Annotated in this window: 54 protein-coding genes and 1 tRNA gene (2 of these 55 cut by a window edge); 18 read left to right on the top strand and 37 right to left on the bottom strand. The window is 70.0% G+C overall.

Features of this window, described 5'->3' with window-relative positions; all coding sequences use genetic code 11:
• The 7 genes from BUB57_RS07375 to rsmI form a co-directional block, all read right to left on the bottom strand.
• Positions 1-238, bottom strand: the 5' portion of a protein-coding gene (locus BUB57_RS07375) for a cysteine desulfurase family protein (RefSeq protein ID WP_073064493.1). The gene continues 809 nt to the left of window position 1, outside the view; 238 of the gene's 1,047 nt are visible here — the first part of the coding sequence; its start codon is at positions 236-238; its stop codon lies beyond the left edge, outside the window.
• Positions 235-1,524, bottom strand: a complete 1,290-nt coding sequence (locus BUB57_RS07370; protein ID WP_073064491.1) for a bifunctional phosphopantothenoylcysteine decarboxylase/phosphopantothenate synthase — start codon at positions 1,522-1,524, stop codon at positions 235-237. Before BUB57_RS07370 ends, BUB57_RS07375 begins: the two co-directional genes overlap by 4 nt.
• Before the next feature lie 327 nt (positions 1,525-1,851).
• Positions 1,852-3,366: a YifB family Mg chelatase-like AAA ATPase gene (locus tag BUB57_RS07365; protein ID WP_073064489.1), complete on the bottom strand. Its 1,515-nt coding sequence runs from the start codon at positions 3,364-3,366 to the stop codon at positions 1,852-1,854.
• Positions 3,367-3,456: 90 nt separating this feature from the next.
• Positions 3,457-4,704: a glycerate kinase type-2 family protein gene (locus tag BUB57_RS07360; RefSeq protein WP_073064487.1), complete on the bottom strand. Its 1,248-nt coding sequence runs from the start codon at positions 4,702-4,704 to the stop codon at positions 3,457-3,459.
• A gap of 22 nt (positions 4,705-4,726) precedes the next feature.
• Positions 4,727-5,686 (bottom strand): glutathione synthase, encoded by a 960-nt coding sequence (gene gshB, locus BUB57_RS07355; protein WP_073064486.1) that lies wholly within the window; start codon positions 5,684-5,686, stop codon positions 4,727-4,729.
• An 81-nt stretch (positions 5,687-5,767) separates the two neighbouring features.
• The gene (locus BUB57_RS07350) at positions 5,768-6,187 is read right to left on the bottom strand and encodes a YraN family protein (protein ID WP_327082959.1); all 420 of its coding nucleotides are present in this window, start codon (positions 6,185-6,187) and stop codon (positions 5,768-5,770) included.
• On the bottom strand, positions 6,162-7,106 hold the full coding sequence (rsmI, locus tag BUB57_RS07345) for a 16S rRNA (cytidine(1402)-2'-O)-methyltransferase (protein ID WP_084732019.1): 945 nt from the start codon (positions 7,104-7,106) through the stop codon (positions 6,162-6,164). Before rsmI ends, BUB57_RS07350 begins: the two co-directional genes overlap by 26 nt.
• A 121-nt stretch (positions 7,107-7,227) precedes the next feature.
• Here rsmI and BUB57_RS07340 point away from each other — a divergent pair, with 121 nt between their 5' ends.
• From BUB57_RS07340 to murJ, 3 genes are all read left to right on the top strand, one after another.
• A complete protein-coding gene (locus BUB57_RS07340) occupies positions 7,228-8,463 on the top strand; it encodes a penicillin-binding protein activator (RefSeq protein ID WP_084732036.1) in 1,236 nt (411 codons plus the stop codon).
• A 101-nt stretch (positions 8,464-8,564) separates the two neighbouring features.
• The gene (locus tag BUB57_RS07335; RefSeq protein ID WP_234952009.1) at positions 8,565-11,282 is read left to right on the top strand and encodes a [protein-PII] uridylyltransferase; all 2,718 of its coding nucleotides are present in this window, start codon (positions 8,565-8,567) and stop codon (positions 11,280-11,282) included.
• 3 nt (positions 11,283-11,285) lie between these two features.
• Positions 11,286-12,830 carry a murein biosynthesis integral membrane protein MurJ gene (gene murJ / locus BUB57_RS07330; RefSeq protein WP_073064481.1) on the top strand — a complete coding sequence of 515 codons (1,545 nt, stop codon included), beginning with the start codon at positions 11,286-11,288 and terminating at the stop codon, positions 12,828-12,830.
• Between the two features lie 142 nt (positions 12,831-12,972).
• Here the strand turns inward: murJ and BUB57_RS07325 are convergent, their stop codons facing one another.
• Complete coding sequence (locus BUB57_RS07325; RefSeq protein WP_073064479.1) at positions 12,973-13,683, bottom strand: rhomboid family intramembrane serine protease; 711 nt, start codon at positions 13,681-13,683, stop codon at positions 12,973-12,975.
• Positions 13,684-13,774: 91 nt separating this feature from the next.
• Here BUB57_RS07325 and trpS point away from each other — a divergent pair, with 91 nt between their 5' ends.
• Positions 13,775-14,794, top strand: a complete 1,020-nt coding sequence (gene trpS, locus BUB57_RS07320) for a tryptophan--tRNA ligase (RefSeq protein ID WP_073064476.1) — start codon at positions 13,775-13,777, stop codon at positions 14,792-14,794.
• A 75-nt stretch (positions 14,795-14,869) separates the two neighbouring features.
• Here trpS and arsC read toward each other — a convergent pair whose 3' ends face one another.
• Positions 14,870-15,250 carry an arsenate reductase (glutaredoxin) gene (arsC, locus tag BUB57_RS07315; RefSeq protein ID WP_073064473.1) on the bottom strand — a complete coding sequence of 127 codons (381 nt, stop codon included), beginning with the start codon at positions 15,248-15,250 and terminating at the stop codon, positions 14,870-14,872.
• A 21-nt stretch (positions 15,251-15,271) separates the two neighbouring features.
• Complete coding sequence (locus tag BUB57_RS07310) at positions 15,272-16,351, bottom strand: PA0069 family radical SAM protein (protein WP_073064470.1); 1,080 nt, start codon at positions 16,349-16,351, stop codon at positions 15,272-15,274.
• A 118-nt stretch (positions 16,352-16,469) separates the two neighbouring features.
• Between BUB57_RS07310 and BUB57_RS07305 the strand changes: the two genes are divergently transcribed.
• Positions 16,470-16,655: a hypothetical protein gene (locus tag BUB57_RS07305; protein ID WP_073064467.1), complete on the top strand. Its 186-nt coding sequence runs from the start codon at positions 16,470-16,472 to the stop codon at positions 16,653-16,655.
• A 7-nt stretch (positions 16,656-16,662) separates the two neighbouring features.
• Here BUB57_RS07305 and BUB57_RS07300 read toward each other — a convergent pair whose 3' ends face one another.
• From BUB57_RS07300 to BUB57_RS07255, 10 genes are all read right to left on the bottom strand, one after another.
• Positions 16,663-17,247 carry an HNH endonuclease gene (locus BUB57_RS07300; RefSeq protein ID WP_073064811.1) on the bottom strand — a complete coding sequence of 195 codons (585 nt, stop codon included), beginning with the start codon at positions 17,245-17,247 and terminating at the stop codon, positions 16,663-16,665.
• A gap of 155 nt (positions 17,248-17,402) precedes the next feature.
• Positions 17,403-18,059, bottom strand: coding sequence for an alpha/beta hydrolase (locus tag BUB57_RS07295; protein ID WP_073064464.1), 657 nt, complete (start codon positions 18,057-18,059; stop codon positions 17,403-17,405).
• Positions 18,056-18,679, bottom strand: coding sequence for a DNA-3-methyladenine glycosylase family protein (locus BUB57_RS07290; RefSeq protein ID WP_084732035.1), 624 nt, complete (start codon positions 18,677-18,679; stop codon positions 18,056-18,058). The genes BUB57_RS07295 and BUB57_RS07290 overlap by 4 nt, the downstream gene beginning before the upstream one ends.
• Before the next feature lie 2 nt (positions 18,680-18,681).
• Positions 18,682-19,329, bottom strand: a complete 648-nt coding sequence (locus BUB57_RS07285) for a GntR family transcriptional regulator (protein WP_073064459.1) — start codon at positions 19,327-19,329, stop codon at positions 18,682-18,684.
• 216 nt (positions 19,330-19,545) lie between these two features.
• Positions 19,546-21,498 (bottom strand): heavy metal translocating P-type ATPase, encoded by a 1,953-nt coding sequence (locus BUB57_RS07280; RefSeq protein WP_073064457.1) that lies wholly within the window; start codon positions 21,496-21,498, stop codon positions 19,546-19,548.
• Positions 21,499-21,612: 114 nt separating this feature from the next.
• Positions 21,613-23,319, bottom strand: coding sequence for an ABC transporter permease (locus BUB57_RS07275; protein WP_084732017.1), 1,707 nt, complete (start codon positions 23,317-23,319; stop codon positions 21,613-21,615).
• A gap of 58 nt (positions 23,320-23,377) precedes the next feature.
• On the bottom strand, positions 23,378-24,403 hold the full coding sequence (locus tag BUB57_RS07270; protein WP_073064454.1) for a Fe(3+) ABC transporter substrate-binding protein: 1,026 nt from the start codon (positions 24,401-24,403) through the stop codon (positions 23,378-23,380).
• Between the two features lie 107 nt (positions 24,404-24,510).
• Positions 24,511-25,614: an ABC transporter ATP-binding protein gene (locus BUB57_RS07265; protein ID WP_073064451.1), complete on the bottom strand. Its 1,104-nt coding sequence runs from the start codon at positions 25,612-25,614 to the stop codon at positions 24,511-24,513.
• A gap of 172 nt (positions 25,615-25,786) precedes the next feature.
• On the bottom strand, positions 25,787-26,932 hold the full coding sequence (locus tag BUB57_RS07260; protein WP_073064448.1) for a CaiB/BaiF CoA transferase family protein: 1,146 nt from the start codon (positions 26,930-26,932) through the stop codon (positions 25,787-25,789).
• Complete coding sequence (locus BUB57_RS07255; RefSeq protein ID WP_073064446.1) at positions 26,929-28,140, bottom strand: acyl-CoA dehydrogenase; 1,212 nt, start codon at positions 28,138-28,140, stop codon at positions 26,929-26,931. Before BUB57_RS07255 ends, BUB57_RS07260 begins: the two co-directional genes overlap by 4 nt.
• Positions 28,141-28,228: 88 nt before the next feature.
• Here BUB57_RS07255 and BUB57_RS07250 point away from each other — a divergent pair, with 88 nt between their 5' ends.
• Entirely contained in the window at positions 28,229-29,128 is a 900-nt protein-coding gene (locus BUB57_RS07250) for a LysR family transcriptional regulator (RefSeq protein WP_073064444.1), read from the top strand.
• 151 nt (positions 29,129-29,279) lie between these two features.
• On the opposite strand, the gene BUB57_RS07245 is transcribed toward BUB57_RS07250, so the two are convergent.
• Positions 29,280-29,356: transfer RNA gene (locus BUB57_RS07245), tRNA-His, on the bottom strand.
• 106 nt (positions 29,357-29,462) lie between these two features.
• Between BUB57_RS07245 and BUB57_RS07240 the strand changes: the two genes are divergently transcribed.
• Positions 29,463-29,696, top strand: coding sequence for a DUF6324 family protein (locus BUB57_RS07240; protein WP_073064442.1), 234 nt, complete (start codon positions 29,463-29,465; stop codon positions 29,694-29,696).
• Positions 29,697-29,764: 68 nt separating this feature from the next.
• Here BUB57_RS07240 and BUB57_RS07235 read toward each other — a convergent pair whose 3' ends face one another.
• The 7 genes from BUB57_RS07235 to BUB57_RS07205 form a co-directional block, all read right to left on the bottom strand.
• Positions 29,765-30,238, bottom strand: a complete 474-nt coding sequence (locus BUB57_RS07235; RefSeq protein WP_073064439.1) for an MmcB family DNA repair protein — start codon at positions 30,236-30,238, stop codon at positions 29,765-29,767.
• 343 nt (positions 30,239-30,581) lie between these two features.
• Positions 30,582-31,511, bottom strand: coding sequence for a DUF481 domain-containing protein (locus BUB57_RS07230; RefSeq protein WP_073064805.1), 930 nt, complete (start codon positions 31,509-31,511; stop codon positions 30,582-30,584).
• 390 nt (positions 31,512-31,901) lie between these two features.
• Complete coding sequence (locus BUB57_RS07225; RefSeq protein ID WP_407670333.1) at positions 31,902-32,312, bottom strand: hypothetical protein; 411 nt, start codon at positions 32,310-32,312, stop codon at positions 31,902-31,904.
• Between the two features lie 78 nt (positions 32,313-32,390).
• Positions 32,391-32,876 (bottom strand): transcription antitermination factor NusB, encoded by a 486-nt coding sequence (gene nusB, locus BUB57_RS07220; protein ID WP_073064437.1) that lies wholly within the window; start codon positions 32,874-32,876, stop codon positions 32,391-32,393.
• Positions 32,873-33,430: a 6,7-dimethyl-8-ribityllumazine synthase gene (locus tag BUB57_RS07215; RefSeq protein ID WP_073064436.1), complete on the bottom strand. Its 558-nt coding sequence runs from the start codon at positions 33,428-33,430 to the stop codon at positions 32,873-32,875. The genes nusB and BUB57_RS07215 overlap by 4 nt, the downstream gene beginning before the upstream one ends.
• Before the next feature lie 4 nt (positions 33,431-33,434).
• Positions 33,435-34,547 carry a 3,4-dihydroxy-2-butanone-4-phosphate synthase gene (gene ribB, locus BUB57_RS07210; RefSeq protein WP_073064434.1) on the bottom strand — a complete coding sequence of 371 codons (1,113 nt, stop codon included), beginning with the start codon at positions 34,545-34,547 and terminating at the stop codon, positions 33,435-33,437.
• 161 nt (positions 34,548-34,708) lie between these two features.
• Positions 34,709-35,302: a riboflavin synthase gene (locus tag BUB57_RS07205; RefSeq protein WP_073064431.1), complete on the bottom strand. Its 594-nt coding sequence runs from the start codon at positions 35,300-35,302 to the stop codon at positions 34,709-34,711.
• A 257-nt stretch (positions 35,303-35,559) separates the two neighbouring features.
• On the opposite strand from BUB57_RS07205, the gene BUB57_RS07200 reads away from it, so the two are divergent.
• From BUB57_RS07200 to BUB57_RS07190, 3 genes are all read left to right on the top strand, one after another.
• Positions 35,560-36,873, top strand: coding sequence for a capsule biosynthesis protein (locus tag BUB57_RS07200; RefSeq protein ID WP_073064428.1), 1,314 nt, complete (start codon positions 35,560-35,562; stop codon positions 36,871-36,873).
• A 167-nt stretch (positions 36,874-37,040) separates the two neighbouring features.
• Entirely contained in the window at positions 37,041-38,132 is a 1,092-nt protein-coding gene (locus BUB57_RS07195) for a polysaccharide biosynthesis/export family protein (RefSeq protein WP_073064426.1), read from the top strand.
• On the top strand, positions 38,129-40,141 hold the full coding sequence (locus BUB57_RS07190; protein ID WP_234952008.1) for a capsular polysaccharide biosynthesis protein: 2,013 nt from the start codon (positions 38,129-38,131) through the stop codon (positions 40,139-40,141). Before BUB57_RS07195 ends, BUB57_RS07190 begins: the two co-directional genes overlap by 4 nt.
• A 121-nt stretch (positions 40,142-40,262) precedes the next feature.
• Here BUB57_RS07190 and ribD read toward each other — a convergent pair whose 3' ends face one another.
• The 3 genes from ribD to BUB57_RS07175 form a co-directional block, all read right to left on the bottom strand.
• The gene (gene ribD, locus BUB57_RS07185) at positions 40,263-41,243 is read right to left on the bottom strand and encodes a bifunctional diaminohydroxyphosphoribosylaminopyrimidine deaminase/5-amino-6-(5-phosphoribosylamino)uracil reductase RibD (RefSeq protein WP_073064796.1); all 981 of its coding nucleotides are present in this window, start codon (positions 41,241-41,243) and stop codon (positions 40,263-40,265) included.
• A 26-nt stretch (positions 41,244-41,269) separates the two neighbouring features.
• The gene (gene nrdR / locus BUB57_RS07180) at positions 41,270-41,728 is read right to left on the bottom strand and encodes a transcriptional regulator NrdR (RefSeq protein WP_073064423.1); all 459 of its coding nucleotides are present in this window, start codon (positions 41,726-41,728) and stop codon (positions 41,270-41,272) included.
• 78 nt (positions 41,729-41,806) lie between these two features.
• Complete coding sequence (locus BUB57_RS07175) at positions 41,807-43,174, bottom strand: DNA recombination protein RmuC (RefSeq protein WP_143159652.1); 1,368 nt, start codon at positions 43,172-43,174, stop codon at positions 41,807-41,809.
• Positions 43,175-43,296: 122 nt separating this feature from the next.
• Between BUB57_RS07175 and BUB57_RS07170 the strand changes: the two genes are divergently transcribed.
• Positions 43,297-43,851, top strand: coding sequence for an NADPH-dependent FMN reductase (locus tag BUB57_RS07170; RefSeq protein ID WP_073064420.1), 555 nt, complete (start codon positions 43,297-43,299; stop codon positions 43,849-43,851).
• On the opposite strand, the gene BUB57_RS07165 is transcribed toward BUB57_RS07170, so the two are convergent.
• The 4 genes from BUB57_RS07165 to BUB57_RS07150 form a co-directional block, all read right to left on the bottom strand.
• Positions 43,809-44,264, bottom strand: a complete 456-nt coding sequence (locus tag BUB57_RS07165; protein WP_073064417.1) for a BLUF domain-containing protein — start codon at positions 44,262-44,264, stop codon at positions 43,809-43,811. The genes BUB57_RS07170 and BUB57_RS07165 overlap by 43 nt on opposite strands.
• A 193-nt stretch (positions 44,265-44,457) precedes the next feature.
• The gene (rpoD, locus tag BUB57_RS07160; RefSeq protein WP_073064415.1) at positions 44,458-46,440 is read right to left on the bottom strand and encodes an RNA polymerase sigma factor RpoD; all 1,983 of its coding nucleotides are present in this window, start codon (positions 46,438-46,440) and stop codon (positions 44,458-44,460) included.
• A 126-nt stretch (positions 46,441-46,566) separates the two neighbouring features.
• Positions 46,567-48,447: a DNA primase gene (dnaG, locus tag BUB57_RS07155; protein WP_073064412.1), complete on the bottom strand. Its 1,881-nt coding sequence runs from the start codon at positions 48,445-48,447 to the stop codon at positions 46,567-46,569.
• Between the two features lie 7 nt (positions 48,448-48,454).
• A complete protein-coding gene (locus tag BUB57_RS07150) occupies positions 48,455-49,042 on the bottom strand; it encodes a TetR/AcrR family transcriptional regulator (protein ID WP_073064410.1) in 588 nt (195 codons plus the stop codon).
• 100 nt (positions 49,043-49,142) lie between these two features.
• On the opposite strand from BUB57_RS07150, the gene BUB57_RS16900 reads away from it, so the two are divergent.
• The 6 genes from BUB57_RS16900 to gluQRS all read left to right on the top strand — a co-directional run bounded on the left by BUB57_RS16900 (position 49,143) and on the right by gluQRS (position 54,439).
• Complete coding sequence (locus BUB57_RS16900; protein ID WP_073064408.1) at positions 49,143-49,634, top strand: hypothetical protein; 492 nt, start codon at positions 49,143-49,145, stop codon at positions 49,632-49,634.
• A 14-nt stretch (positions 49,635-49,648) separates the two neighbouring features.
• Positions 49,649-50,812 (top strand): alpha-hydroxy acid oxidase, encoded by a 1,164-nt coding sequence (locus BUB57_RS07140; protein ID WP_073064405.1) that lies wholly within the window; start codon positions 49,649-49,651, stop codon positions 50,810-50,812.
• Positions 50,813-50,961: 149 nt separating this feature from the next.
• The gene (locus BUB57_RS07135; protein ID WP_073064792.1) at positions 50,962-51,312 is read left to right on the top strand and encodes a COG4315 family predicted lipoprotein; all 351 of its coding nucleotides are present in this window, start codon (positions 50,962-50,964) and stop codon (positions 51,310-51,312) included.
• 121 nt (positions 51,313-51,433) lie between these two features.
• Positions 51,434-52,057, top strand: a complete 624-nt coding sequence (locus BUB57_RS07130) for a 50S ribosomal protein L25/general stress protein Ctc (RefSeq protein WP_073064403.1) — start codon at positions 51,434-51,436, stop codon at positions 52,055-52,057.
• Between the two features lie 178 nt (positions 52,058-52,235).
• Positions 52,236-53,591, top strand: a complete 1,356-nt coding sequence (trmFO, locus tag BUB57_RS07125; protein ID WP_073064401.1) for a methylenetetrahydrofolate--tRNA-(uracil(54)-C(5))-methyltransferase (FADH(2)-oxidizing) TrmFO — start codon at positions 52,236-52,238, stop codon at positions 53,589-53,591.
• The gene (gene gluQRS / locus BUB57_RS07120; protein WP_407670332.1) at positions 53,573-54,439 is read left to right on the top strand and encodes a tRNA glutamyl-Q(34) synthetase GluQRS; all 867 of its coding nucleotides are present in this window, start codon (positions 53,573-53,575) and stop codon (positions 54,437-54,439) included. Before trmFO ends, gluQRS begins: the two co-directional genes overlap by 19 nt.
• 68 nt (positions 54,440-54,507) lie before the next feature.
• On the opposite strand, the gene hisI is transcribed toward gluQRS, so the two are convergent.
• Positions 54,508-54,864, bottom strand: coding sequence for a phosphoribosyl-AMP cyclohydrolase (gene hisI, locus BUB57_RS07115; RefSeq protein ID WP_073064399.1), 357 nt, complete (start codon positions 54,862-54,864; stop codon positions 54,508-54,510).
• A 58-nt stretch (positions 54,865-54,922) separates the two neighbouring features.
• Between hisI and BUB57_RS07110 the strand changes: the two genes are divergently transcribed.
• On the top strand, positions 54,923-55,351 hold the full coding sequence (locus BUB57_RS07110; RefSeq protein WP_073064397.1) for an iron-sulfur cluster assembly scaffold protein: 429 nt from the start codon (positions 54,923-54,925) through the stop codon (positions 55,349-55,351).
• On the opposite strand, the gene hemC is transcribed toward BUB57_RS07110, so the two are convergent.
• Positions 55,348-55,496: the 3' portion of a hydroxymethylbilane synthase gene (hemC, locus tag BUB57_RS07105; RefSeq protein ID WP_073064395.1), read on the bottom strand. Its footprint extends 826 nt past the window's final position; only the last 149 of its 975 coding nucleotides appear in the window; its start codon lies beyond the right edge, outside the window; its stop codon occupies positions 55,348-55,350. The genes BUB57_RS07110 and hemC overlap by 4 nt on opposite strands.

Genomic DNA, 55,496 nt, shown 5'->3' with positions numbered 1-55,496 from the left:
CGGACAGCGCCAGCGCCGCCGCTTCGGTCGCGCCCGAGGTGAACACGATATCGGCCTGCGCCGCCCCCAGCGCCTCCGCCAGCTGCTCGCGCGAGCGTTCCAGCAGCATCTTGGCCGCCCGCCCCTCGGCATGGACGCTTGACGGGTTGCCGATGATGTCCAGCGCATCGGCCATCGCAGCCCGCGCCTCGGGGCGCAGCGGCGCGGTGGCGTTCCAGTCCAGATAGACCCGGTTCATTCGGCAGCCTCGGCCAGCCGTGCGGCGATACGCTCGGCCAGGCGGCGCGCGACCTCGGCCTTGGGCAGCCGGGGCCAGTGCTCGACATTCTCCGCGGTCACCAGGATCGCGGTGTTGTCGGTGCCGCCCATGACGCCCGAGCCGGGGCTGACGTCGTTCGCGACGATCCAGTCGCAGCCCTTGCGCTGGCGCTTGGCGACCGCATTGGCAACCACATTGTCGGTTTCCGCGGCAAAGCCGATCACCAGCGAGGGCCGCTGTTCCGCGCGGCTGACCCAGGCAAGAATGTCAGGGTTTTCAACCATTTCCAGCGACGGCGGCCGGCCGCTGCCGTCCTTCTTCATCTTCTGCCCCGAGGCATTGACCACCCGCCAGTCCGCCACCGCCGCCGCCATCACCGCCGCATCGGCGGGCAAGGCCGCCTCGACCGCCGCGCGCATCTCGGCCGCGGTCTCGACCCGCAGCACCTGCACCCCGGGGGGCGGCGGCACCGCGGCCGGACCGGTCACGAAACTGACCTGCGCCCCCAGATCGCGCAGCGCCGCCGCGATCGCCGCTCCCTGCGCCCCGGAGGAGCGGTTGGCGATATAGCGCACCGGGTCGATCGGCTCATGCGTGGGCCCCGAGGTCACGACGACATGCCGCCCGCGCAGCGGCCCGTCGGGCGGCGCAATGGCAGGCGGGGCCGCGTCTTCCGGCGCTAGCCGCAGGCGGTCGCTGGTCAGCCGCAGCGGCGGCTCGACCCCGCCGCCCAGCGCCGCAAGGATCGCATCGAGGATCGCCTGCGGCTCGGCCATGCGCCCCTCGCCCCATTCGCCGCAGGCCATGTCGCCTTCATCCGGACCGACGAAAAGGACGCCATCTCCCTGCAGCAGTTGGCGGTTGCGACGGGTGGCGGCATGTTCCCACATGCGCACGTTCATCGCCGGCGCGATCAGCACCGGCTTGTCGGTGGCCAGCAGCAGCGTCGAGGCCAGGTCCCCGGCCAGCCCCGCGGCCATCTTGGCCATCAGATCCGCCGTGGCGGGCGCCACCACCACCAGATCGGCCGAGCGCGACAGCTGGATATGGCCCATCTCGGCCTCGCGGGTCAGGTCCCATAGCGCGGAATGGCACAGCTCGCCCGACAGCGCCGAAAGCGTCAGCGGGGTGACGAATTGCGCGCCGCCCTCGGTCAGCACCGTGGTGACCCCGATCCCGGCCTTGCGCAGCAGCCGCACCAGTTCGGGCAGCTTGAAGGCGGCGATCCCGCCCCCCACGATCAGCAGAACGCGCTTTCCCTGCATCCCGGTCATCCCCTGCTCCTGCGGCCGCCGCGACCAGTCCTAGAAGACTGGCGCCCGCGGGGCAAGAAAGGCCGGGGACGGGCATCCATGAAACGGCATGGGCTTCTTTCTGGCCCAAATACCCATGCAGCGCTGACGCCGGACCCCGGCGCCGGACCGGGGCGCTGCAATCGGGCCGCTGCCGCGGCTTTCCTCGCAAAAACCAGTCCACCGGACCATCCGGCGGGGAAACAGCCTTGTGGGCGGTTTTCTGATCCGCCTCCTATTCCGGGTGCCCGGAAGCCCGGGGATATTTGGGGCAAGATGAGAACCGCCCCGATCTCACCGTCAGGATGCGGCCGCAAAGGGCAGGCGATAGCCGATCGCCTCGGCCAGATGCGGGGCGCGCACGCGGTCCGAGTGGTCCAGGTCGGCGATGGTGCGGGCGGTGCGCAGGATGCGGTGATAACCGCGGGCGCTGAGGCCCAGCCGCTCGGCGGCGCGATGGATCAGCGCGCGGCCCTCGCTGTCGGGTTCGGCAATCTCCTCGAGCACGGGACCCGAGGCATCCGCATTGACCCGCAGCCCGAGGCTGTCGCCGAATCGCCGCGCCTGCACCGCCCGCGCCGCCTGCACCCGGGCGGCGATGGCGGCAGTGCTCTCGCCGCCCTGGCGCTGGTCGAGATCGGAGATGGCGACCGGCGGCACCTCGATCCGCAGGTCGAAACGGTCCATCAGCGGGCCGGAGAGCTTGCCCAGGTAATCCGCCCCGCATTGCGGCGCACGGGCGCAGGCGCGGGCGGCATCGGCCAGATGGCCGCAGCGGCAGGGGTTGGCCGCAGCGACCAGCAGGAACCGGCAGGGATAGCGCACATGCGCATTGGCGCGCGCCACCACCACCTCGCCGGTCTCCAGCGGCTGGCGCAGGGTCTCGAGCACTTGGCGGGAAAATTCCGGCAGCTCGTCCAGGAACAGCACGCCGTTATGGGCCAGGCTGATCTCGCCCGGCCGCGCCCCGCGCCCGCCGCCGACGATCGCCGGCATCGAGGCGGTGTGGTGGGGGTCGCGATAGGGCGGCTCGCGCGAGATGCCGCCATCGGTCAGCAGCCCGGCCAGCGACTGGATCATCGAGGTCTCCAGCGCCTCGGCCGGGGAAAGCTCGGGCATCAGCCCCGGCAGTCGCGCAGCCAGCATCGACTTGCCCGAACCGGGGGGGCCGACCATCAGCAGGTGGTGACGCCCGGCGGCGGCGATTTCCAGCGCCCGCCGCGCCCGTTCCTGGCCGCGCACGTCGGCCATGTCGGCGCGACGCTGCGGCCGCGCCACCTGCCCGGGCGCCGAGGGCGCGACCGGGGCGCGGCCGGTCAGATGATCGACCACCTGCTTCAGCACCGCCGGCGCCACCACCGGCACCGCCCCCACCCAGGCGGCCTCGGCCCCGCAACCCGGCGGGCAGATCAGGCTGCGCTGATCCTCGGCCGCGGCGACGGCGGCGGGCAAGGCGCCGGCGACCGACACCAGCCGCCCGTCCAGCGACAGCTCGCCCAGCGAGACCACGTTCGCAAGTTCCTCTGCCGGCACCACCTCGAGCACCGCCAGCACCGCCAGCGCAATGGGCAGGTCGAAATGCGAGCCCTCCTTGGGCAGGTCGGCAGGCGACAGATTCACCGTCACCCGTTTGGAGGGCATCGCCACCGACATGGCGCCAAAGGCGGCGCGGATCCGTTCGCGCGCCTCGCTGACCGCCTTGTCGGGCAGACCGACGATGGAAAACGACGGGATTCCGGCCGAGACCGCCGCCTGCACCTCGACCAACCGCGCCTCGATCCCGTCAAAGGCGACGGTAAAGGCAATCGCGACCATCCTGCCCTCCGCTGCCCCGTTTCCACGGGTCTAGCAGCGGGAGTTTAAGGAAAGGTTAACGGGCTCGCGGCGTCAACAAAGGCCTAGCCGTCAATCGACCTTGGGAGCTTCGATCAGCAAGGCACGGAAATCATTGACATTGGTCAGCGTCGGCCCGGTCACGATCTGCGCGCCGATCCGCGCAAAGAATCCGTGGGCGTCGTTGCTCTCCAGCGCCGCTGTCGCGTCCGCGCCGCAGGCCCGCGCGCGGTCGAGCGTATCCGGACCGATCAGCGCCCCCGCCACCTCGGCCGCACCGTCGATGCCGTCGGTATCGCAGGCGATGGCGTGGATGCCCGCAGCCCCGTTCAGCGCCAGCGCCAGCGCCAGCGCATATTCCGCATTCGGCCCGCCGCAGCCGTCGCCACGCCGGGTCACGGTCAGCTCGCCGCCCGACAGAATCACCCGCGGCCCGGTTGCGTCCAGCGCCAGCCCCGCATGTGCCGCAGCGACCTCTCGCGCCTCGCCCTCGATGGAATCGCCCAGGATATCCACGGGGTAACCATGGTCGGCAGCCAACTCGGCCGCCGCCGCCAATGAGCGTGACGGCGCCGCGTAAACCACATTCTCGACCCGCGACAGCACCGGATCCTCGGGCGCGCGCACCCCGGTGCCACGCGCCAGAACCTCCGCCGCCGAGGCCGGGACCGGCACCCCCCAGCGGTCCAGAATCGCCCGCGCATCCGCCGCGGTCGAGCGGTCCCCCACCGTGGGACCCGAACCGATCAGCGCCGGATCGTCGCCCGGCACATCGGAAATCATCAGCGCCAGCACCCGCGCCGGCCAGGCAGCAGCGGCCAGCTGCCCGCCCTTGACCCGGCTCAGATGCTTGCGGACGATATTCATCTGCCCGATCGGCGCGCCGCTGGCCAGAAGCGCGCGGCTGAGCGCCTGTTTTTCGGCCAAGGTGATGTCACCGGCCGGCGCGCAGAGCAGGGCCGAGGCCCCACCCGAGATCAGCGCCAGCACGAAATCTCCCTCGCCCAAGCCTTCCAGCAGCGTCAACATCCGCAGCGTGGCCTCAACCCCGGCCTGGTCGGGGACCGGATGCGCGGCCTCGACGATCTCGATGCCGCAGGTCGGGCGGGCGTGGCCGTAGCGGGTGATCACCAGCCCCTCGCACGGGCCCCAGGCGGCCTCGACCGCCTCGGCCATGCGTGCGCTCGCCTTGCCGGCGCCGACCACCACCACCCGGCCGACGGTTGGCCGCGGGGGCAGGAAGCCGGCCAGGCTTTCCATCGGATCGGCCACCGCGACGGCCCGGTCGAACAGGGCGCGAAGGAGTTTCTCGGGCGTCATCTGCGGCTCCCTCGGGCTGGGTCTAGCGGGCAGCAGCGCCCGCGGCGCGTCGGCGCTCGATCGCCTCCCAGATCAGGGCGGCGGCATTGATGCCGTCGAATCGCTCGAGCTCCTGGATCCCGGTGGGGGAGGTGACGTTGATCTCGGTCAGCCAGCCGTCGATCACGTCGATGCCGACGAAGATCAGCCCCTTTTCGCGCAGCACCGGCCCGATGGTGGCGCAGATTTCCCGCTCGCGCTCGGTCAGCCCGACTTTTTCGGGCCGGCCGCCGACATGCATGTTCGAGCGCGCCTCGCCCTGCGCGGGGATGCGGTTGATCGCGCCCACAGCCTCGCCGTCGACCAGAATGATGCGCTTGTCGCCCTTGACCACTGCGGGCAGGTATTTCTGCACGATCACCGGCTCGCGGGTAATGCCGCCGAACAGTTCGAGCAGGGACGACAGATTCGCATCGGCCTGCGGCAGGTGGAACACCCCGGCGCCGCCATTGCCGTAAAGCGGCTTGATGATGATCTCGTCGTGGCGGGCGCGGAAGGCGCGGATCGATTCGACGTCGCGGGCGATCATCGTCGGCGGGGTCAGCTGCGGGAAATCCAGCACGAACAGCTTTTCCGGCAGGTTGCGGACCCAGAACGGGTCGTTGACCACCAGCACGTCCGGATGAACCCGGTCCAGCAGATGGGTAGTGGTGACATAGCTCATGTCGAAGGGCGGGTCCTGGCGCAGCCAGATCACGTCGAACCCGGACAGATCGGCAATGCGCCACTCGCCGAAGCTGACGTGATTGCCCTGCTCACGCCGCAGCGTCACGTCGCGGCCCCGCGCCAACAGCCGGCCTTCGTCGAAGATCAGCCCGTCCGGAGTGTACTGGAACAGCCGATGCCCCCGCGCCTCTGCCTCCAGCCCGATGCGAAAGGTCGAATCGGCGTCGATCGACACATGTTCGATCGGATCCATCTGAAGGGCGACCCTGAGGGACATATGGCGACTCCGGCCTTCATGTTGCGCTGGAACAGGTTCTGACCCGACGGACAGGGCGATGCAAGCGCAGGACGGGTCGCATCAGTTGGCGCCGAAGGCATTCTCGATGATATCCACCCGGCCGCAGCCATCCACCAGCGCGGCGTCGAAGCGCATCTCGGTCAGCGAGCCGGTGGGGAAACGCTCGGTATAAAGCAGGGCCGCCATGCAGATGCGGTCCATCTGGCGCCGCGACAGCCGCTGCGCTGCCAGATCATGGGTATCGGATTTCTTGACCTCGACGAAGACGATGGCATCGCCGTCGCGCAGGATCAGGTCAACCTCTCCGGCGGCGCTGCGCCAGCGCCGTTCCAGAATCTCGCAGCCGCGTTCGGCATAAAGCTCGGCCACGCGGGCCTCGGCGGCCTGGCCCGAGGCGTAAGCCGAAATCCCGCGGGCCACCCTTGCGTGGCTGGCCGTGCCGCCGTGCCGGGTTTCAAGCCAGGGCATGATCATCTGCATCCGTTCCATCCTCCTGCATGGCCAGGGCCATGCGATAAACCTCTTTGCGCGGGCGCCCGGTCTGCTCAGCCACCTCGGCCACCGCGTCGCGCATGGTCATCCGGCCGAGCCGGGTCCGCAGCGCCTCTTGCACCGCCGCATCATCGGCAAGCGCCACCGCCGGCGGCCCCAGCACCACCACCACCTCTCCGCGAAGGCCCTCGGCGGGGATCCGCTCAGCCAGGACCCGGGCCGGCCCGCGCATCACCTCTTCGAATTTCTTGGTCAGTTCCCTGCAGATCGAGATATCACGTTCCCCATCTGTTTCGCACAAATCTTTCAACAATTCCTTAACGCGCCTCGGACTTTCGAAAATGACCGCAGTCGCGTCGATTCCCGCCAGTTCCGACAGCCAGCGGCGGCGGGCGCTGCGCTGCGAGGGCGCGAATCCCGCGAACAGGAAGCGGTCGGTCGGCTGCCCCGCCACCGCCAGCGCCGCCAGCAGTGCCGAGGCGCCGGGCACGGCGTGGACCCTGCCGCCTGCCGCCGCGATGTCCCGCGCCAGCCGGAACCCGGGGTCGGCGACCAGCGGCGTGCCGGCGTCCGAGCAATAGGCCACCGACTGCCCCGCCGAAATCGCCGCCAGGATCGCGGGGCGCGCACGCTCGGCATTGTGGTCGTGATAGGACAGGATCTGCCGTCCCCGCAGCGGGATCCCGTGGATCGCCATCAGGTGGCGCAGGGTGCGGGTATCCTCGGCCGCCAGCAGCTCAGCCGCGTTCAGCACGTCGAGCGCGCGCAGCGTGATGTCGCGCGCCCGCCCGATCGGGGTCGAGACCAGATAGAGCCCCGGGTCCAGCCGCTCGGCCAGCACCGAGGCGGGAATCGCCCGCGCGCCCCCGGCATCAGGCCGGTCTCCGGGATGTTGCTGGTCCTGCATTCTCGACCCTCTGCTCTGCCGCCGCGTTCCCGGCCGCGTGGCGCGTCAGGTTGCCACGCCGGGCGGTCTGTGACTACCCTTGCCCGACCCGGCACACCACCACAACGAGGGAATCAACCCCATGGTCTCAATCGCCCAGCGCCCCCGGGGCGCCGACCGGAGCCAGCTGTCCCGGACCCTGGCCCCGCACAGGTTGCGCCGCCCCCTGCTGCGGGTCGCAGCCCTGTTTTCCGCCATGGCGCTGGCCGCCTGCGAACCCTCCGGGCTGTCCGTCGGCGGCCCGCAGACCGGCCCCATCATCGACCCCACCCAGCCGCTGCAGGTGGCGCTGCTGGTGCCCGGCGGCTCGGGCGACCCGAATTACGACTACATGGCCCGCTCGATGAGCAATGCCGCCCGCATGGCCGTCGCCGACGCGCAGGGCGCGCGCATCGACCTGCGCATCTATGACAGCGGCGACGACGCGGCGCTGGCGGTGCAGCGCGCCAACCAGGCGGTGGCCGAGGGCGCCAAGATCATCGTCGGGCCGCTGCACGCGGAATCGGCCAATGCCGTCGGCACCGCCGTGGCCGGGCGGGTGAACGTGCTGTCATTCTCCAACAACGCCGATATCGCGGGGGGCAATCTCTTCGTGCTGGGCAACACCTTCGGCAACACCGCCGACCGGCTGGTGTCCTACGGGGTCTCGCAGGGGCTGAGCCGCTTCCTGCTGGTCCATGAAAACGACGTCGCCGGCCAGATCGGCGGCGCCGCGATCGAAACCGCCATCGCCCGCAACCGCGCCACGCTGGTCGGCAAGTCCGCCCATGGCCCCACGCGCCCGGAAATGGACGCCATCGCCCCCACCGTGGCCCGCGCCGCCGCCGCCAACCAGGCGCAGGCGATCTTCCTGACCGGCAACAACCAGGCGGTGCTGCCCGAAATTGCCGCCGCGCTGGCCGAGGCGGGGCTGAGCAGCCGCTCGATCCAGCTGATGGGGCTGACCCGCTGGGACGTGCCCGCCAGCCGCGCCGCGCTGCCGCAGCTGCAGAACGGCTGGTTCGCCATCCCCGACCTGGGGCGGATGGCGCAGTTCAACAGCCGCTACCGCGCCGCCTATGGCGAGACCCCGCATGAGTTCGCGACGCTGGCCTATGACGCGGTGTCGGCGCTGGCCGCGCAGCTGCGGGCGGGCAGGCGTAACGCCGTCACCACCGCCGGGCTGACCCAGGGCGCCGGGTTCGCCGGCATCCAGGGCACGTTCCGGCTGATGCCCGACGGCAGCAACCAGCGGCAGCTGTCGGTGGCGACGCTGCGCGGCGGGCAGCTGGTGGTGCTGGACCCGGCCCGGGGCAGCTTCCGCGGCGCCGGGTTCTGACCTTGCCGCGACGACCAGGCCGGAACGGGGCGGAGGGGACAGACGGCCCCGCCGCCCCCGCCCCGATCCAGAGCGCCCCGGCCCTGCCCGGGGCGCATCCGTTGTTCGACCCCGACCGCGCCATCGCCGCGCTGGACGCGGGGTTGGCCGGGCTGTCCGACCCGCGCGACATCCGCGCCCGCAGCGTCGCGATCCTGTCCACCCTGCGCGCCGAGGCGATGGAGGATATCACCGCCGGGCTCGCCTCGCACCCGCGCAAGGGGCGTGAGACCGTGCGCGCCATCGCCGAGCTGACCGACGCCACCATCCGCGCCATCCATTACGTCGCCACCACCCGCCTGCACCCCAACCTTGCCCCGACCGAGGGCGAGCGCATCGCGGTGATCGCCACCGGCGGCTATGGCCGCGGCGAGATGGCGCCCCATTCCGACATCGACCTGCTGTTCCTGCTGCCGTGGAAGCCCAGCGGCTGGATCGAAAGCGTCGTGGAATCCATGCTCTACATGCTGTGGGACCTGCGGCTAAAGGTCGGCCACGCCACCCGCAGCCTGGACGACTGCCTGCGGCTGGCGGAACAGGACTTCACCATCCGCACCAGCCTGCTGGAACACCGGCTGGTCTGCGGCGACGCGGTGCTGGCGCAATCGCTGCGCGACCGGCTGTGGCCCGAGCTGTTCGCCCGCACCATCCCCGAGTTCATCGAGGCCAAGCTGACTGAGCGGGCCGAGCGCCACCGCCGCCAGGGCGGCCGCCGCTATGTGCTGGAACCCAACGTGAAAGAGGGCAAGGGCGGGCTGCGCGACCTGCAGACCCTCTACTGGATCGCCAAATACATCCATCAGGTCGACCGCGCCATCGAGCTGGTCGACCTCGGCCATTTCACCCGCGCCGAACACACCACCTTCTGGGCAGCCGAGGATTTCCTGTGGGCGGTGCGCTGCCACATGCATCTGGTCGCCGGCCGCGCGGTGGAAAAGCTCAGCTTCGATATGCAGCTCGAGGTGGCCGAGCGCATGGGCTACCGCGACGCCGGCGGCCGGCGCGGCGTGGAAATCTTCATGCAGACCTATTTCCGCCACGCCACCAAGGTAGGCGAGCTGACCCGCGTGTTCCTGACCGGGCTGGAACAGCGCCACCTGTATCGGGCCTCGTTCCTGGAACGTCTGCGCCGGCCGCGGGTGGCGGCCGGGCTGCGGGTGGAAACCGGGCGGCTGGCCATCGCCGACCCCAAGCGCTATTTCGCCGACCCGCTGAACATCCTGCGCCTGTTCCAAGAGGCGCTGCGCACCGGCATCCTGATCCACCCCGAGGCGATGCGGCTGGTCACCCAGAACCTGCGCCGCATCGACGATGCCATGCGCAATTCGCCCGAGGCCGGGCGCATCTTCCTGGGGCTGCTGCTCGATCACGGCAACCCGGAACGCGCGCTGCGCCGCATGAACGAGCTGGGAGTGCTGGGCGCCTATATCCCCGAGTTCGAGCGCATCGTCGCGATGATGCAGTTCAACGTCTATCACCACTACACGGTGGACGAGCATCTGATCCAATGCGTGGCCGCGCTGTCGCAGATCGAGCGGGGCGAGCTGGTCGAGAACCTGCCCATCGTGTCCGGCATCATGGCCGAGGGCCGCATCGACCGCACGGTGATCTATCTGGCCACGCTGCTGCACGACATCGGCAAGGGCCGCCCCGAGGATCACTCGATCATCGGCGCCCGTATCGCGCGGCGGGTCTGCCAGCGGCTGGGGCTGGAGCCGGCGCGGGTCGAGCTGGTGGAATGGCTGATCCGCAACCACCTGCTGATGTCGGACGTGGCGCAGAAACGCGACATTTCCGACCCGCGCACGCTGGGCGATTTCGCCAAGGCGGTGCGCTCGCGCCAGCGGCTGGACCTGCTGACCGTGCTGACGGTCTGCGACATCCGCGGGGTCGGCCCCAACACCTGGAACAACTGGAAGGCCGAGCTGCTGCGCAACCTGCACCGGCTGACCGCCGAGGCGCTGGAAAACGGGCTGGAAGAGGTCAACCGCGAACAACAGGCTGACGAGGCGCGCCGCGACCTGACGCTGCTACTGACCGCGCAGGGCTGGGACACGGCCGAGATCGACGCCGAGACCGCCCGCCACGACGACGGCTATTGGCAGGGGTTGCCCGGCGACACCCACCAGGTCTTTGCCCGGCTGTTGCGCGGGATCGGCGCGGGGGAAATCCGCATGGACCTCGACCCCGACCTGCGCCGAGACGCCACCCGCGCGGCCTTTGTAGTCGCCGACCAGCCGGGGCTGTTTTCGCGGCTGGCCGGGGCGCTGGCGCTGGCCGGGGCCAATGTCGTCGACGCGCGCACCTATACCACCCGCGACGGTTATGCGACGGCGGTGTTCTGGGTGCAGGACGCCGAGGGCCGCCCCTATTCCGCCGAACGGATGCCGCAGCTGCGCCGGATGATCGACCGCACGCTGGCCGGCCGCGCGGTGGCGCAGGCGGCGCTGGCCGACCGCGACCGGGTGAAGAAACGCGACCGCGGCTTTCGCTTTCCCACCCATGTCACCTTCGACAACGAGGGCTCGGACATCCACACAATCGTCGAGGTGGACACCCGCGACCGCCCCGGCCTGCTTTACGACCTGACCCGCACCCTGGCCGAGGAACAGGTCCAGATCGTCAGCGCCGTGATCGCCACCTTTGGCGCGCAGGTGGTCGACGCGTTCTACGTCAAGGAGGCCGACGGCGCCAAGCTTCTGTCGCCCGCGCGGCAACAGGCCCTTGAACGCAGGCTGCGCGAGGCGATACGCGAGGGCGCGGAACGAGCGAGGGCCTGAGCGATGCGGGGCGGACAGCGGGGCGGACTGGTGCGGGGGTTCATCTCCGTAGGCCTATGGACTTTCCTGTCGCGGGTCTCGGGCTTCGTGCGCGACATCCTGATGGCGGCGTGGCTGGGCACCGGCCCGGTGGTCGAGGCGTTTTTCGTCGCGCTGTCGCTGCCCAACATGTTCCGCCGCTTTTTCGCCGAGGGCGCGTTCAACACCGCCTTCGTGCCGCTGTTCTCCAAGAAGCTCGAGGGCGGCGAGGACCCGCAGAAATTCGCGCAGGACGCGTTTTCCGGGCTGGCCTTCGTGGTGGCGGTGTTCTCGGCCGTGGCGATGATCGCCATGCCGGGGCTGGTGTGGCTGATGGCGGCGGGGTTCGCGGAGGACGAGCGCTTCGACCTGGCGGTGGAATACGGGCGCATCACCTTCCCCTATATCCTACTGATCTCGCTGGCCTCGATGATCTCGGGGGTGCTGAACGCGAACGGGCGCTTCACCGCGGCGGCGGCCGCGCCGGTGCTGCTGAACCTGCTGTTCATCGCCGGCCTGGTGCTGGGGCGCATGCTGCACTGGGACCTGGGGCTGACGCTGGCCTGGGCCACGCCGATCACCGGGATCGCGCAGCTGGCGCTGGTCTGGTGGGACGCGGCGCGCAACGGCTGGCGGCTGGTCCCACGCCGCCCCCGCCTGACCCCGGACATGAAGCGGCTGCTGACCATCGCCCTGCCCGCGATCTTTGCCGGGGGCGTGGTGCAGATAAACCTGCTGGTCGGGCGGCAGGTGGGCTCGTTCTTCGAGGGCGCGATCGGCTGGCTGAACTATTCCGACCGGCTCTACCAGCTGCCGCTGGGGGTGGTCGGCGCCGCGGTGGCGGTGGTGCTGCTGCCCGAGCTTGCCCGCCGCCTGCGCGCCGGCGACGAACCCGGTGGCCAGTCGGCGCTGTCGCGCGCGACCGAGTTCGGGATGTTCCTGACCCTGCCCGCCGCCTTTGCCATCACGGTGATCGCGGTGCCGATGGTGGCGACGCTGTTCCAGCGCGGCGCCTTCGACGCTCATGACACCGCGATGACCGCGCAGGCGCTGGTGGTCTATGCGCTGGGGCTGCCGGCCTTCGTGCTGCAAAAGATCCTGCAGCCGCTCTATTTCGCGCGCGAGGATACCAGGACCCCGTTTCGCTATGCGGTGAACTCGATGGTGGTGAACGCGGCCGCGGCTTTCGGGCTGATGGGGATGGTGGGCTTCCTCGCCGCAGCAATCGGCACCACGCTGGCCGCCTGGGTGATGGTGGCGCAGCTGTGGTGGGGAACGCGCGCGATGGGACAGGCCGCGCGCTTCGACGCGCGGCTGCGCCGGACGATGCCGCGGATCCTGCTGTCCTCGGCGCTGATGGCGGCGGCGCTGTGGCTGCTGCGCAGCCGGCTGGCCGCGGATGGCGAAGGCGACGTGGCGGGGCTTGCCATCCTCGTCTTCGGCGGCGCCGCGATCTATTTCGCGCTGAGCTTCGCCACCGGCGCGATCAGCCCGGCCGAGCTGCGCGCCTATACGCGGCGCAAGCGCTGAAGGCGCCGCCGCACCGGGGGTTTTCTACCCCCGGACCCCCGGAGGATATTTGCACCACGATGAAAGCCATAGCGGCTGCGGGGTGTTCTTTCTGGTGAAAATACCCCGGGGTCCGGGGCAGCGCCCCGGTCCGGCGGCGCCGTCAGCGGTGCCGCACCCGCCGGCGGACGCGGGAAAACCCGCCGGGGACCAGCACGAAGGACAGGGTAAAGCCGATCCCGAAACCGGCGATCTCGGCGATCCAGTTCTTGCCCGAGCTGCCGAAGACCACCCCGAACACCAGCTGGAACAGCAGCAGCATCCCGATCAGGGTAAAGGCGCGCATCTGGTTGGCGTTTTCCTGCCCCAGCCGCGTCCACAGCAGAAAGGTGAAGGCGCCCAGCAGCCCGTAGACCGGCGTATAGCCCCCCACCAGCGGATCGAAGCGCAGCTGCGGCAGCAGCCCCGCCGCCAGCGAATAGACCGCCGCCCCGCCGATGGCCGAGGCCGCGAACAGCACCACCACCGCCCAGGGCCGCATCGACCGCGCTGCCATGTTGCCAAGCGCCAGCAGGAACACCAGCACGAACAGCGCATGGGTGGCCGAGTAATGGACGAAGGGATAGGTGACCAGCCGGTGCAGTTCCGCCCCCGCGACCGAGCCGCGCTCCCAGGCGCGCAGCAGGAACTCGGGGGCAAAGGCCGTCTGCTCGACCAGGATCTGGCGGGCGGCGCGGCCGGCATTGCTGCCCCCGGCCAGGAATCCCAGCCGGCCAAGGCCGAAATACGCCTCGGTCGCGATGATCGGCAGGGCCAGCACCCACAGCACCGCGGGCAGGCTGTTGAGGGGGCTTTCGGGTGATCCGGCGCGCATTTGTGTCGGTTGCTCCATTCCCGCGGCGCGGTTGCGCCTGTCGGGGGCAAGGGGTAATCCCTTCGCATCCGGTTTTCCAGCAGGCAGTTCCATGGCACGCGTTCACTCTCCGCGCATCTTTTCGGGCATCCAGCCGTCGGGCGGGCTGACGCTTGGCAATTACCTGGGCGCGCTGCGCCGCTTTGCCGAGAAACAGGGCGAGGTCGAGACGGTCTATTGCCTGGTCGACCTGCACGCGATCACCGTCTGGCAAGAGCCCGAGCGGCTGCGCCAGCAGACGCGCGAGGCTGCCGCCGCCTTCATGGCCGCCGGCATCGACCCGGCGCAGTCGGTGCTGTTCGTGCAAAGTCACGTCCCCGCGCACGCCGAGCTGGCGTGGCTGTTGTCCTGCGTCGCGCGGCTGGGGTGGATGAACCGGATGACCCAGTTCAAGGACAAGGCCGGCAAGAACGCCGAGGCCGCGAGCCTGGGGCTTTACGCCTATCCGGCGCTGATGGCGGCCGACATCCTGGCTTATCACGCCACCCATGTGCCGGTGGGCGAGGACCAGAAGCAGCATATCGAGCTGACCCGAGACATCGCCGCCAAGTTCAACCACGATTACGGCGTCGATTTCTTCCCCAGCCCCGAACCGGTGATCGAGGGCGCTGCGACGCGCGTGATGTCCCTGCGCGACGGCACCAAGAAGATGTCCAAGTCCGACCCCTCGGACGCCAGCCGCATCAACCTGACCGACCACGCCGACGCCATCGCGCAAAAGATCCGCAAGGCACGCACCGACGCCGAGCCGCTGCCCGGCGCCATGGAGGGGCTGAAGGACCGCCCCGAGGCCCGCAACCTGGTCAACATCTTCGCCGCGCTGTCGGACGAGACCCCGGATGCGGTGCTGGCCCGGTTCGAGGGTCAGGGCTTCGGCGCCTTCAAGCCGGCACTGGCGGACCTCGCCGTGTCGGTGCTGGCCCCGATCACCCGACGGATGAACGAGCTGATGGCCGACCCGGCCGAGATCGACCGCATCCTGCGCGCGGGCGCGCTGCGCGCCGATGCGATCGCCGCCCCGATCGTGGCCGAGGCGCGCGAGATCATGGGGATGATCCCGGCGGCACGCTGAGCCGGGGGACGGCGGGGGCTCTGCCCCCGTCCCGTTCCGGGACTCCCCCGGGATATTTCTGCACCAAAGACGGGCTCAGGCACCCGGGGGCGGGATGGTTCCGGCCGGGGTGGGCAGGATTTCCTGCAGCCTTTCCTCTGGCCGGCAGAGCCGCGTGCCAAGCGCGGTGCGCACGAAGGGGCGTTCCAGCAGGATCGGATGCGCCTCGACCGCGTCCAGCAGCTGCTCGTCGGTCAGTGCGGGATCGTCGAGCCCGAGATCGTCATAGGGCGTGTTGCGCCGGCGCAGGGCCTGGCGGATGGTCAGCCCGGCGTCGGTGATCCACTGCCGGATCGTCTCGCGGTCGGGCGGGGTCTGCCGGTAGTCGATCACCTCGGGGGTTTCGCCGGCATCGCGCAGGGCCTGCAGGACGCGGCGCGAGGTGCTGCAATTCGGGTTGTGCCAGATCGTGGTCATGGCCCCATCCTGCACCCGCGCCTAGAACAGCGCAAGCTGGTCCCCCGGCCGCGGCGGCGGGGCAAAACGGCTGCAATCCAGCGGCGGCGCGGCGGAATCGTAACCCAGACGCTTGCGGGCGACGCGGAAGCGCTGGTGCATCAGCTCGGCCTCGACCCCCTCGCCGCGCATCCGCTGGCCGAAACGCGGGTCGTTGTCGCGGCCGCCGCGGATCGCCTGAATGCGGGACATCACATGGGCGGCGCGGCCGGGGTGGTGGCGGTCCAGCCAGTCGCGAAACAGCGCCGCGACCTCGTGCGGCAGGCGGATCGGGATCAGGCTGGCACTGGCGGCGCCGGCTTCACGCGCGGCCGCCAGCAGCGATTCGATTTCGTGGTCGGTCAGCCCGGGGATGATCGGGGCCAGCATCACCCGCACCCGGACCCCCGCCCCGGCCAGCGCCCGGATCATCGCCAGCCGGGTGGCGGGGGCGGGGGCGCGGGGCTCCATCTGCCGGGCCAGCGCAGGGTCCAGCGTGGTGAGCGATACGCCGACGAAGATCTGCCCCCGCGCCGCCATCGCCCCGATCAGGTCGAGATCGCGCAGCACCAGACGCCCCCGCGTCACCAGGCTGACCGGGTGGTTCCAGTCATGCAGCACCTGCAGGCATTGCCGCATGATGCCCAGCCGCGCCTCGGCCGGCTGATAGGGATCGGTGTTGGTGCCGAAGGCGATGGGCGCCACCGCATAGGAGGGGCGGGCGATTTCCGCCGCCAGCAGCCGGGCGGCATCGGGCTTGGCGGTGATGCGGGTTTCAAAGTCGAGCCCCGGCGACAGCCCCAGATAGGCGTGGCTGGGGCGCGCGAAACAATAGATGCAGCCATGTTCGCAGCCCCGATACGGGTTCACCGAGCGGTCGAAGGGCACATCGGGGGATTGGTTGCGGCTGATGATCCGGCGCGGGGTCTCCAGCGAGATTTCCGTGCGCAGCAGATGTTCCTCGGGCGGGCTGTCCCAGCCGTCGGATTCGCGCACCGCCTGATAGGGCTCGAATCGTCCGGCCGGGCGGTGGGCCGCACCGCGGGCCTTGAGGATTTCATCGGGGTCGCGAGGTGGCAGCATCCTGCCGAGGATGGAACATTATGCGAACATCTGCAAGTGCCGCATTCATCCTGGCTGCAATGGCGGCTTTTCAACCGGCACCACCCACCCCATATTGATCGGGTAGACGGAGGAAACCATGCCCCTGCCCCATTTCCTGCTGCTGGTCCTGGCGGTGATCCTTGCAGCCGCGCTGACGCTGGTGCTGGCGATTGCGCTGGGGGTGCCGTTGCAGGTGCTGGCACTGGTGACGGTGGTGGCGGCGCTGGCCGCGCATCTGTCGGCGCGGACGGGCAACGGGCCGCGGCATACCTCCGAAGGGTAAGGGCCGCTCAGCTTTCCAGTTCTGCGTCCCAGTAAAGGTAATCCATCCAGCTGACATGCAGGTGGTTCGGCGGAAAGCGCCGGCCGATGGCCTGCATCTCTGCGGTCTGCGGCCGGCGCGGCGTGCGCTTGAGCCGCATGCCGGAGGCGCGCAGGCTCTTGTTGGCCTTGCGCAGGTTGCAGGGTGAACAGGCGGCGACCACGTTTTCCCAGCTGGTCACGCCGCCCCGCGACCGCGGCACCACATGGTCGAAGGTCAGATCCCCGCGCGCCCCGCAATACTGGCAGCGGAACTCATCGCGCAGGAACAGGTTGAAGCGGGTGAAGGCCACATGCTTGCGCGGCTTGACGTAATCGCGCAGCACCACCACCGAGGGCAGCCGGATCGCCGCGTGCTGGCTGCGCACCACCTCGTCATATTCGGCCAGGATCGCCACCCGGTCCAGAACCACCGCCTTGATGGTTTCCTGCCAGGGCCACAGCGACAGCGGATAATAGCTGAGCGGGCGGTAGTCGGCGTTCAGCACCAGGGCCGGGTTGCGGCGCAGTGAAGCGGGATCGCGCACGAACTGGGTGCGGAAATCCGTGTCCACCTGCCTGTTGTCGAGCATCCGTGATATGTCCCCCGCCATCTCGCCTCAAGGAACCTGCGCCGACTATATGCCGGTGAAAGCCGCTGGCAAGCGTCAACAGCGGCCGCGCGCAAGGTTTCGCGCGGCCGTCACATTGCGGGAAAAGCCGGGAATGCTCAGCCGGTGCCCAGCCGCGCGCGAATGAAGGACAGCGCCATGCCCAGCCCGTCGGGGGAAATCCCGTGGCCGGTGCCGCGCATGGTGTGGGTGGCGACCTCGAACCCGGCGGCGCGCAGCGCGCGCTCAGCCAGGCCCATGTCGGCGTGGGGCACCATCTGGTCCTGATCGCCGTGCAGCAGCAGCACCGGCGGGCGCAGCGTGGTTTCGGCCAGCGCCTCGGGGGCCAGCAGCCGCCCGGAAAACCCGACGATCCCCGCCACGGCCTGATCACGGCGCGGCAGCACATGCAGCGCCATCATCGTGCCCTGCGAGAACCCGACCACCACCATGCGATCGGCCGCCAGCCCCTCGCGCGCCAGCACGGAATCGAGGAACCCGTTCAGGTCGTCGATGGCATGGGCCATCGAGGCGCGGGCCTCGTCCTCGGTCGAGCCGTCCAGCCAGGGGATCGGGAACCACTGGTATCCCATGGGATTGTTGCGGCAGCGTTCCGGCGCGTCGGGGGAATAGAACGCCGTTTTCGGCAGATAGGGCGCCAGCGGATCGGCCAGCCCCAGCAGGTCGGCCCCGTCGGCACCATAGCCATGCAGGAACACCACCACCGAATCCGCCTGCGCAGGCCCGCGGCGTTCGGATTGCAACTCGCGCGTCATGTCACCCCCTCGCGTCCCTTGGCGTCGCGGTAATAGGCCCAGAGCCCGCGCGCCGCAACCGAGCGCCAGGGCGCCCATGCCTCGGCCTGCGCGGCCAGCGCCTTGGGCCGGGGACGTTCGGGCAGGTCGTACATCAGCCGCGCGGCCTCTTGCAGGGCAAGGTCGGCGGGGGCGAAGACATCGGCCCGGCCCAGCGCAAAGATCAGATACATCTCGGCGGTCCAGCGCCCGATTCCGGGCAGCGCGGTCAGCGTGGCGATCACCTGCTCGTCCGGCTGCTCGCGCAGCGCGTCGAAGTCGATCCCCGCCTCGGCCACCGCCCGCAGGTAGCGGCGCTTGGGGCCGGACAGGCCGCAAAGCCGCAGCGTCTCGTCATCGGTGGCCAGCACCGCCTCGGGCCGGTCCAGCCCGGCCTGGGTCAGGCGGGCAAAAATGGTGCGGGCGGCGCTGGTCGAAAGCTGCTGCGAGGTGATCGCATTGACGATCGCCGCAAACCCGTCCGGGCGCCGGCGCAGATCCAGCGGGCCCAGCCCGGGCAGCACCCGCGCCCAGACCGGGCAGATGCGGGCCAGATGCGCAGCACCCTCGGTCAGGTCGGCCTCGGCCTCGATCAGCCGCAGGCTCACCGCTGGCCCTGCTCGATGGTGCTGGCCCAGACCCGCGCCGATTCCAGCAGCCGGGTCTGATAGGCGGTCGAGATATGGTTGCGCAGCGCCGCTTCCGCCGCCGCCGCATCGCCCGAGGCGATGGCGTCGACGATCTCCTGATGCTCGGCCAGCGACTTGTGCCCCCTGCCCTCGGCCGCGAGCGAGGTGCGCGCCATCAGCGCCATGGTGCGATGCACGATGTCGAGCTGCTGGACCAGATAGCGGTTGTGCGAGGCCAGGTGGATCTGGTGGTGAAAGCGCCGGTTCGCGCGGCTGAGCGCCTGCGGATCATCGACGATGGCGTGATCCTCCTGCACCATGCGGCCCAGCACCAGCACCTCTTCGCGGGTGGCGTGGCGGGCGGCCAGCCTTGCTGCCAGCGCCTCGAGCTCGGTGCGCACGGTGTAAAGCTCGGCCAGCTGGTTGTGGTCCAGCGTCGCCACGATCAGGCTGCGCCCGTCGCGGGTCAGCATCGACTGGGTTTCCAGCCGCTGCAGCGCCTCGCGCACGGGGGTGCGGCTGACGCCGAAACGCTCGGCGAGTTCGGATTCCACCAGCCGGTCGCCGGGACGGTAGGTGCCGTCGTCGATGGCCGAGAGGATCAGGCTGTATGCATCTTTCATGTCGCAGGAAGACTTGGCGCCCGGGGCGCCGGAATGCAAGCGCGCGGGACAGTTGCTGCGGCAAAAGGCGGGCTGTCTGCCCCCCATCGCCTGGCGGCGATTCCCCCCGAGGATATTTGCGCCACGATGAAAGCGGCAGGGGTGGCTTTCATCGTGGCACAAATATCCATCGCAACCGCGACGCCGGAATGGCCGCGCCGCAAGGGGCGCTGCGGTTCAGCCGGCCGTAGCCCGGCGCGTAGTGGGCTGCGGGGTGCCGCCCATGCGCGCGCCGCCGCGGTCCGAGCGGATCGGGTCGGCCAGCAGCCGCAGCCCGTTCAGCACCACCAGCACGGTGCCGCCCTCGTGGCCCAGCACCGCCAGCGGCAGCGGCAGCGCGAAAAACAGGCTGCCCGCGACCAGCAGCACCATCATCCCCAGCGAAAACACCAGGTTCTGCCGGATGATCCGCCTTGTGCGCCGCGCCAGCCGGTGCGCACCCGCCAGCCGCCCCATGTCGTCCGACAGCAGCGCCACATCCGCCGCCTGCAGCGCCACGTCGCTGCCGGCCGCGCCCATGGCGATGCCGACATCGGCGCGGGCCAGCGCAGCCGCGTCGTTCACCCCGTCGCCGACAAAGGCGACGCGGCCGCGCGCGGCGAGTTCCCCGACCAGCCGCACCTTGTCCTCGGGCAGCAGGTCGGCGTGGATGTCGGCAGGGGCAAAGCCCAGCTCGGCGCCGATGCGCAGCCCGACCGGGCGGCGGTCGCCGGTCATCATGGCGATGGCGCCCACCCCTTCGTGGCGCAACGCCGCCAGCCCCGCCGCCGAGGTCTCGCGCGGGCGGTCGGCCACTGCGACCGCGCCGAGGATGCGGGGGCCGCGGCCCAGCCACACCACGGTCTGCGCCTGGTCCTGCAACCCCTCGATCACGTCCGGGTCGGCACCCATCCGTGCTGCCATGCGCCGGTTGCCGGCCCAGATCCCGTCCCCTTGCGCATCAAGCCCACCAATGCCCTCGCTGGGGATGGAAACCACATCGCGCACCGGCGCCGGGTCCACGCCCTGCGCCCGCGCGTGGCGGCGGATCGCGTCGGCGATGGGATGTTCGGACTGCGCCTCGAGCCCGGCCAGCAGCGACAGGAACTCGCGCTCGTCCCCCAGCGCCTCGACCGTGGTGACCATTGCCTTGCCGGTGGTCAGCGTGCCGGTCTTGTCAAAGGCAAAGGTCTCGACATCCGCCAGCATCTCCAGCGCGGCGCCGCCCTTGAACAGCACGCCGCCCCGCGCCGCCGCCGCCAGCCCCGACAGGATCGCCGCCGGGACCGAGATCACCACCGCGCAGGGGCTGGCCGCGACCAGCAGCGTGGCGGCGCGGTAAAGCGCCTCGCGCGTGTCCCAGCCCAGCGCCAGGAACGCCAGCAGCGCCAGCACCGAGCCCGCCAGCACCGCTGCGGTGTAGCGCTGGCCGAACCAGTCGCTGAAGCGTTCCGAGGGCGCGCGGGCGTGCTGGGCCTGGGTGACCAGCTCGATCATCCGCGCCACCGTGCTGTCCTCGACCGAGCGGACGACCTGCACCGCCAGCACCCCGTTGAGGTTCACCGTCGCCTCGAACACCTTGCCGCCGGGCGCCTTGTGGACCGGCATCGACTCGCCGGTGATCGTAGCCTCGTCCAGCGAGCCCTCGCCCTCGATCACCACGCCGTCGGCGGGGACCTGGGCGCCGGGGCGCAGGATCACCACGTCGCCGGGGCGCAGCACCCCTACCGGCACCTCGGTCACCGCCCCGTCCGGGCCGCGCAGCAGGGCGCTGGCCGGGCGCAGCGCCATCAGCGCCTGCACCGCGCGGCGGGCGCGGCCCATGGCGCGGTGCTCCAGCGTGTGGGACAGGTCGAACAGCGTCAGCAGCACCGCCCCTTCCAGGGCCGCGCCCACCGCCGCCGCCGCCAGCGCCGCCACGATCATCAACAGGTCGATGTCGAGCACCCGGTCGCGCCACAATTCGCGCAAGGCCCGCCAGCCCGTCGGCACGCCCCCGGCCAGATAGACCAGCGCCAGCCCCGCCGGCCCCCACGGGCCTTGCAGCACGAATGCGTCCAGCGCCGCCAGCGCCATTCCGAACAGTGTAGCGCCGGTCAGCAGCGCCATGGAGTCGCGCAGGACCCCGGGGTGATTCTCTGTCAAGGCCATGCCTGTCTGTGCCGCGCGGGCAGTGGATGGGAAGGCGCAGGCCAAGCCTAGCAATCCGGCGGGCGGATTTGAAATGACTTCGGTCAGGAGGGATGCAGAGGGCCGCGGCCGCGCTCAGTTCGCCTTGCCGCCGATCCGCGCCAGCAGCATCGCGGGCAGCGTTCCCACCGCCACGATCAGCAGCGCGGCGATGGCGCCCTCTTCATAGGTGCCGCGGGCGGCCTCACCATAGAGATGGGTGGCGAGGGTCTCGAAGTTCAGCGGCCGCAGCAGCAGCGTGGCCGGCAGCTCCTTCATGCAGTCCACGAACACCAGCAGCGCGGCCGAGGCCAGCGCCGCGCGGCACAGCGGCAGATGCACATGGCACAGCGTGCCGCAGCTGCCGCGGCCCAGGCAGCGCGCGGCATGGTCGTAAGAGCGCGGCAGCCGCGCCAGCCCGGATTCCACCCCGCCCGAGCCGATGGTCAGGAAGCGCACGAAATACGCATAGGACAGCGCTGCCCCCGATCCGATCAGCAAAAGCCCGGTCGAGACCCCGAACCATTCGCGCGCGGCCGCGTCGATGCTGCGGTCCAGCGCCGCGATGGGGATCAGGATGCCGATCGCCACCACGGTGCCGGGCATCGCATAGCCGATGGCGGCGATGCGCCCCAGCGCCGCGGTGGTGCGCGACTGGAAGGCGCGGGTGACGAAGGCCACCAGCAGCCCCGCCGCCACCACCAGCGCCGTGACCGACCCGGCCAGCACCACGGTGTTCAGCGCCTCGCCCGCCAGCCGTGGCGAGACGCCCGAGGCCTGCACCCGCCGGAATGCGACGATGGAGAGATGCAGCGCCGGGAACACGAAGCCCAGCATCACCGGCACCAGCGCCAGCCCCAGCGCGACAAGCCCGGCGACCGGCCCCAGCCGGTGGCGGGCCAGCGGGCGGGCGCGCTGCGCGTTGGTCCAGTAGCGCTGGCTGCGCCGCGCCCAGCGTTCCAGCACCACCAGCGCCACCACCACCGCCAGCATCACCAGCGCGATCTGCGCTGCCCCCGGCAGGTCCGAGCGAGTGACCCAGGTGGTATAGATCGAGTTGGTCAGCGTGCGGATGCCCAGGAACTCGGTGGCGCCGATGTCGTTCAGCGCCTCCATCAGCGCCAGCGACACCCCCACGGCGATGGCCGGGCGCGCCAGCGGCAGCGCCACCCGCAGGAACACGCCGCGCCGTGTGACGCCGAAACTGCGCGAGACCTCGACCAGATTGGCAGCTTGCGTCACGAACATCGCGCGGGTGGTCAGGTAGACATAGGGGTAGAGCACCAGCCCCAGCAGCAGGATCCCCCCGGTCATCGAACGGATGTCGGGCAGGCGGAAATCGCGCGGGCTGTCGAAACCCAGCAGCGCCCGGATCGCGGTCTGCACCGGACCCAGCGGGTGCAGGATGTCCAGATAGGCATAGGCGATGATATAGGTGGGCACCGCCAGCGGCAGCAGCAGCAGCCACTCCAGCCAGCGCCGGCCCGGGAACTCATAGGCCGTGACCAGCCAGGCGGCCGAGGTGCCGATCACCGTCACCAGCACCCCCACCCCGGCCAGCAGGATCGCGGTCTGGCTGACCGCCTGCGGCAGCACATGCGCCAGCATATGCGACCACAGCCCCTGCGAGCCGCGCGCGGCCTGCCACAGCAGCGCCAGCACCGGCACCGCCACCAGCGCCGCCACCAGCGCCAGACCCGCCACCCACAGCCGCCCCGAGCGCGAGCGCGTCACCGCCGCGGGCGCCGCCCGGGCGGGGGCGGCCGGGCGGGCAAGCGCGTCGGGAGCGGCAGAGATGACCATGGGGTGCAATCGGCCAGAGGGCCGCGCCACCGCGCCGCCCCCCGGCCCCTTTCGCGGCTCAGTTGTCGATGCCGACCTTTTCGGCCAGCTCGCTGGCTTCCTTGCGCTTGGCGACGATCTCGATGATCGGGGTCGGGTCGATCTTCAGCTCGCCGAACTCGGCGATGATCGGGTCGACGGCGACGCCGGCCTTGACCGGGTATTCGAAGTTGGCCTGCGCATACAGCTCCTGCGCCTCGTCCGAGACCAGGTATTCCAGCAGCGCCACCGCCTGATCGCGGTTCGGCGCGTGCCTGGCCACCGCCGCGCCGCTGATGTTGACGTGGGTGCCGCCGTTTTCAAAGGTGGGCAGGATCACCGTGATCGCCTCGCCCCATGCCTTCTGCTCGTCGCCGCCGCGGCCGGACCGCATCAGCCCGACATAATAGGAATTGGCGATGCCGATGTCGCAGATACCGCCCAGGATGTCCTTGGCGACCTCGCGGTCGCCGCCGGCGGCCTTGCGGGCCAGGTTGGCCTTGATCCCGGACAGCCATTCCTCTGTGGCCTCGGCGCCGTGATGCACGTCATAGGCGGCGAACAGCGCGGTGTTGTAGGGGTGCTGGCCGGAGCGGATGCAGACCCGGCCCTTGTATTCGGGGTCGGCCAGATCGGCATACTGGAAGCTCTCCAGCCCCAGGTCCTTGGCGGCATAAAGCACGCGGGCCCGCATCGACAGCGCGAACCAGTTGCCCTCGGCGTCGCGCAGGTTTTCGGGCACCGCCTCGGCCAGAACCGCGGATTCGACCGGCTGGGTCAGGCCTTTTTCGACCAGATCCGCCAGATTGCCCGCGTCCACCGTCATCAGCAGGTCGGCGGGCGAGCTTTCGCCCTCGGACGCCACCCGCTCGGGCATCCCGTCCTTGAGGAACACCGTGTTCACCTTGACCCCGGTCTTTTCCGTATAGGCGTCCAGCAGCGGCTGGATCAGCCCCGGCTCGCGGGTGGTGTAGATGTTCACCTCGTCGGCCTGCACGGCCGCGCCGACCGAGATGGCGACGGCACCGCCCATCAGGGCCGCGCGCAACGAAAAGCGGGAAATCATCAGCGGGTCCTTTCAACTGTCCCTGCCGGGCTGCGCCCGGCGTCAATCCGCCATGCCATGGCTGACAGTTCCAATCAAGTATTCTTGCCGGCCATCGGCGCCCGCCGTCAGGCGCTGGCAGCGGCGGCAAGGGCCGCGGCGTCGTCCTCGGGCGGCAGCACGATGGCCTGTTCGGCGTCGATGCCGAAACGGACGATCTCGCCCAGCATGGTGTCCAGCCGCTGCGAGGTGCGCAGCCGCAGCGGCGCTTCCAGCCCCTCGACGCGCAGGGTCAGCTGCTCGACCTCGCCCAGGAAACTGCGCTGGACCAGCGTGCCGCGCAGATCGGCGCCGCGGCGCTCGGCGCAGATGTCGACCGGGAACAGCGCCTTGGGGCGGATGCACACCACCGCGGGCGCGCCTTCGGCAAAGCCGGGGGCGGGGAACGCGCCCAGCACGGTTTCCGCGCGCCCGCCCCGGACGCGGGCGGGGATCTGGTTGCAGGGCCCCAGGAAGCGCGCGGCGTAGATCGAGCCGGGGCGGTCGTACAGGTTGTAGCCGGTGCCGGTCTGCACCACCTGCCCCGCCCGCATCAGCACCACCCGGTCGCCGATCGACATCGCCTCTTCGGGGTCGTGGGTCACGATCACCGCGGTGGCATTGGCGTCGTGCAGCGTGGCCAGAGTTTCCATCCGCACATGCTCGCGCAGCCGCCGGTCGAGGTTGGAAAACGGCTCGTCCATCAGCAGCACCAGCGGCTGCGGCGCCAAGGCCCGGGCCAGCGCCACCCGCTGCTGCTCGCCCCCCGACAGCTCATGCGGGTGGCGGCTGGCCAACTCGGCGATGCCGATGCGGCGGATGATGCGGTCGGCCTGCGCCGCGGCCTGCGCTTTCGGCAGCTGGCGCAGCCCGAACAGGATGTTGTCGCGCACGCTCAGATGCGGGAACAGCGCATAATCCTGGAACATGAAGCCGACGCGGCGATCCTCGGGCTCGACGAAGCGCGAGGGGCCGGCGATCTCCTGCCCGTCCAGCAGGATGCGGCCGCTGTCGGGCACCTCGACCCCGGCGATCAGCCGCAGCAGCGTCGATTTCCCGCAGCCCGAGGGGCCGACCAGGCAGACCACCTCGCCGCGCATGATCTCCAGCGAGACGTCGCGCAGCGCAGGACGGTCGCCGAACCGGCGCGACACTCGGTCGAGTTCAAGGATCGGTCGGCCCTGTTCGGTCATGCACCCTGCTTTCATCGCCCGCGGCAGTTTCGGCGCCGACCATATCCGCCCCGGCGCGGTTCAGCCAGACCGCGGCGACGGCGGTGATGCCGGAAACCAGAACACCCCGCAGGGGAGGATGCGGGGTGCCTGGGCCGGCGCGGCGGAGGCCGCCCTGCCAATCGGTGGCCGGTCAGGGTTTTCCCGGCAGCATCGGCGCGGCGCGGTCCAGCACCAGCTCGCTGCGCGAGAACCGGATCGGGGTGCGCAGCCCGGGGATGCCCTCGGGCGCGATGCGCAGGCCGCGGGCGATCACCTGCGGCTCTGCCAGCGCGTCGGCGACGCTGTTGATCGGGCCGGCGGGCACGCCCTCGGATTCCAGCGCGGCGATGGCCTCGGCCCGGGTGCGGGAAGATGTCGCGCCGGCGATCAGCGCACACAGCGGCTCGCGGTTTTCCACCCGCGCCGGGTTGGTGGCATAGGCGGGGTCGCCGTCCAGAGGCCCCAGCGCCAGCGCCCGGCACAGCCCGGCGAATTGCCGGTCATTGCCGCAGGCGATGATCAGATGCCCGTCGCTGGCCGGAAACACCTGATAGGGCACGATATTCGGATGCGCATTGCCCAGCCGCCGCGGCACCGTGCCGCCAATCAGGTGGTTCATCGCCTGATTGGCCAGCACCGCCACGCCTACATCCAGCAGCGACAGGTCCACCTGTTGCCCCCGGCCAGAGCGTTCCCGTTCCGCCAGCGCCGCCTGGATGCCGATCACCCCGTAAAGCCCGGTGAAGATGTCGATCCAGGCCACGCCAACCTTCTGCGGCTCGCCATTCGGTTCGCCGGTCAGGTCCATGATCCCGCACATGCCCTGGATCAGGAAATCATAGCCCGGCTGGGTGGCGCGCGGCCCGTCCTGTCCGAAACCGGTGACCGAGGCATAGATCAGCCGCGGGTTCAGCGCCGACAGGCTGTCGTAATCCAGCCCGAAGCGCTTCAGCCCGCTGACCTTGAAGTTTTCCACCACCACGTCGGCAGTGGCGATCAGCTCTTTCAGCCGCGCCAGATCGCCCGCGTCCTTAAAGTCGCAGGTGATCGAGGTCTTGCCGCGGTTGGCCGCGTGGAAATACGCCGCCACCCGTTCGGTGCCGCCATCCGGCCGCGGCCGGTCCAGGAACGGGGGCCCCCAGCTGCGGGTATCGTCGCCCTCGGGGGCCTCGACCTTGATCACCTCGGCGCCCAGATCGGCCAGGGTCTGGCCGATCCACGGGCCGGCGAGGATGCGGGCCAGTTCGACCACCCGCAGCCCTTTCAGCGGCGCCCCCGTATCTGACTGATCGCTCACGCGAAGGCCTGCAACCCGGTGATCGCGCGGCCCAGGATCAGCGCGTGCACGTCGTGGGTGCCCTCATAGGTGTTCACGGTTTCAAGGTTCTGCGCGTGGCGCATGACCTGGAACTCTTCGGAAATGCCGTTGCCGCCGTGCATGTCGCGGGCGATGCGGGCGATGTCCAGCGCCTTGCCGCAGTTGTTGCGCTTGACGATGGAAATCATCTCGGGCGCGGCCTGCGCCGCATCCATCAGCCGCCCGACCTGCAGGCTTGCCTGCAACCCCAGGGTGATCTCGGTCATCATGTTGGCCAGTTTCAGCTGGTAAAGCTGGGTGTTGGCCAGCGGCCGCTTGAACTGGTGGCGGTCCAGCCCGTATTGCCGCGCGGCGTGGAAACAGAACTCGGCCGCACCCAGCACGCCCCAGCTGATCCCGTAGCGGGCGCGGTTGAGACAGCCGAACGGCCCCTTCAGCCCCTCGACGTTGGGCAGCAGCGCATCCTCGCCCACCTCGACGTCCTGCATGACGATCTCGCCGGTGATCGAGGCGCGCAAGCTCAGCTTGCCCTCGATCTTGGGGGCAGAGAGGCCCTTCATGCCCTTGTCCAGAACGAAGCCACGGATCTTGCCGCCATGCGCCTCGGACTTGGCCCAGACCACGAACACATCCGCGATGGGCGAGTTGGAAATCCACATCTTGGTGCCGTTCAGCACATAGCCGCCGGCGGTCTTTTTGGCGGTGGTCTTCATGCCGCCGGGGTCCGAGCCCGCGTCGGGCTCGGTCAGGCCGAAGCAGCCGATGAACTCGCCCGAGGCCAGTTTTGGCAGGTATTTCTGCCGCTGTTCCTCGGAGCCGTAGGCATAGATCGGATACATCACCAGCGACGACTGCACCGACATCATCGAGCGATAGCCCGAATCGACCCGCTCGACCTCGCGCGCGACCAGCCCGTAGCTGACGTAAGACGCCCCCAGGCCGCCGTATTCCTCGGGGACGGTGACGCCCAGCAGGCCCATCTCGCCCATCTCGCGGAAGATCGCGGGGTCGGTCGCCTCGTCGCGATAGGCGGCGATCACCCGCGGCTGCAGCTTTTCCTGCGCATAGGCGCGGGCGCTGTCGCGCATCATCCGCTCGTCCTCGGACAGCTGGTCGTTCAGGCGGAACGGGTCCTCCCAATCGAAGCGGTTCAGGTCGGGCGCGTCCTTGGGCTTGAGTGCGGGCATGATTTCCTCTCCGTATGCTGAGCCGGGTCTAGCGAAGCTGCGCAGGCAAGGATAACGATGTTTCCTGTCCAGTTCATGAGTTTTCCTGATGATCCGCCAGAACCGCCCCTCGTACACGCCGACGGTGCAGGAATTGCGCGCCCTGCTTTACAGCGCCGATCTGGGCACGGCCTCGGCCGCGGCCGAGGCGCTGAGCCTGACCCAGGGCGCGGTCAGCCGCTCGATCCGCACGCTGGAGGAACGGCTGGGCGTGCGGCTGTTTCACCGCGAACGCCAGCGGCTGGTGCTGTCGGATGCCGGCCGCGCGCTGGTGCGCGACGCGCGCGACATCCTCGACCGGATCGAATCATCGGCGCGGATGGTGATGGCCTTCGGCGGGGGCGAGGACGTGCTGCGGCTGGCGGTGCTGCCGACCTTTGCCACCAGCTGGCTGATCCCGCGGCTGGCCGGGTTCTCGCGCCGCCACCCGAGCATCGGGATCGACCTGGCCGAGGCGCTGGCGCCGGTGGATTTCGACGATTCGCCCTTTGACGCGGCGCTGCAGCGGGTGGAAATGGCGCGGCCGGGCACCAGGGTGCTGCCGATCTGTCCCGAAAACCTGATCGTGGTCGCCTCGCCGGCGCTGATCGGGGCCGCGGTGCTGCCCCCGGCCGAGCTGCTGAACTGGCCGCTGATCCAGCAATCCACCCGCCCCGAATTGTGGAGCGACTGGCTCGCCGCCGCCGGGGTCGAGCCCTTCGGCCAGCTGCGCGGGCCGCGGTTCCAGCATTTCGGCATGGTGATCGCCGCCGCCCGCGCCGGCATGGGGGTGGCGCTGCTGCCCGACATCTTCGCGGCCGAGGCGCTGGCCGAGGGCACGCTGCGCCAGCCCTGCCCGCAGGTGCTGACCGGCGGCTCATCCTATGCGCTGATCCGCCCGGCGCAAGCGCAGGCGCAACGCTCGCTGGACCTGTTTTCGGAATGGTTGCAGGAGCTTGCCGAACCCTGAGCGGGCGGCAGGATCGGCGGGGGGATTGAGCCCGGCATCGTCGTGCATCACAGGCTCTGAGAACTCGTGGCGCCGCTATCAGGCGCACAGGCACGCCGCGATTCGCAGGGCCGACACAAACGGGCACAAGGCCCCTCAGACGGTGCGGGAATGGTACCGCCTCCCCGGCTCGAACGGGGGACCTCCGGATCCACAATCCGGCGCTCTAACCAACTGAGCTAAGGCGGCACAGGCGCTTCAGATAGACGCTTGCCGGGGGGGATGCAAGCCCGACTTGCCGCCCCTGCCCCCGTCGGATAGACCGCCTGACGCAGGCCGTGGAAGGAGCGATGCCATGGGGATCAACAAGGAAAGCGACGTCGCCGCCAATCTGCAGATCGGGCCGACGGATCTGGGCATGGTGCGCATCTATGTCGAGGGCGAGGGCGTCGAGCTGCCGCTCGACTTCGACCCCGACGAGGCCATCGAGATCGCCGAGGAACTGATGGCCGCCGCCGAGGCTGCGCGGGAGATCGGCCAGGCCCCGAAGCCGAAATCCCCCCGCCCCAAGGGCCCCGCGCGCCGCTGAGCCCCGGCGCTTTCATCTTGGCCCAGATATCCCGGGGAAGCCGTCGCAGACGACGGGGCAGCGCCCCCTTATCCGTCGATCGCCGCCCCCGGATCGCTGGCCCGCAGCAGCCGCACTGCCGCCACCCGCGCCACGTCGCGCAGCAGCCGCGCGCGCCGCGCCGCCGCCAGCTTGGCCAGCGGCGCCATCAGCTCCAGCTCGGCGCCGTGGGAATCGGCCAGGATCAGCCCGCCGCCGTCGGGCAGGACCTCGCGCGGGAAATCGCCGTCCACCGCCCAGAAGAAGCGGTCGCACCAGTCCAGATAGCCCTGCCACTTGCGGTCGGCGGCGAAATCGGCGCGGCAACTCTTGCACTCGACGATCCAGATCTCGCCGCCCGGGGCCACCGACACCACGTCGACCCGCAGCCCCGGCGCCGGCACGAATTCGCACAACGGCGCATGGCCCAGCGCCAGCAGCATCCGCGAGACGCCGCGGGCCAGCAGCTGTCCCGGCCGCGGCAGCGCCGGCACGGGCTGGGGCAGGATCGTTGGAATCACCATGGCGCCACCATGAACGAAGCGGAAACATCCTGCAACGCCCGGCAGGTCTTGCGGCGCCGCTTCCCGGTCACTACCTAAGGCGCTGGCGGGTTTCTGCTCTTCTCGTGACGGCCTTTTTTTCCACTGGCCTATAACTTCACCGAGGGGGCTGGCTCTGTCAGGGCCCTGGTCCTGTTACCCGGCTCCCACCTGGACATCCAGGCTTTCGGGGAAACCTGCGTCGGCACGGTCGCTGCGGTTCCCGCCACCTGAAAAGGCCGCCCCCCGGGGCGGCCTTTTTCGTTGCAAGAAAGGGGCGGCCGCTGGGGCCGCCCCTTCCCGAGAGACTTCTGACGAGGGAAAATCAGAAGCCGTAGACCAGCGACACGCCCAGCGTGTTGTCGGTGCGGATCGCGCGGTCCGAGACGTATTCCGTCTTGTAGGACACGCGGGTCGCCAGCGCGTCGCTCATCTTGAAGTTCAGGCCCAGCTCGTTCCACGCGATGTCATTGGCATCCGACGTCAGATAGTCGGTGTCGTTGGTCAGGAAGAACTGGTCGTTGAACTTGTGATAGAAGCGCGACGACGCGATGTAGCCGACCGAGGTGTCGGATTCGACATAAGCAGCATCCGGAAGCGCGGAAACGGTCCGCACGGTGTGGGTGTAGCGGATCCCGACGCCGGCCTGCACGCGCCAGGCGGTGGTGTCGTTGTTGATGACCCGGTAGCCCGGACCGAAGCCCAGGAAGGCATCGCGCTTCAGACGGCCGTCACGATCAGCGAATTCGTCGGGATCGTCCACGGCCAGAGTGTCCAGATCATCATCGGCGATCCCATCAACTGCAGCCCGGCCCAGCACGAAGGCATAGAGCTGTTCGTTGAAGAAATAGTTGCCGTCGTAGATCACCGAGGTGCGCTTGGTGTCGGTCTCGCCGTCGTTGTCCTCGCCGTATTCCAGCAACAGCCCGACCGACTGCTGGAACGGGCCCTGGTTGTTCGACAGCCGCCCGGCCAGCGAGAAATCCTGGTTCTCATAGTTGCCGCTGCGGCCGGCATAGGTCAGCGCGATCGAGCCGAAGGTGCCGGTGCGGCGGTCGGCCGGGCCGAAGCGGGCGGCGTCCTGCGAACGCTCGAAATCGTCCTGCACCGCCTCTTCGACATCATCCAGCCGGTCCTCGACCCCGCCGACGCCGGTGATGTTGGCACCGGTCGAGAATTCGGTCTGCGCGAACACCGGGGCGCCGATCACGATGGCAAGCGCCGAGGCGCTGGCGATAAGGGAAAGCTTTTTCATGGTGAACCTCTCGTCCTGTGGCGGCGACAGGCGCCGCTTGTTCATGCAACGATGAACTAGACCCTTGGTGCCCGCCGGTTAACCGGTGCGCGAAACACGGCCGGTGTCACGCAACCGTGACCCGCTGTTACGGAACCTTTGCAGTGACGACAGGGGTAAGGACTGTTTTGTCTGCGACATTCCGGAAAAGCACCGTGACAGAGGCAGTTGTCCTTAACGGGAACAATCCGGGAATTGCGCACCGGTCGCCGCGAATGCTCACGCAATCACGGAATCGCGCGCGGCGGCGGGCGCAGGATGTTGCAAATAACCCACAAGGTGATGCCGGAAAACTGCGCCCGATCCGGCCGCCGCAGCGCTCTGCCGGGACCCCGCAAAACCGGGCTGGACTCAGGGAGCGACTCGGCCGCGCGGGCGGGCCGGGACGGGCACCGCAACGGGCTCGTGTCCGGTCACCGGGGCGCGGCTGCCGCGGCGGGGCGGGTCGCCCGGCTCGGCCATGCGCATCACCGCAATGGCGAACTGCACCCCGGCAAAGACGATGGTGTTGAAGGCCACCAGCATCACGATGGCCAGCCAGCCGCCGGTGGTTTCCAGGGTCAGGTGCCGCAGATGCGCCACGTCCAGCGCCAGCAGCAGCCCGGTGAACACCAGCGCCAGCAGGAACCCCAGCGCGATGTTGCGCAGATACAGCCGCACCAGCTCGGGCAGGACGGGCTCGGGCAGCTCGTCGCCGGCGGCATCGGAAAGCGCCCGCTGGGGCGCAGGCGTTACAGGGTCGGGCATCACGGGCTCGGGCATGGGCGACCTTCCGCAGGCTCTGCCATCAATCTAGGGGCTGCGGCCGGCCATGTCACCTGCGGCCGCACGCCGCCCCGTTCAGAATGCGTCGGGGCGGGCGTCGCGGGCCATGTGGTCCAGCACCGCGTTGACGAAGCGCGTCTCTCGCCCGTCGGGGAAGAACGCATCCGCCACCGCGACATATTCAGAAATCACCACCCGCGGCGGCACGTCCGAGCCGACCAGCTCGGCCCCGGCGGCGCGGAACAGCGCCCGCAGCACCGGGTCGATGCGGGCGATGGGCCATTTCGCCACCAGCGCGCGGTCGGTCATCTGGTCAATCCGCGCCTGCCAGTTCACCGTCGCATCCACGATGCGCTTGAACAGGTCCTCGTCGGCCTCGGGCGAGGTGCCCTCTTCGTAATCGACGCCGATCCGCCAGTTCGAGAACTCGCGCACAACCCGGTCGGCGGACTGGTCGGCGGCCTCCATCTGGAACAGCGCCTGCACGGCATAGACCCGCGCCGCAGCGCTGAGCGCGCGGCGGTCGGGGCGGGCCTGCCGGGATTTCGGAGCCTCGCTCATGCCTGGCCCGATCCGTCGATCTCGCCCGCCAGCCGCAGCACGTCGCGGTCCTCGTCGCGGCCGAACCCCATCGGGCGCTTCGCCCCCGCCCAGCGGCGGTGCAGCGCGATCAGATGCAGCGCCGCGGCCGCGGCGCCGCCGCCCTTGTCCTGCTGCGCGGGGTCGGCGCGGACCACTGCCTGTTCCATGTTCTCGACGGTCAGGATGCCGTTGCCGATGCACAGCCCCTGCAGGCCCAGCAGCGCCAGCCCGCGCGAGCTGTCGTTGCAGACGGTCTCGTAATGCGTGGTCTCGCCCCGGATCACGCAGCCCAGCGCGACGAAGCCGTCGTATTGCGCCAGCCGCCCGGCCATGCCGATGGCGGTGGGGATTTCCAGCGCGCCCGGCACCTCGACCAGATCGACGCTGGCGCCGGCGGTCTCGGCCACCGCGCGGGCGCCGGCGATCAGCCCGTCGGCGATGGCGCGGTAATAGGGCGCCACCACGATCAGCAGCCGCACCGGCGCGTCACGGGCCGGCAGCGGCAGGGTGGCGTGTTCGGTCAGCGCGGCCATGGTCTCAGTCCTGCGGAATCGGGCGGGTGGAATGGATGGAAAGCCCATAGGCGTCAAGCCCGATCACCTTGGGCAAGCCCGAATTGGTCAGCAGCACCAGCTCGTGCACCCCCAGCGAGGCGAGGATCTGCGCCCCCAGCCCGTATTGGCGCAGCGTGTGCGGCGAGGCCTCGCCCACCCGCGGCAGGGTCGGCGACAGGTCGCGCAGCAGCACGACGACGCCGCGGCCTTCCTCGGCGATCATCCGCATGGCGGCGGGCAGGTCGCCGGGGCGGCCGATGCCCAGCACGTCGTGCAGCGGGTCCAGCGCGTGCATCCGCACCAGCACCGGCTCGGGCGTGGTCAGGTCGCCCTTGCTCAGCACGATATGCTCGGCACCCTGCGCCTCGTCGGCAAAGACCCGCATCATCCATTCGCCGCCATGGGCCGAGGCAACCTGCCGCTGCTGGCGTTCGGCGATCAGGTTGTCGTGGCGGCGGCGATAGGCGATCAGGTCGCTGATGGTGCCGATCTTCAGCCCGTGCTTCTGTGCGAAGGCCACCAGATCGGGCAGCCGCGCCATCGAGCCGTCGTCCTTCATGATCTCGCAGATCACCCCGGCGGGGTTCAGCCCGGCCAGCCGCGAAATATCCACCGCGGCCTCGGTATGGCCGGCGCGGACCAGCACCCCGCCCCGGCGCGCACGCAGCGGGAACACATGCCCCGGCGTGGCGATGTCGGCGGCCCCGCGCGACGGGTCGATGGCGACCGACACCGTGCGGGCGCGGTCGTGGGCGGAAATCCCGGTGGTCACTCCCTCGCGCGCCTCGATCGACATGGTGAAGGCGGTCTCGTGGCGGCTCGAGTTCTTGGGCGACATCAGCGGCAGCCCCAGCGCGTCCACCCGCTCGGCGGTCAGCGCCAGGCAGATCAGCCCGCGGCCGTGGGTGGCCATGAAGTTGATCGCGTCGGGCGTCGCCATCTGGGCGGGGATGACCAGATCGCCCTCGTTCTCGCGGTCCTCGTGATCGACCAGCACGAACATGCGCCCGTTGCGGGCGTCCTCGATGATCTCTTCAATGCTCGAGATCGCGTCGGACCAGTCGCGCTCGACCTGTCCGGGCTGTTCATATTGCATCTTGGCGGCCTCGCAGAATGTTTGGCGATGGCTTAACGCAAGCCGCCGCCCGGCGAAAGGGTGGCGGACATGCCTCTCGCCCTGCGCATGGCGCTTCGGGCGGTTCTTAAATATCCCGGGGCTCCGGGGCAGAGCCCCGGCTTGGGGCGCGCCCTGGCCGCCTACCCCGCCTCGGCCAGCCGCGCGACATAGCGGGCCAGCGTATCGATTTCCAGGTTGACAAGATCGCCCTCGGCCACCTCGCCCCAGTTGGTGACCTCGCGGGTATGGGGGATCAGGTTGACCCCGAAGCGGTTGCCGGCGACCTCGTTCACGGTCAGCGAGGTACCGTTCAGCGCCACCGAGCCCTTGGGCGCGATGAAACGCGCCAGCTCGTGCGGGGCCTCGAAGGTCAGGCGCAGGCTGTCGCCCTCGGGGCGGGCCTCGACCACCCGCGCCACCCCGTCCACGTGGCCGGACACGATATGGCCGCCCAGCTCGTCGCCCAGCTTCAGCGCCCGTTCCAGGTTGATCCGCCGCCCGACCGGCCAGCCGTCCCGGCCGATATTGGTCTTCTCCATGGTCTCGGCCGAGATATCGACCTCGAACCAGCCCTCGCCCTTGGCGACCACGGTCAGGCACACCCCGTCGCAGGCGATCGAGGCGCCCATGTCCACGCCGCCCATGTCATAGGAACAGGCGATTCTCGCCCGCAGGTCGCCGCGCATCTCGGCCCTTGCGACCGTCCCGATGTCGGTGATGATTCCGGTAAACATCCGCCTGTCCCCGCCTGTCCTGTGCTGATCGCGCGCCACGATGACCGCCCGCGCGCCGCAAGGCAAGCGGCCCCGGCCGAAATCCGCGCCGCAGCCCCGCCCCGGACCCGCCTCGGGCCCCGGCTCGGCCCCGAAGCGACAAACTGTCTGAATATGCAACTTGACCGGGACCACGGTTCACGTGTTTGTCGCGCTGGTAACCTGTGTCGTTTTGTCTGTACCGGACCTTCCGCATGAACGCCCGCCCCCGAGGACTCATGGCTGCCGTGGCCCGGATCACGCCGCCCGGCGCCGAACGCCGGGTCTTCCTGATGCTGCAGGGGCCGCATGGCCTGTTCTTCGACCGGCTGGGGCAGCTGCTGACCGACGCGGGCGCCGAGGTCTGGCGCGTCGGCTTCAACGCCGGCGACGAGTTCTTCTGGAGCGATCGCGCCCGTTTCATCCCCCACCAGGGCGGCCCGGACAGCTGGCCCGCGCATCTCGAGCGGCTGATCGCGGAAAAGCGGGTCACCGACGTCGTGCTTTACGGCGACGTGCGCCCGGTCCACGCGGCGGCAAGGCAGGCGGCGGCGCGGCACGGGCTGGTGCTGCATGTGTTCGAGGAAGGCTATCTGCGCCCCTACTGGATCACCTATGAACGCGGCGGCGCCAACGGCAATTCCCGGCTGATGGAGATCGGGCTGGACCGGATGCGCGCCATGCAGCGCAAGTTCGGCGACGACGTGAACCGGCCGCCGGCGCGCTGGGGCGACATGCGCCAGCACAAGTTCTACGGCGCGCTCTATCACTTCATGGTGCTGACCGCGAACCGGCGCTTTCCCGGGTTCAGCTCGCATCGCGGCATCTCGCTGTGGCGCGAGTTCCGGCTGAATCTCGCCCGACTGCTGCTGGCCCCGGCGCAATCCCTGCAAAGCTGGCGGCAGGTGGAACGCATCCGCTCGGCCGGGTTCCCCTATGCGCTGGTGCTGCTGCAACTGGAACATGATTCCAGCTTCGTCGCCCATTCGCCCTACCGCACCATGGCCGAGTTCACCGCCGAGGTGCTGTCGGCCTTTGCCCGCTCGGCCCCGCGCCACCATCATCTGGTGTTCAAGGCGCACCCGCTCGAGGACGGCCGGGCCGGGCTGCACCGGGTGGTGCGCGAACAGGCGCAGGCGGCGGGGCTGGCGGATCGGGTGCATCTGATCGGCGGCGGCAAGCTGGCGGCGCTGCTGTCGCAGGCGCGGGCGGTGGTGACGATCAACTCGACCTCGGCCCAGCAGGCGCTGTGGCGGGGGCTGCCGGTCAAGGCGCTGGGGCGGGCGGTCTATGCCAAGCCGGGGCTGGTCTCGGGGCAGGCGCTGGACGATTTCTTCCGCCAGCCCGCCCCGCCCGATACCGCCCGCTATCGCGACTATCGCAACTATCTGCTGGACACCTGCCAGGTGCCCGGCGGATTCTACGCCCGCCGCTCGCGCGCCCATGCGCTGCGGCTGGTGGTGGACATGATGCTGGCCGACGACGACCCCTATGCCGCCTTCGAGGGCGGTCATGCGTATAATCGACAACAAATGAGCGATAACGACCGCTGAACCTGCGGCTTTCAGTGGATGATCCCGGCCGCGCAGGTTAAACAATGTTTTGAACTTATGTGATCCGGCGACGCAGAATCACCGGAAGGGACAGGAGACCGGACTTGACTGAACTCACCCTCTCGCCCCTGCCGCGCGGCGGCTCTGCCCGGATCGCGCTGCGTTTCATGGCCATGGCGTCGCTGGTGCTGCTGGCGGCCTGCGCCCTGCCCCGCTCGGGTCCCAGCAAGAAGGAAATCTACCGGGGCTCGATCGAGAACGGCGGCAACGCCCATATCCTGTTCGTCGACGACCGGGTGGCGCGCGCGGCCTCCTACACCCCCAGCTACGGGTTCGGGCAGGATTTCCTGAGCGCGGGCCAGGTCGGCGCCGACGAGATCCGCCCGGGCGACGTGCTGGGTCTGACGATCTGGGAAAACGTCGACGACGGGCTGCTGGCCTCGATGGGGTCGTCGAACACCGCGCTGACGGAACTGCAGGTCGACAGCGCCGGCTATATCTTCGTGCCCTACGCCGGGCGGGTGCGGGCGGCGGGCAACTCGCCCGAAGAGCTGCGCAACCTGATCACCCAGCGCCTGGCCACCCAGACCCCCGACCCGCAGGTGACGGTGACCCGCGTCGCGGGCGACGGCGCCACCGTGTCGGTGATGGGCCGCGTCGGCGGCCAGGGCGTGTTCCCGATCGAGCGGCCGACGCGGTCGCTGTCGGCGATGCTGGCACGCGCCGGCGGGGTCTCGATCGACCCCGAGGTGGCGGTGGTCACCGTCAAGCGCGGCGGCAGCACCGGCCGGATCTGGCTGCGCGACCTGTACTCCAACCCGCGCTACGACATCGCGCTGCGCCCCGGCGACGTGATCCTGGTGGAAGAGGACCAGCGCAGCTTCACCGCGCTTGGCGCGCTGGGCGGGCAGACCAAGGTTCCTCTGGGATCCGAGGAAATCAACGCGATCGAGGCCATCGCCATGGTCGGCGGTCTGAGCACCAGCCTTGCCGACCCGACCGGCGTGTTCGTGCTGCGCAACGAGCCGCAGGCGGTGGCGACCCGGGTTCTGGGCAAGAGCGTCTATGGCGACCAGCGCATGGCCTATGTGCTGGACCTGACCCGGCCGAACGGGCTGTTCCTGGCCCGCGACTTCCTGATCCGCGCCGGCGATACCGTCTATGTGACCGAGGCGCCCTATGTGCAGTGGCAAAAAACCCTCGGCGCGATCACCGGCAGTGTCGCCACCGCGGATTCGATGGCCAGCATCGGCGAGTGATCGCCCGCCACCGGCCGCCGCCGGCAGAGCCGCCGCGACCGTCGCGGCGGCTTTTCGTCTATAACGGCGGCTTCTTCCTGCAACCGCGGCTGCGGCGGATCCTTGAACTGGCGGGCTGGCGCCTGTGCACCGGCCTGCCCGGGGCGGGGGATGCGGTCGCGGTCTGGGGCGCCGGCCCCACCGCCTGGCGCGGCCGCGCCATCGCCCGGCAGCGCGGCGCCAAGGTCGTCTCGGTCGAGGATGCGTTCCTGCGCTCGGTCCTGCCGGGACGGGATCGCAGCCGCATCGGCCGGCGCGGCCCCATCGGGCTGCTGATCGACCCGCTGGGGCTGCATTTCGACCCCTCCTCCCCGTCGCTGATCGAAGAGCTGGCCGCCTCGCCGCAGGCCGCGGCGCTGGCCGCGCGGGCCGACGCCATGCTGGCCCGGCTGCGCGCCGCGGATCTGTCGAAATACAACGCCCACCGCCCCGGCCTGCCCGCCGCCGCCCCCGGCTATGTGCTGGTGGTGGACCAGACCCGGGGCGATGCCTCGCTGATGGGTGCGGGGCGCGAGACCTTCCTGCGGATGCTCGCCGCCGCCCGCGACGAACACCCCGGCGCCCGCATCGTCCTGCGCAGCCATCCCGAAACCGCCGCCGGGCTGCGCCCCGGGCATCTGACCGCCGCCGACCTGCGCCCGGGCGAGGTGCTGTGCGATGCCCCGGTCTCGCCCTGGCAGCTGGTCGGGGATGCGGCGGCGGTCTATGTGGTCAGCTCGCAGCTGGGGTACGAGGCGATGCTGGCCGGCCACCGCCCGCGGCTGTTCGGTCAGTCCTTCTATGCCGGTTGGGGGCTTTCCGACGACGAGGCGCCGGTGCCGCGCCGGCTGGGCCGCACCACCCTGCCCGCGCTGTTCGCCGCCAGCCATCTGCTGGCGCCGGTCTGGTACGACCCCTGCCGCGACAGACTGACCGACCTCGAGGGCGCGATCCGCCAGCTGGAGGCCGAGGCGCGCGCCCATGCCCAGGACCGCGACGGGCATCTGGCGCTGGGGATGCGGCTGTGGAAACGCCGTCCCCTGGCCCGGTTCTTCGGCGAGGGGCGCGGGGTGCGGTTCACCGATCGCCCTTCGCCGGCGGTGTCGCTGGTCTGGGCCGGCCGTGCGGACAAGGCGCCGCAGGCGCTGCGGGTCGAGGACGGATTCCTGCGCTCGCGCGGCCTCGGGGCGGCGCTGGTGCCGCCGCTGTCGCTGGTCGCCGATTCCCGCGGCATCTACTACGACCCCGGCCGCGAAAGCGATCTCGAGCGGCTGATCGCCCAGCCGCTGCCGCCCGGCGGCCGGGACCGCGCCACGGCGCTGATCGCCCGGCTGCGGCGGGCGGCGCTGACCAAATACAACCTGCCGGGGACGATGCCCGCGACCCCCCGCGACGGGCGACGGGTGATCCTGGTCCCCGGTCAGGTCGAGGATGACGCCTCGATCCGGCTGGGTGCCGGGGCCGAACGGACCAACCTCGCGCTGCTGGCCCGCACCCGCGCGGAAAACCCCGGGGCGCTGATCGTCTGGAAGCCGCACCCGGATGTCGAGGCCGGGCTGCGCCCAGGCGCGGTCACCGACACGCAGCTTGCGGGGCTGGCCGACATCACCGCCGCCGGCGCCCCCGCCGCCGCGCTGATCGACGCGGCCGATGAGGTCTGGACGATCACCTCGACCCTCGGCTTCGAGGCGCTGATCCGCGGCAAGCCGGTCACCACCCTGGGCGCGCCCTTCTATGCCGGCTGGGGGCTGACCCGCGACCTTGGGCCGATCCCCGCCCGCCGCACCGCCCGCCCCGACCTTGAAACCCTGGTCCACGCCGCGCTGATCGCCTATCCGCGCTACTGCGATCCGCTGTCGAACCTGCCCTGCCCGGTCGAGGTCGCCGCCGAGCGTCTGGCCGACCCCGCCGCCGCCCCCCAGCCCCCGACCCTGCGCTGGCTGGCCAAGCTGCAAGGCGCGTTCAGCGGGCACAGCCGGCTGTGGCGATAAGCTCTTTCTTCCTTGTGAAAATATCCCGGGCCCGGGGCAGCGCCCCGGTCCGGGCGCGCGGAGCGAACCACGAATCAGCTTTCTGCACCCCGGTTTTAGCGAAGACGCCGGCCCCGCTTTCTCAGCGCACCGCCACCCAGCGATGGAACACGTCGCCGCCCAACGCCCGGGTTTCGGCCAGCCGGAACCGGGGCACCTCGGCCAGCGCCCCCAGCCCCAGCGGCGCGACGGCGGCGCGGCTGTCGCCGCCCAGCACCATCCCGGCGGTGTAGCCAACCAACTCGTCCACCAGCCCCGCCGCCAGCAGCGCCGCGGCCAGCTGCCCGCCGCCTTCGCAGAACACCCGGGTCAGCCCGAGCCGGCCCAGCTCGGCCAGCGCCTCATCCACCGGACCGGGCAGCACCCACAGCGGGCCGTGGTCCGGCCCCTCGGGCGGCAGCGCAGGGATCGGGGCATTGGCGATCACCACCCGCACCGGCTGGCGGACCGGGCCAAAACCACGCACGTTCAGCGCCGGCAGGTCGGCGCGAGCGGTCCCCTTCCCGACCATCACCGCGTCATGGGTCAGCCGCAGCAGGTGCACATGCCGCCGCGCGGCCTCGCCGGTGATCCAGCGGCTTTCGCCTGCGGCGGTGGCGATGCGGCCGTCGAAACTGGTGGCGAGCTTCAGCGTCACCATCGGCCGGCCCAGCGTCACCCGGGACAGGAACCCGCGCTGCAACTCAACGGCCGGGGCGGAACGCACCCCCTCGACCACCTCGATCCCGGCCGCGCGCAGCCGCGCATGGCCGCGCCCGGCGACGCGCGGGTCCGGGTCGGTCAGGGCCGAGACCACCCGCGCCACCCCCGCCGCGACCAGCGCATCGCTGCAGGGGGGCGCGCGGCCATGATGGGCGCAGGGTTCCAGCGTGACATAGGCGGTGGCGCCGCGTGCGGCCGCGCCGGCCGCATCCAGCGCCATGCGCTCGGCGTGCGGACGGCCGCCGGGCTGGGTCCAGCCGCGGCCGACTACAAGGCCCGCGGCCACGATCACGCAGCCCACGGCGGGGTTCGGCCAGACATTGCCCAAGCCCCGCCGCGCCAGTCGCAGCGCGTGGTCCATGTGGCGCAGGTCGTGGGCGGCGGCGCTCACTCGGTCGTCGGGCGCAGTTCCGACACGAAGCGGTCGAAATCGTCGGCGGCCTGGAAGTTCTTGTAGACGCTGGCAAATCTGACATAGGCCACGGTGTCGATACGGGCCAGGGTTTCCATCACGATCTCGCCGATCACCTTCGACGGAATGTCGGCCTCGCCCATGCTTTCCAGCCGCCGCACGATGCCAGAGATCAGCTGGTCGATGCGCTCGGATTCGATCGGGCGCTTCTGCATGGCGATGCGGATCGAGCGGGCGAGCTTGTCGCGGTCGAAATCCTCGCGCCGGCCGGTGGATTTGATCACCACCAGATCGCGCAGCTGCACCCGCTCATAGGTGGTGAAGCGGCCGCCGCAGGCGGGGCAGAAGCGGCGGCGGCGGATGGCAACGTTGTCTTCGGCGGGGCGGGAATCCTTGACTTGCGTATCGACGTTTCCGCAGAACGGACAGCGCATGGGTGGACCCTCGATCAGCCTCAGATACAGCCAGCATACAGAGCCCGCATGATCTTGGGTAGTGGCTTGCGCGAGCTACTAGATACCCGCCTCGGCCGTCCTGTCCCCGGCGTCATCCTCGGCATCGTGGACCAGTGCGATGCTGCGGGTGGTGCGCGCGCCCAGCTCGCGCAGCATTTCCGCCTGCCGCACCACATTGCCGGGGCCGCGCGACAGCCGCGCCACCGCCGCGGCATGGGCGCGGTGGGCGGCATCCAGCGCCGCCCCGGCCTCGTCCAGCGCCGCCACCACCAGCGCCAGCTTGTCGTAAAGCGCGCCGGCGCGGCGGGCGATCTCGGCCCCGTTGCGTTCGCGGCGCTCCACCGCCCAGAGATGTTCGACCGTGCGCAGCGCCAGCATCAGGGTCGAGGGGGTGACCAGCCCCACCCGCCGTTCCAGCGCCTGCGTCATCAGCGTGGGCTCGGTGCGCAGCGCCTCGGCAAAGGCGCCCTCGACCGGCAGGAACATCAGCACGTAATCGACGGAATCAGGGTGCAGCGCCTGATAGCCGCGGTCCGACAGCTCGGCGACATGGGCGCGGATGGCGGCGACATGGCGGCGCAGCGCGGCATCGCGCTCGCCCGGCTCCTCGGCCGCGCAGGCCTCGGCATAGGCGTTGAGCGAGCATTTCGCGTCGATCACCAGCGAACGGCCGCCCGGCATCTCCACCACCACGTCCGGCCGCAGCCGCCGCCCGTCGCCGTTGGTGCCCGAGGTCTGGGTGCGATAGTGGCGGCCGGGTTCCAGCCCCGCGGATTCCAGCACCTGCGCAAGGATCATCTCTCCCCACGCCCCCTGGCGCTGCTTGTCGCCGCGCAGCGCCCGGGTCAGCGCCACCGCGTCGCGGCCGATTTCCTCGGACCGGCGGTGCAGCCCCTCGATCTGCTCGCGCAGGGCCGCCTGCGCCGCTTGGTCGGCGCGCTGGCCGGCCTGCAATTCGTCCTGGAACCGCGCCACCTGTTCGCGGAACGGGGTCAGCAACCCGGTCAGCCGTTCCTGATGCGCGCGTTCCAGATCGGCGCCCTGCCGGCGCAGGGATTCATCGGCGATCAGGCGGAATTGCGCGGTCATTTCCTCGCGCGCCTGCCGCAGCGCCTGCAACTCGGCGGCGGCGCGGGCGGATTGATGCGCGGCCTCAAGCCTTGCCGCATCCAGCGCGCGGTCGCGGGCCGCGATGTCCTGCCGGGCGGCGTGCAGCGCGTCGGTCAGGTTGTCGCGCTCCTCGGCCAGCTCGGCCAGGCGGGCGGACAGCGCCGCGTCGCCGGCGCGCAGCGCCGCGGATTCGACGGCCGCCGCATGGGCCGCACCCTCGGCCCGGCGGCGGGCGCGGGCCTGCGCCAGCGCCCAGGCCAGCAGCACCAGCGCCAGCACCCAGCCCAGCAGCCCCACGGCCGGATCAATTGACATCTGTCCGATAAGGTCCATTTTCGTTGTATCGCCCCGGTATTCCGGCCATTGTTCTTGATTTGGTCCCAAGGTTCAACCGGCAACCGCGGTTCCCGCGCCGCAAAGTCGAAAGGGTTCTAACGATGTCCCGTTCCGTCGCCGTCCTTGTCGGCTCGCTGCGCGCACGGTCGATCAACCGCATCACTGCCAAGGCGCTGGCCCGCGTGGCCGAGGGCAGCCTGGATTTCGATTTCGTCGAGATCGGGGACCTGCCGCTTTACAACGAGGATCTGTGGCAGAACGGTCGCGGCCCCGCCCCGGTCGAGCGGATGAAGGCGCAGGTCGCCGCCGCAGACGCGGTATTGCTGGTGTCGCCCGAATACAACCGCGCCGTGCCCGGCGTACTGTGCAACGCGCTGGACTGGGGCAGCCGCCCCTCTGGCACATCGGTGTGGAGCCGCAAGCCCGCGGCCTGCGTCGGCGCCTCGCAGGGCGCGATCGGGACGGCGGCGGCGCAGGTCCATCTCAAGGCGCGGATGGTGACGCTAGGGATGGTTGCCATGGGCCACCCCGAGTTCTACCTGCGCTTCGAGCCGGAAAAATACGCCGAGGACGGCAGCGTCCAGGACGAGAACCTGCGCAAGTTCCTGCAAACCTACATGGACGCCTTTGCCCGCCATATCGAGCGGCTGGACTGACAGCCGGTGCTGCCGGCGCGTTCTTCAAGGAACGACAGCAGCGCCGTGGCGAACACCGCATGTTCGCGCACGGTGACGGAATGGTCGGCCAGCCAGCGCAGCAGCGAATAATCGGTCTGCGACGAATACCCCATCGGGCAGTCGGGGAAGCGCCGCGCCGGCAGGGGCCCGCTGGCGAGGGTCACGAGGTTGCTGTGCCGGGGGTCGCGCGCGATCCGCTGCATCATCTGCGCCAGCGGCGTGGCATCACCCTCGAGCCAGTGAAAGAAGATTCCGTCGTCATGATGCAGGAAACCGGTCAGCGCCTGTTCGCGATTGCTGCGGCGAGCGCTGTCAACCAGCAGGCGAGTAATCTCGCTTCTGGGGGTCAGGCGGGTTTCGCTGCGGTAAAGCACGAAGGAACGTTCGGTCATGCCATCCTCCGAAGGTATGACCCGACAACCGGGATCACCAGCAATCATGGACTGCACTCAACCGTCTGGTAACCCGATTCGGCCCAGAATTAACATTCTATTATTGATGTTGAACGGCAGGATTCGGCCGATCCGGCGCAACCTGTGGGCGAATACTTGCCCGGAAACATGAGCTTCCGGGCAGAGCCCGTTGTTATTGATCGAGGAACGACCGCAACTTGCGCGATCGCGAGGGGTGCTTGAGCTTACGCAGCGCCTTGGCCTCGATCTGGCGGATGCGTTCGCGGGTGACGCTGAACTGCTGGCCGACCTCTTCCAGCGTGTGGTCGGTGTTCATGCCGATGCCAAAGCGCATCCGCAGCACCCGCTCCTCGCGCGGGGTCAGGCTGGCCAGCACGCGGGTGGTGGTTTCCTTCAGGTTTTCCTGGATGGCGCTGTCCAGCGGCAGGACGGCGTTCTTGTCCTCGATGAAATCGCCCAGCTGGCTGTCCTCCTCGTCCCCGATCGGGGTTTCGAGGGAGATCGGCTCCTTGGCGATCTTCATCACCTTGCGGACCTTTTCCAGCGGCATCTGCAGCTTGTCGGCCAGTTCTTCAGGCGTCGGCTCGCGGCCGATCTCGTGCAGCATCTGGCGCGAGGTGCGCACCAGCTTGTTGATCGTCTCGATCATGTGCACGGGGATGCGGATGGTGCGGGCCTGGTCGGCGATCGAGCGGGTGATCGCCTGCCGGATCCACCAGGTCGCATAGGTCGAGAACTTGTAGCCGCGGCGGTATTCGAACTTGTCCACCGCCTTCATCAGGCCGATGTTGCCTTCCTGAATAAGATCAAGGAATTGCAGGCCCCTGTTCGTGTATTTCTTGGCGATGGAGATCACCAGCCGCAGGTTGGCCTCGACCATTTCCTTCTTGGCCTGCCGCGCCTCTTTTTCGCCGCGCTGCACCTGGTTGACGATGCGGCGGAATTCTTCGATGTCGACGCCGACATACTGGCCGACCTCGGCCATGTCGGCACGCAGGCTTTCCACCTGGGTGCGCGAACGCTCGAACAGCGCCTGCCAGCCGCGGCCCTTGTTCTCGGCCATGCGGTCGACCCAGGTCGGGTCAAGCTCGGCACCGCGGTAGCAGTCGATGAACTCGCGGCGGTTGATGCGGGCGGCGTCGGCCAGCTTCACCATGCCGGAATCGATGGTCACGATGCGGCGGTTGATGCCGTAGACCTGATCGACCAGCGCCTCGATGCGGTTGTTGTGCAGATGCAGCTCGTTGACCAGCGCCACGATCTCGCTGCGCAGCTTCTGATAGGCATCCTCGTCCGAGGCCGAAAAGCTGGCATCCTCGTTCAGCGTCGCCGACATCCGCTGGTCCTGCATGTCGGCCAGCTGTTCGTAATGCCCGGCGATCGCCTCGAGCAATTCCAGCACCCGCGGCTTGAGGCTGGCCTCCATCGCGGCCAGCGACAGGTTCTGGCCGTCGTCCTCGTCATCCTCGTCGACATCGGGGCGCAGCGGGTTGCCGTCGGCGTCCACCTCGTCGCCGCCGCGCTTTTCGGCGCGGGGCGCTTCGGCGGCGCTGCCCAGCGGCAGGTCCACCGGCAGTTCCTCGTCCTCGTCCTCGCCCATCGCGCGGCCGAAGGTGGTTTCCAGGTCGATCACGTCGCGCAGCAGGATGTCCTCGTTCAGAAGCTCCTGCCGCCACATGGTGATGGCCTTGAAGGTCAGCGGGCTTTCGCACAGCCCGGCGATCATGGTGTTGCGGCCGGCCTCGATGCGCTTGGCGATCGCGATCTCGCCCTCGCGCGACAGCAGCTCGACCGAGCCCATCTCGCGCAGATACATCCGCACCGGGTCGTCGGTGCGGTCGAGCTTTTCGGTTTCCGGCGCCGCCACCGCGATCTCGCGGCTGGTCGAGACCGGCACCACGGCGCCGCCGGCCTCGGCCTCTTCGGCCTCTTCGTCCTCGATGATGTTGATGCCCATCTCGGACAGCATCGACATCACATCCTCGATCTGTTCCGAGGACACCTGATCGGGCGGCAGCACCGAGTTCAGCTGGTCATAGGTGATGTAGCCGCGCTCGCGCGCCTCGGCGATCATCCGCTTCACCGCGGCCTGGCTCATGTCCAGCGAGTGATCGTCGTCCTTGGCTTCCGGCTTGTCGTCGTCGTCCTTGGCCATGGGCGGTTCCTTCTTAGCTGATTCGCGGGAACGGCGAATCGGGTGCCGGGATTCCGGCGGTTCTAGTCGAAAGCTGCCGCCGATCAAAGACGGCGACAGGTGATTCGGTCCGGTGATTCGCCACGCTCAGCGGCGTTTCCGCCAGATTTCCTCGCTAAGCGCGCGGCTGAGCCGGTCGGCAAGCGCCTTGCGGTCCTCGCCCAGGTCGTCACTGGCGCCGATCGCAGGGTGGTCGGCCTCGAGTCGCGCCCGCGTCGATTGCGTGACGCGCCAGGTCAGCCCCTCGTCGGCGAGTCCCTCGATCTCGGCCTCGGCGCGGGCGAGTTCCTCGCGGGCGGCGCGGCGGGACTCGATCCGGTCCAGGGCGTTCAGCAGCATCGGCTCGGCGGTTTCACTGGCGCCCGCGGGACGCGAGATCGCCGGGGCCGAGCGGACATGGGGATCGGCCATGATCGAATCAAGGGCAAGGCGGCCCGCCGCGCTGCGGGTTCCGGCCAGCAGGTCGTGGACCAGCGCCGCCCGGCCGGGGTCTGCGGGCTCTAGCCGTTCCAGCCGCGATTCGACCCGCGGCACCAGATGCGGATGGGTGGCGCAGATCGCCAGCACCATCGCCTCGATCAGCTGCTCGCCCGCATCGGTGGCCACCAGCGCCGAGGCGCGGGTCTGCGGCAGCGGCGGCGGCACCGCATCGCGGCGGGCAAAGCGGCCGGTCTGGGTGCGGGGCGGCGCGAACAGCGCCCAGCGGCGGTTTTTCAGCTCTCGCGTGTAATGTTCGCGGGTAGCGGGGTCGGGGATGCGCGCCACCGCCTCCCCCAGCGCGCGGTCCAGCGCGGCGCGGCGTTCCGGGCTGTCGAAAACCCGGCCCTCGGTCTCGCGCTGCCACAGCAGCTCGACCAGCGGCTGCGCCTGGTCCAGCACCGCCCGCATCGCCCCCACCCCGCCGCTGCGGATCAGGTCGTCGGGGTCCTGTCCGCCCGGCATCAGCGCGAATCGCAGCGCCTGCCCCGGCCCGGCCAGCGGCAGCGCCATGTCGATCAGCCGCATCGCCGCGCGCTGCCCGGCGGCATCGCCGTCCAGCGTGATGATCGGTTCCGGCGAGACGCGCCACATCAGCCGCAGCTGATCCTCGGTGATGGCGGTGCCCAGCGGCGCCACCGCCCCCTCGAACCCCGCCAGCGCCAGCGCGATCACGTCCATGTAGCCCTCGGCCACCACCAGCGGCTGCCCCTTGGACACCGCCGCCCGCGCGGGTCCAAGGTTGTAGAGATTGCGCCCCTTGTCGAACAGCGCGGTTTCCGGGCCGTTGAGGTATTTGGCCCGCGCATTCGGGTCCATCGCCCGCCCGCCAAAGGAAATGCAGCGCCCGCGGGCGTCGCGGATCGGAAAGATGATGCGGCCGCGGAAGCGGTCATAGGCGGCGCCGCCGTCGTCGGGCTTGGCGGCCAGACCGGCCTCGACCGCCAGTTTTTCCGGCACGCCGGATTCCGTCAGATGCCGCAGCAGCCCCTGCCGCAGGTCGGGGGCAAAGCCGATCTCGAAACGGTCGAGCGCCGCCCCCTCCAGCCCGCGCCCGGCCAGATAGTCGCGCGCCCCTGCCCCGGCGCCGGTCTGCAATTGCAGGCGGAACCAGCGCAGCGCGCGGTCCATCACCTCGACCAACTGGCTGCGGCGGTCGGTCTGCGCCTGTTCGCGGGGGCTGCGTTCCGGCATCGGCAGCCCGGCCTCGGACGCCATCACCGCCACCGCGTCCATGAACCCCATGCCCTCGGCCTCGCGCAGGAAGGTCAGCGCGTCGCCCTTGGCGTGGCAGCCGAAGCAGTAATAAAACCCCTTCTGGTCGTCGACATGGAACGAGGCGGTCTTTTCCCCGTGGAACGGGCATGGCGCCCACCAGTCGCCCTTGGCCTGGTTCGAGCGTTTCAGGTCCCAGGTCACCTTGCGCCCCACGATCCGGCTGATCGGAACGCGGTTGCGCAGCTCGTCAAGAAATCCGGGCGGCAGGCTCATGGCGCGATCATCCCGCCCCCACCGCGCCGCGCACAAGCCCCCAGTAGTGGTCCGCCACCGCCTGCCGGTCCAGCCGCCCGCCCTCGCGAAACCAGTTGGTGACCCCGGTCAGCATGGCGATCAGCGCCATGGTGGTCAGCCGCGCATCCGCCAGCCGCATCACCCCCGCCGCCGCACCCTCGCGCAGGATCGCGGTCAGCGCGTCCTCATAGCGGCCGCGCAGGGCGGCGATGGCGGCGTGGTTCTCGGGGGAAAGATTGCGCAGCTCCATGTAGCTGAGGAACACCGAATCGGCGTGGTCCAGCGAATAGGCGATGTGAAAGCGCACGAAGGCTTCCAGCCGATCCAGCGGCGGGGCGTCGGGGCCGTCGCCCCAGGCGGAAAGCAGGTCCTCCATATGCTCGACCAGCAGCCCGGCCAGCAGCGCCTGCTTGTCGGGCGTATAGGCATAAAGCGCCCCCGCCTGCACGCCCACGGCAGCGGCGATCTGACGCATCGAGACGGCGGCATAGCCATGCCGCGCGAAAAGCCTTAGCGCCGCCTGCCGGACAAGCGGCCCGGTGATCGCGGCATGGGAACCAGTGGTGCGGGCCATGGCGCCGTTCTAGGCCATGGCACGCGCTGGGGAAAGATGCCCCTGCCCCGGGCGCCGGACATGCTTGCCGCGCCGGGCCGCAGTTTCTATCGTGCCCGCGATGTCCAGCCGCCCCCCCATCCGCCGACTCGCCCCGCTGGCCGCGCTTGCGGTGCTGGCGGGCTGCGGCGATCCCGGCGGCGGCGACTATCCGCGGTTGCTGCCGCTGTCGCAACTGAACGCGCCCCCCGCCGTCCCCGCCCACGCGGCCGAGGCCGCCGCCGACCCCGCCGCGGTCGAGACGTCGCTGCGCGCCCGGCAGGCCGCGGCCCGCCGCCACGCCCCCGAGAGCCCTGTCACCGGCGATGCGGCGCTGACCGCCCGCGCCGCCGCCCTGCGCACCCGCGCCGGGGCGCTGGCCGCGACCGACCCGGCCGCCGCCGCGGCACCCACGCCCACGCCTGCGAGTGAAACCGACCCCGAAACCGCCGCGCGGGCCGAGGCCCTGCGCCAGCGCGCCCGCGACATGCTCAACCCCGGCGCGGCGGACGAACTGCCGCCCTGCCCGCCCGGAACCGCCGATCCCCAAGCCGCGGGCTGCGCGCCCGACTGACCAAGAGAGACCCCATGCCCGTGATCACCTGCATCGACGACCTCAAGCGCCTGCACAAGGCGCGCACCCCGCGGATGTTCTACGACTACGCGGAATCGGGCAGCTACACCGAGCAGACGTTCCGGGAAAACACCAGCGACTTCCAGCAGATCCGCCTGCGCCAGAAGGTGGCGGTGGACATGACCAACCGCAGCCTCACCTCGGACATGGTGGGGCTGCCGGTGTCGATGCCGGTGGCGCTGGCGCCGGTGGGGATGACCGGGATGCAGCGCGCCGACGGCGAGATCAAGGCCGCGCGCGCAGCTGAGGAAGCGGGCGTGCCCTTCTGCCTGTCCACCATGTCGATCTGTTCGATCGAGGATGTGGCGATGCACACTTCGAAACCCTTCATGTTCCAGCTTTACGTGATGAAGGATCAGGAGTTCCTGGAAAACATCATCGCCCGCGCCAAGGCCGCGCGCTGTTCGGCGCTGGTGCTGACGCTGGACCTGCAGATCCTGGGACAGCGGCACAAGGACCTGAAGAACGGGCTGTCGGCGCCGCCCAAGCTGACGCTGTCCTCGATCGCCGATCTGGCGACGCGCTGGCGCTGGGGGCTGGAGATGTTGCAGACGAAACGACGGTTCTTCGGCAATATCGTCGGCCACGCCAAGGGGGTGACCGACACCGCCAACCTGGCCAGCTGGACGGCCGAGCAGTTCGACCCGCAGCTGGACTGGACCAAGATCGCCCGCATCCGCGAGCTGTGGGGCGGCAAGCTGATCCTCAAGGGGATTCTGGACGCCGAGGACGCCCGCATCGCCGCCGATTTCGGGGCCGATGCGATCATCGTGTCGAACCACGGCGGCAGGCAGCTGGACGGGGCGCTAAGCTCCATCCGGGTGCTGCCGGAAATCGTGGCCGCGGTCGGTGACCGGATCGAGGTGCATCTCGATTCCGGCATCCGCTCGGGGCAGGACGTGCTCAAGGCGCTGGCGCTGGGGGCGCACGCGACCTGGATCGGGCGCGCCTGGGTGCACGGGCTGGGCGCGCTGGGGCAAGAGGGCGTGACCGCCGCGCTCGAGGTGATCCGCAAGGAACTGGACGTGACCATGGCGCTGTGCGGCGAACGCGACATCCGCAACGTCGGGCGCCACAATGTCATGGTCCCCGCTAACTGGGGCAGCGACTACGTCTGACCGCCGATCCCCAAACTGTGATCCGCCGCCACGCCGCGCGCGGTTTATCCTGTGCCCGGCCGACAGTTCCATGCCTCGCGCAGGAGCAGGCGGGGCGTTTCGGTCTGATCGGCCGGACTCCGATGCAGCTGCTCCGGGGAGTGACGCTGATGACGATTCGTTCGGGATGGATGGCCGCAGCGATGGTCCTGCTGATGGCCGGCGGGGCCCAGGCCCAGACCGCCGCGACCGGCGACGGCGGAATGACGCTTTACACCTATGACCAGGATACCGGCGGGGTTTCGACCTGCTATGACCAATGCGCCCAGAACTGGCCGCCGTTTCTGGGCGAGGCCGGCAGCGACCGCGGCGAAGGCTGGACGCTGGTCGAACGCACCGACGGGACCATGCAATGGGCATATGACGGCCGCCCGGTCTATTACTATGCCGGCGATGCCGCCGCGGGCGACAAGGCCGGGGACGGCAGGGGCGGCATGTGGCATGTGCTGACCGCAGACTAGTTTCGCCTGCGGCGGGCATGGATGTTGGCGCTTTCCTTTCCGCCCGCGCGCGTGTATAGGCGCGGCTTCCGGCCATGCACCCTTGGAGGATGGCCGGCAGCAACCTGAAAGGAAATTCGCAATGGCCAAAGAGATCCCTGATCTGGTGGCCGAGGCACGCGCGGGGACAGGCAAGGGGGCCGCCCGCCAAGCTCGCCGCGCAGGCAAGGTGCCCGGTATCGTTTACGGCGACGGGAAAGACCCGCAGCCGATCCAGCTCGACTTCAACCCGCTGCTGACCAAGCTGCGCGCCGGTCGCTTCATGTCCACGCTGTGGAACCTGAAGGTCGAGGGGCAGGACGACGTGCGCGTCATCTGCCGCGGCGTCCAGCGCGACGTGGTCAAGGACCTGCCGACGCATATCGACTTCATGCGCGTGCACCGCAACAGCCGCGTGAACCTGTTCGTGAACGTCGAGTTCATCAACCACGAGGACAGCCCCGGCCTGAAGCGCGGCGGCACGCTGGTGGTGGTGCGCCCCGAGGTCGAGCTGGTGGTGACCGCCTCGGACATCCCCGAGCAGATCACCGTCGACCTGGCCGGCCGCAAGATCGGCGACGTGATCCACATCAACGACGTCGAGCTGCCCCAGGGCGTGCGCCCGACCATCGAGCGCAACTTCGTCATCGCCAATATCACCGCGCCCTCGGGCCTGCGGTCGGACGACAACGAAGCCGAGGCCGAGGAAGCTGCCGCCGAGGCCTGATCGCCCCGACGCGCGAAACTGCAAGGGGCGGTGCCATGGCGCCGCCCTTTTTCGTTCCGCCCTGCTCTGCCCCCTGCCCGAAGGCCCATCTTCTGTCCCCAAATATCCCGGGGTGCGGGGCAGCGCCCCGCTTGGCTTCCGCCTTTCCCGCCGCCTGCGCTGCTGCTAGACCGCCCCCATGACCGAACCCATCCATATTGTCGGCGCCGGCATGGCCGGATCCGAGGCCGCCTGGCAGGCAGCGCAGGCGGGCGTGCCCGTGGTGCTGCATGAAATGCGCCCCCATGTCGGCACCTTCGCCCATCGCACCGGCGACTGCGCCGAGATGGTCTGTTCCAACAGCTTCCGCTCCGACGACGACGTGAACAACGCGGTCGGGCTGCTGCATTGGGAAATGCGCGCGGCGGGCGGGCTGCTGATGGCGGCGGCCGACCGCCACCGCCTGCCCGCGGGCGGCGCGCTGGCCGTGGACCGCGACGCGTTTTCGACCGAAGTCACCGCCACCCTGCGCGCGCACCCGCTGGTCAGCATCGCCAGCGGCGAAATCACCGCCCTGCCCGACAGCGGCAACTGGATCATCGCCACCGGGCCGCTGACCTCGGACGCGCTGGCGCAGGCGATCCGGGCCGAGACCGGGACCGAATCGCTCGCCTTCTTCGACGCCATCGCCCCTATCGTCCACGCCGAGACCATCGACATGGGAATCGCCTGGCGCCAGTCGCGCTATGACAAGGGCGAGACCGAGGCGGAACGCACCGCCTATATCAACTGCCCGATGACCCGCGCCGACTACGACGCCTTCATCGACGCGCTGCTGGCCGCCGACAAGACCGAGTTCCGCGAGGGCGAGGAGTCATCCGTCCCCAACCCCACCCCTTACTTCGACGGCTGCCTGCCGATCGAGGTGATGGCCGAGCGCGGGCGCGAGACCCTGCGCCACGGCCCGATGAAGCCGGTCGGGCTGACCAACGCCCACAAGCCGGACCAGAAACCCTATGCGGTGGTCCAGCTGCGCCGGGATAATGCGCTGGGAACGCTGTATAATATCGTCGGCTTCCAGACCAAGATGAAATACGGCGCGCAAGTTCAGGTGTTCCGCATGATCCCCGGGCTGCAGGATGCCGGCTTTGCCCGGTTGGGGGGCATCCACCGCAACAGCTTCCTGAACTCGCCCACGCTGCTGGACGGGCGGATGCGGCTGCGCGCGCGTCCGCATATCCGCTTTGCCGGGCAGGTGACGGGGGTCGAGGGCTATGTGGAAAGCGCCGCCATGGGCCTGCTGGCCGGGCGGATGGCCGCCGCGCAGGCGCTGGGGCGCGATCTGGCCCCACCGCCCGGCACCACCGCCATGGGGGCGCTGGTCCATCACATCACCGGCGGCGCCGAGGCCAAGACGTTCCAGCCGATGAACGTCAATTTCGGGCTGTTCCCGCCGGTCGAGGCGCGCGGCGGCCGCCGCGGCCGCAAGGATCGCTATCCCGCCTATACCGAGCGCGCCAAGCAGGATTTCTCCGCGTGGCTGGCGGCGCAATAGACGGGATCAGGCGGACGCGGTTTGCGCCCTCGCCCACCGGGCCGCTGCATCTGGGCCACGCCTTCGCCGCGCTGACCGCCGCGCGGCTGGCCGACCCGGGGCAGTTCCTGCTGCGGATCGAGGACATCGATCGCTCTCGCTGCCGCAAGGAATGGGAGGCGGCGATCCATGAGGACCTGCATTGGCTGGGCCTGAGCTGGCCGCAGCCGGTGATGCGCCAGTCCGAGCGCCTGCCCGAATATGCGGCGGCGCTGGACCGGCTGGCAGCGATGGGGCTGCTCTACCCCTGCCGCTGCCGCCGCGCCGATATCGCAGCGGCACTGTCGGCCCCGCAAGAGGGTGCGCTGGGCCCCGATGGCCCGGTCTACCCCGGCACCTGCCGCGGACGGGCGATGGCAGAGGCCGGGCCGGGTGACGCGATCCGGCTGGACGTGGCCCGCGCCTTTACCACGCTGGGTCTGGACCGGATCGGCTTCATGGACGAGGCGGTGCTGCCCGGCCAGCGTCACGAGCTGACCGCGGCGGATTTCATCAGCGGCATCGGCGACGTGGTGCTGGCGCGGCGCGGGATGGGGACCAGCTATCACCTGTCGGTGGTGGTGGACGATGCCGCACAGGGGATCACTCTGGTCACGCGCGGCAAGGATCTGTTTGATTCCACCTATATCCACGCGCTTCTTCAGGCGCTGCTGGACCTGCCGCAGCCGCTTTATCATCACCACCGCCTGATCCGCGACGACAGCGGCAAGCGCCTGGCCAAGCGAGACGACGCGCGGGCGATTGCGCTGTATCGGGCGCAGGGCGCCTCGCCTGCCGATATCGTCGCCATGGTGTTTGGGGGCGGGTGAAGTCTTCTCGCCCGGCGCCTTCGTCAGCGCCGCATGGGTATTTGGGCCAGAAAGAAGTCCCTGAGGGGTCAGTCCTCGGGCGCCATCAGTTCGACCTCGGCGCCGTCGCGCAGCGCGGTGTAAAAGCAGCTGCGGCGGTTGGTGTGGCAGGCGGGGCCGGTCTGCTCGATCAGCAACAGCAGGCAGTCGCGGTCGCAGTCGAGCCGCATTTCCACCAGCCGCTGGGTGTGGCCCGAGGTCTCGCCCTTGATCCAGAAGCCCTGCCGCGAGCGCGACCAATAGGTGACGCGGCCGGTCTGCAGCGTGCGGGCGACCGATTCGGCGTTCATCCAGGCCAGCATCAGCACCTCGCCGGTCGCGTGGTCCTGCGCGATGGCGGGGATCAGGCCGTTTGCGTCATAGCGCAGGCTGGCGGGGTCGAACATCGGTTTTCCTTTCGGCTGTGGACGCCTATCTAACGGCCAGAGCCCAAGGGGAAAAGCGATGGCCGATGACGACATGATGGCGCTGTATTCGCGTAGGCTGCTGGCGCTGGCATCCGACATCCCGCATCTGGGGCGGCTGGCCGCGCCGACCGGCAGCGCCACGCGGCGGTCGCCGCAATGCGGATCGACCGTGACCGCCCACGTCGTGGTGGCAGACGGGGTGGTGACCGGGTTCGCGCAAGAGGTGCGGGCCTGCGCGCTGGGGCAGGCCTCGGCCGCGGTGCTGGGGGCTGCGGTGATCGGCCGCACCCCGGCGGAACTGGCCGCCGCGCGCGATGCGATCCGCGCCATGCTGACCACCGGCGCCCCCGCCCCCGAGGGCGTCTTCGCCGAGGCCGAGGCCCTGACCCCGGCGCGAGAGTTCCCGAACCGCCACGCCTCGATCCTGCTGGCGTGGGAGGCCGCGGCCGAGGCGGCCGGCGCCTAGAGGGGGGGCGAGCCGCGCTCGGGGCTGATCCCGATCAGGTCAAAGAAGGATTGCGGGGCCCGGGACAGCAGTTCCTCGGCCAGATCCAGCCCCATGGCGGGGCCGTCGGCCGCAAGCCCGCGGCGCTCGCCGGTGATCGACAGCG

Origin of the sequence: Paracoccus solventivorans (genome assembly GCF_900142875.1) — a bacterium.
Lineage (GTDB): Bacteria > Pseudomonadota > Alphaproteobacteria > Rhodobacterales > Rhodobacteraceae > Paracoccus > Paracoccus solventivorans.
The sequence above is the reverse complement of the archived record's forward strand: the minus strand, read 5'-3'. Positions and strand labels throughout refer to the sequence as shown.

Coding starts and splice junctions, on each gene's coding strand:
- BUB57_RS07270 (WP_073064454.1), bottom strand. CDS start 24,403: ATGATTTCCCGCTTTTCGTTGCGCGCGGCCCTGATGGGCGGTGCCGTC.
- BUB57_RS07285 (WP_073064459.1), bottom strand. CDS start 19,329: ATGAAAGATGCATACAGCCTGATCCTCTCGGCCATCGACGACGGCACC.
- BUB57_RS07370 (WP_073064491.1), bottom strand. CDS start 1,524: ATGCAGGGAAAGCGCGTTCTGCTGATCGTGGGGGGCGGGATCGCCGCC.
- BUB57_RS07150 (WP_073064410.1), bottom strand. CDS start 49,042: ATGGCCCGCACCACTGGTTCCCATGCCGCGATCACCGGGCCGCTTGTC.
- BUB57_RS07350 (WP_327082959.1), bottom strand. CDS start 6,187: ATGCAGATGATCATGCCCTGGCTTGAAACCCGGCACGGCGGCACGGCC.
- BUB57_RS07280 (WP_073064457.1), bottom strand. CDS start 21,498: ATGGCCTTGACAGAGAATCACCCCGGGGTCCTGCGCGACTCCATGGCG.
- BUB57_RS07235 (WP_073064439.1), bottom strand. CDS start 30,238: ATGGTGATTCCAACGATCCTGCCCCAGCCCGTGCCGGCGCTGCCGCGG.
- BUB57_RS07195 (WP_073064426.1), top strand. CDS start 37,041: ATGGCCATGGCGTCGCTGGTGCTGCTGGCGGCCTGCGCCCTGCCCCGC.
- BUB57_RS07130 (WP_073064403.1), top strand. CDS start 51,434: ATGGCCAAAGAGATCCCTGATCTGGTGGCCGAGGCACGCGCGGGGACA.
- BUB57_RS07250 (WP_073064444.1), top strand. CDS start 28,229: ATGATCCGCCAGAACCGCCCCTCGTACACGCCGACGGTGCAGGAATTG.
- gshB (WP_073064486.1), bottom strand. CDS start 5,686: ATGTCCCTCAGGGTCGCCCTTCAGATGGATCCGATCGAACATGTGTCG.
- BUB57_RS07230 (WP_073064805.1), bottom strand. CDS start 31,511: ATGAAAAAGCTTTCCCTTATCGCCAGCGCCTCGGCGCTTGCCATCGTG.
- BUB57_RS07140 (WP_073064405.1), top strand. CDS start 49,649: ATGCCCGTGATCACCTGCATCGACGACCTCAAGCGCCTGCACAAGGCG.
- BUB57_RS07215 (WP_073064436.1), bottom strand. CDS start 33,430: ATGGCCGCGCTGACCGAACACGCCACCCTGCCGCTGCCGGCCCGTGAC.
- BUB57_RS07275 (WP_084732017.1), bottom strand. CDS start 23,319: ATGGTCATCTCTGCCGCTCCCGACGCGCTTGCCCGCCCGGCCGCCCCC.
- arsC (WP_073064473.1), bottom strand. CDS start 15,250: ATGACCACGATCTGGCACAACCCGAATTGCAGCACCTCGCGCCGCGTC.
- nrdR (WP_073064423.1), bottom strand. CDS start 41,728: ATGCGCTGTCCGTTCTGCGGAAACGTCGATACGCAAGTCAAGGATTCC.
- BUB57_RS07360 (WP_073064487.1), bottom strand. CDS start 4,704: ATGACGCCCGAGAAACTCCTTCGCGCCCTGTTCGACCGGGCCGTCGCG.
- BUB57_RS07310 (WP_073064470.1), bottom strand. CDS start 16,351: ATGCTGCCACCTCGCGACCCCGATGAAATCCTCAAGGCCCGCGGTGCG.
- BUB57_RS07295 (WP_073064464.1), bottom strand. CDS start 18,059: ATGACGCGCGAGTTGCAATCCGAACGCCGCGGGCCTGCGCAGGCGGAT.
- ribD (WP_073064796.1), bottom strand. CDS start 41,243: ATGGACCACGCGCTGCGACTGGCGCGGCGGGGCTTGGGCAATGTCTGG.
- BUB57_RS07135 (WP_073064792.1), top strand. CDS start 50,962: ATGACGATTCGTTCGGGATGGATGGCCGCAGCGATGGTCCTGCTGATG.
- BUB57_RS07175 (WP_143159652.1), bottom strand. CDS start 43,174: ATGTCAATTGATCCGGCCGTGGGGCTGCTGGGCTGGGTGCTGGCGCTG.
- BUB57_RS07200 (WP_073064428.1), top strand. CDS start 35,560: ATGGCTGCCGTGGCCCGGATCACGCCGCCCGGCGCCGAACGCCGGGTC.
- rpoD (WP_073064415.1), bottom strand. CDS start 46,440: ATGGCCAAGGACGACGACGACAAGCCGGAAGCCAAGGACGACGATCAC.
- dnaG (WP_073064412.1), bottom strand. CDS start 48,447: ATGAGCCTGCCGCCCGGATTTCTTGACGAGCTGCGCAACCGCGTTCCG.
- BUB57_RS07110 (WP_073064397.1), top strand. CDS start 54,923: ATGGCCGATGACGACATGATGGCGCTGTATTCGCGTAGGCTGCTGGCG.
- hisI (WP_073064399.1), bottom strand. CDS start 54,864: ATGTTCGACCCCGCCAGCCTGCGCTATGACGCAAACGGCCTGATCCCC.
- BUB57_RS07170 (WP_073064420.1), top strand. CDS start 43,297: ATGTCCCGTTCCGTCGCCGTCCTTGTCGGCTCGCTGCGCGCACGGTCG.
- BUB57_RS07225 (WP_407670333.1), bottom strand. CDS start 32,312: ATGCCCGAGCCCGTGATGCCCGACCCTGTAACGCCTGCGCCCCAGCGG.
- trmFO (WP_073064401.1), top strand. CDS start 52,236: ATGACCGAACCCATCCATATTGTCGGCGCCGGCATGGCCGGATCCGAG.
- BUB57_RS07365 (WP_073064489.1), bottom strand. CDS start 3,366: ATGGTCGCGATTGCCTTTACCGTCGCCTTTGACGGGATCGAGGCGCGG.
- BUB57_RS07240 (WP_073064442.1), top strand. CDS start 29,463: ATGGGGATCAACAAGGAAAGCGACGTCGCCGCCAATCTGCAGATCGGG.
- BUB57_RS07205 (WP_073064431.1), bottom strand. CDS start 35,302: ATGTTTACCGGAATCATCACCGACATCGGGACGGTCGCAAGGGCCGAG.
- rsmI (WP_084732019.1), bottom strand. CDS start 7,106: ATGCAGGACCAGCAACATCCCGGAGACCGGCCTGATGCCGGGGGCGCG.
- murJ (WP_073064481.1), top strand. CDS start 11,286: ATGCGGGGCGGACAGCGGGGCGGACTGGTGCGGGGGTTCATCTCCGTA.
- BUB57_RS07305 (WP_073064467.1), top strand. CDS start 16,470: ATGCCCCTGCCCCATTTCCTGCTGCTGGTCCTGGCGGTGATCCTTGCA.
- BUB57_RS07340 (WP_084732036.1), top strand. CDS start 7,228: ATGGTCTCAATCGCCCAGCGCCCCCGGGGCGCCGACCGGAGCCAGCTG.
- ribB (WP_073064434.1), bottom strand. CDS start 34,547: ATGCAATATGAACAGCCCGGACAGGTCGAGCGCGACTGGTCCGACGCG.
- BUB57_RS07265 (WP_073064451.1), bottom strand. CDS start 25,614: ATGACCGAACAGGGCCGACCGATCCTTGAACTCGACCGAGTGTCGCGC.
- BUB57_RS07165 (WP_073064417.1), bottom strand. CDS start 44,264: ATGACCGAACGTTCCTTCGTGCTTTACCGCAGCGAAACCCGCCTGACC.
- nusB (WP_073064437.1), bottom strand. CDS start 32,876: ATGAGCGAGGCTCCGAAATCCCGGCAGGCCCGCCCCGACCGCCGCGCG.
- BUB57_RS07325 (WP_073064479.1), bottom strand. CDS start 13,683: ATGCGCGCCGGATCACCCGAAAGCCCCCTCAACAGCCTGCCCGCGGTG.
- trpS (WP_073064476.1), top strand. CDS start 13,775: ATGGCACGCGTTCACTCTCCGCGCATCTTTTCGGGCATCCAGCCGTCG.
- BUB57_RS07255 (WP_073064446.1), bottom strand. CDS start 28,140: ATGCCCGCACTCAAGCCCAAGGACGCGCCCGACCTGAACCGCTTCGAT.
- BUB57_RS16900 (WP_073064408.1), top strand. CDS start 49,143: ATGTCCAGCCGCCCCCCCATCCGCCGACTCGCCCCGCTGGCCGCGCTT.